Raw genomic sequence first — 53,370 nt, 5'->3', positions numbered from 1 at the left:
TGAACTCGCCGCCGAAGCGCTCTGCGCCGATCTTGGTCAGCGCCGCGGTCAGCGTGGTCTTGCCGTGGTCGACGTGACCGATGGTGCCGACGTTGACGTGCGGCTTGGTGCGCTCGAACTTACCCTTGGCCATGGCTGCTTCTTCTCGGTGATCGTAGAAAGATTTGACGACTGAATATGGTGCTCACGAAAGGAATCGAACCTTCGACCTCCTCCTTACCAAGGAGGTGCTCTACCGACTGAGCTACGTGAGCGTTGTTCTATTGTGACACAAGCGCGTTCAATGGAGCGGGAGACGGGAATCGAACCCGCACCATCAGCTTGGAAGGCTGAGGTTCTACCGTTGAACTACTCCCGCTACGGGATGCCGCACTGCCACAACAAAATAACTGGTGGAGGGAGGTGGATTCGAACCACCGAAGGCGTAAGCCAGCAGATTTACAGTCTGCCCCCGTTGGCCGCTTGGGTATCCCTCCAACTTACCCACTCGAACCCGGCTGCGAGGCCGAAATCAGAGAGGGGTGAAACAGCCCGCTATTCTTCCCTGACATCCCCGCCTTGTCAACAGTATTTTGACGCGATGTCGCAGGAAATCGTCGTTGCCCGCGCGCGCCCGGCCAGGACACGCGCACGCATCAGACGTTGAAGCGGAAATGCAGGATATCGCCTTCCTGCACGCGGTACTCCTTGCCCTCAAGACGCAGGCGCCCGGCCTCCTTGGCGCCGGCCTCGCCCTTGTACTTGATGAAGTCGTCGTAGGCGATGGTTTCGGCGCGGATGAAGCCCTTCTCGAAGTCGGTGTGGATCACCGCCGCGGCCTGCGGCGCGGTCGACCCGGCCTTGACCGTCCAGGCGCGCACTTCCTTCACGCCAGCGGTGAAGTAGGTCTGCAGCCCCAGCAGGGTGTAGCCGGCGCGGATCACCCGGTTCAGGCCCGGCTCGCTCAGGCCCAGATCGGCCAGGAACGCATCGCGGTCGGCGTCGTCCAGCTGCGACAGCTCTTCCTCGATCGCCGCCGACACCGGGACCACCTCGGCGCCCTCGGCGGCGGCATGCGCGCGCACCGCATCCAGGTGCGGATTGTTCTCGAAGCCGTCTTCCAGCACGTTGGCGATGTACATCACCGGCTTGAGGGTGAGCAGGAACAGGTCGCGCACCAGCGCCTTCTCTTCCTCGTCCAGCCCGGCGTTGCGCCCGGCCTTGCCCTCGGCCAGCGCGGCCTGCAGCTTGGCCAGCACCGGCTTGCGCGCCGCCGCGTCCTTGTCGCCGCCCTTGGCCGAACGCTCGGCGCGGTTGAGCGCCTTCTCGACGCTGTCCAGATCGGCCAGGGCCAGCTCGGTATCGATGGTCTCGATGTCGGAGACCGGATCGACCTTGTTGTTCACATGGATGATGTCGCCATGCTCGAAGCAGCGCACCACGTGGGTGATCGCATCGACCTCGCGGATGTGCGCCAGGAACTTGTTGCCCAGGCCCTCACCGCTGGCCGCACCGGCGACCAGGCCGGCGATGTCGACGAACTCGACCGCGGTCGGCACGACCTTCTGCGGATTGATGATCGCCGCCAGCGCGTTCAGGCGCGGATCCGGCACCGGCACCACGCCCACGTTCGGCTCGATGGTGCAGAACGGAAAATTGGCCGCGGCGATGCCCGCCTTGGTCAGCGCATTGAACAGGGTCGACTTGCCGACGTTGGGCAGGCCGACGATGCCGCATTTGATGCCCATATGTGTGATCCGGGAATGGAGAATCGGGAATAGGGAATCGGAAAGCATAGCCGCCTTTCCATTCCCCATTCCCCATTCCCTATTTCCCCTGCGTATGCAACCGCTTCATCGCCTCGTTGAAGTCGCCCTGCACGGCCAGCGGCAGCACGTCGATGGCGTCGTCGATGGCGCGATCGATGAGCAACTGGTCGTCCTTGCCGGCGCGTCCCAGCACCCACGGCACCACCTTGTCCTTGTGGCCGGGATGGCCGATGCCGATGCGCAGGCGGTGGAAGCCGGCATGCCCGAGCAGGCGGATGGTATCGCGCAGTCCGTTCTGGCCGCCGTGGCCGCCGTCGAACTTGAGCCGCGCCGTGCCTGGCGCCAGGTCCAGCTCGTCATGCGCCAGCAGCGCCTGCGCCGGTTCGATCTTCCAGAAGCGCAAGGCGGCCGTGACCGACTTGCCGCTGAGGTTCATGAAGGTGGCCGGCTTCAGCAGCCACACCGACTGCCCCGCGACCTCGACCTTGGCGGTCTCGCCGAACAGCTTGGCGTCCACGCTCCAGCGCGCGCCGGCCCGCTCGGCCAACGCGTCGACAAAACGAAACCCGGCGTTGTGCCGGGTGTTCGCGTGTTCGGCGCCGGGATTGCCCAGGCCGACGATCAGACGCAGACCAGTCATGCGCAATGCATCGCCGCGGCGCCCGGACCGATGGCCCGGACGCCGCGCTGGCGATTACTTGCCGTCCTTCTTGGCCGGCTCGGCGGCAGCCGCCGCGTCGGTGGCTTCCGGCTCTTCCTCGACACGACCGTGCTTGGCGATGACCACCGCCACGTCGTGCTCCTTGCCCAGCTTCAGTTCCGGCAGCTCGACGCCGGCCGGCAGCTTCAGGTCGGACAGGTGGATCACGTCGCCGACCGACAGCGCGGCCAGGTCGACTTCGACGAACTCCGGCAGGTCCTTCGGCAGGCACACGACCTGGATTTCGTTCAGCTCGTGGGTGACGACCACTTCGGCCGACTTGCCGGCCGGGGACACGTCCTCGTTGATGAAGTGCAGCGGCACCGAGGCGTGCAGGGCTTCGTTGTCGTTCACGCGCTGGAAGTCGATGTGCATGATCAGCTGCTTGAACGGGTGACGCTGCATATCGCGCAGCAGCACCTTCTGCACGTCGCCGTTCAGGCTCAGGCTGAGGATCGACGAATAGAACCAGTCGTTCTGGCTGGCCAGCCAGACTTCGTTGTGGTCGAGCTGGATGTTGACCGGCTTCAGATCGCCACCGTAGACGATCGCCGGGATCAGGCCGTCGCGACGGAGGCGGCGGCTCGCACCTTTGCCCTCGACTTCGCGGCGCTGAACCTTGATTTCATGCGTGGTTGCCATTTGCGTTTACTACCTTGGTTGAATGAACCGCCTCGCGACGGTTTTGATGACTCTTCCGCGACCAGAAGAGTCTGTGAAGCCGGGAGTGGGGAACCGGGAATGGGGAATCGCAACAGCGCAATGCCGCGCTCCGCCCATTCCCTATTCCCGATGCCCCATTCCCAGCCTTTAATCCACGTACAACGAGCTCACCGACTCGCCGAAGGCGATGCGGCGGATGGTTTCGGCCAGCAGCTCGGCGACGCTGAGCTGGCGGATCTTGCCGCAGGCGCGGGCGGCCTCCGACAGCGGAATCGTGTCGGTGACCACCAGTTCGTCCAGCTGCGAATTGCTGATGTTGCTCACCGCCGGGCCGGACAGCACCGGATGCGTGCAGTACGCGGCGACCTTCAGGGCGCCACGCTCCTTCAACGCGGCCGCGGCGGCGCACAGGGTGCCGGCGGTGTCGACGATGTCGTCGACCAGCACGCAGGTCTTGCCCTCGACGTCGCCGATGATGTTCATCACCGTGGACACGTTGGCGCGCGGGCGGCGCTTGTCGATGATCGCCAGGTCCGCATCGTCCAGGCGCTTGGCCACCGCGCGGGCACGGACCACGCCGCCCACGTCCGGCGACACCACGATCAGGTTGTCGGTGCCGTAGGCGCGCCAGATGTCGGCCAGCAGCAGCGGCGAGGCGTAGACGTTGTCGACCGGGATATCGAAGAAGCCCTGGATCTGGTCGGCGTGCAGGTCCACGGTCAGCACGCGGTCGGCGTTGACCGCGCTGAACATCTTCGCCGCGACCTTGGCGGTGATCGGCACGCGCGAGGAGCGCATGCGCCGGTCCTGCCGCGAGTAGCCGAAGTACGGCACCACCGCGGTGACGCTGGCGGCGCTGGCGCGCTTGAGCGCGTCGATGATCACCAGCAGCTCCATCAGGTTCTCTGCGCTGGGCGCGCAGGTCGGCTGGATCACGAACACTTCCTGCCGGCGCACATTCTCCTCGATCTCCACCTGCACTTCGCCGTCGGAGAAGCTGGAGACCATCGCCTTGCCGGGGCGCACGCCCAACTCGCGGCAGATGCTTTTGGCCAGGGGCTTGTTGGCGTTGCCGGAGAACACCAGCAGGTTGCGTTGGTCTTGCATGAGGGGTCTCTCGGGTGGCTGCGAAGAGCGTGTGGCGACGATAACTACGTGGATCAGGAAGCCAGGAGGAGCGATGCTTCTACCTGTTGAATCCCCGCACATGGATGTGCGGGCTTTTGCGAGGGACTCGCATAATGGCAGGGGCGGTAGGATTCGAACCTACGAATGCCAGGATCAAAACCTGGTGCCTTGGGCCTCTTGGCGACGCCCCTGCGTAAACCTGTGTCAAGCCTCCAGCGCGTCGAGCAGCGGCGAACGCGGAACACCACCTGCCACCCAGGCGCGCATCCCGTCCGGCAAGTCCGCCAGCGCGCGCACGGCGGCAGCGCGATCGGCGAACTCGACGAAACAACCGCTCCCCGACCCGGTCAGGCGTGGCGTACCGATCCGAGCCAGCGCCTGGAACGTGGCCTGGACGGCCGGTTCGCGGCGAAGCAGGACCGGCTCGAACGCATTGCCGAGCAGGAAACCTGAAACGAAGTCCGCTATTTTCGCGGGTGCAGCATCCCGCGTCAAATCCGGGGACTGAAACAGGGCCGCGGTGGGCACGTGCACCCCCGGATCGGCCAGCACATACCAGGCCGGCGGCAGCGCCAGCGCGGTCAATCGCTCACCCACGCCCTCGGCCCAGGCGTCGCGCCCGCGCACGAACACCGGCACGTCCGCGCCCAGCGACAGGCCGAGGCCAGCCAGGGCGTCCTCGTCCAGCCCGGCGCCCCACAGGGCATTCAGCGCCACCAGCGCGGTCGCCGCATCGGACGAACCGCCACCAAAGCCACCGCCGGCCGGAATGCGTTTTTCGACGCGGATATCCACACCTTGGGCGATATTTGCCGATTTTTGCAGCAGGCGCGCGGCACGCACCAGCAGATCGTCGGCCTCGGCGACGCCGGCCACGGACGGACCGATCCGCGCCACCACCCCGTCCGCACGCGGCCGCAGGTGCACCGTGTCACCCCAGTTCAGCAGGCGGAACACGGTCTGCAACTGGTGGTAGCCGTCCGGCCGGCGGCCGGTGATCTGCAGGAACAGGTTCAGCTTCGCCGGGGCCGGCCAGGACGACCAGCCCCCGTCGGTGCCCCCGCTCATGGCGCAGGCACGGTCCAGGCGTCGACCAGCAGGCGCACCTTGGCGTCGCCGTTGCGCGCCTCGATGCGCCGCGGCAGCGCCGGACGGCCGTCGCTGGGCGGATACCAGTCCTGGAATTCGATCTCCCAACCCATCTGCCGCAGCGTATGCGGCCGGCCCTGCGCGTCGTAGTCGACCCGCTCCGGCGCCTGCGCGTCGGTCGCCACCAACCCGCGCACCCAGTCGGGCAGCAGGTTGACCGGGATTTCCCAGCCGGTCGCCTCCAGCAGCAGCTGCTCGGCGTTCTCGCCATCGCGCGGACCGCCCTCCAGCCCCTCCAGGCGCCCGGCCTCGGAGTGGCTGTCGCCAGTCAGGCGCCAGCTCTGCCGGGTCACCGGCGCGCTGAGTTGCACCTCGTACTGGCGCTGCCGTTGGGTCCAGTCGATGCGGCCGCTGCCGCCGTTGCGCCCCTTGGTGATCGCCACCCGCCCCTGGAACGACCAGTCCGGATGCGCCCGCAGCCACTGCGCACGCGCGGCCTCGGCCTGCTGCGCAGCGGCGTCGGGCGCAGCGACGGCGACCGGCGCCGGGGTGCGGGTCGGCAGCGCACTGCAACCGGCCAGCAGCAGCCCGGCGGCCAGCGCCCAGGCGGTGCGCAGGCCGGCGGTCACGGCGCCACCTTGTCCAGGGCGCGGCGCAGCGCGCGATTGTCCGGATCGAGCTTGCGCGCCTCGTCGAAGTACTTGTCGGCCTCCTCGTGCTTGCCCTGCTCCCACAGCACCTGGCCGATGTGCGCGGCGATCTCCGGATCCTTCACCAGGCTCCAGGCGCGGCGCAGTTGCACCAGCGCCTCCTGGGTCTTGCCGAGCCGGTACAGCACCCAGCCATAGCTGTCGATGATCGCGGCATTGTCGGGATCGGCGGTACGGGCGCGGTCGATCAACTGCAGCGCCTCGCGATAGCGCTTGGTGCGGTCGGCCAGGGTGTAGCCGAGCGCGTTCAGCGCCGCCACGTTCTCCGGGTCGGTGACCAGGATCTTGCGCAGGTCGGCCTCGGCGCGGTCGATGCGGTCGCGACGCTCCCAGGACAGCCCGCGCGCGTACAGCAGCGCGTTGTCGTCCGGATACGCAGCCAGGCCGCGCTCGAACACCTGCAGTTCGCCGGCGTCGTCGCCGCTGCGCTGGCGCAGTTCCGCCTCCAGCACGTAGGCGTCGCGGCGCGCGGCATCGTCGGCCTCGGCGTCGTCCTGCAGCGCGCGCGCCTCGGCGAAGGCCGCGTCCTTCTGGCCGAGCGCGTACAACGCGCCGGCGGCGCGCAGCCGCGCCTCGCTGCGCAACGGGCCGCCCGGCACGCCGCGGTACCAGTCCACCGCCTCCTGGTTGCGCTTGAGGAACTCGGCGATCTTGCCGAGCAGCAGGCGCCGCTCCGGATCGGGCCGGTCGGCACCCTTGCGCAGCTCGTCGTACAGCGCGGTCAACGCCGCATTGTCCTGCAGCTTGGCCAGCATCGAGGCGCGCAGGCCGTAGTTCTGGGTGGTCTGCGGCCCCAGCGCCAGCACCCGCGCCGCGGCGGCGGTGTCGCCGATCGCGTCGTAGGCATAGGCCAGCGCCGTGCGCAGTTCCGGGTCGCCGGACACCTTGGGCTCCACGCCCTGCAGCAACGCGCGCGCCTGTTCGGTCTTGCCCGCCTGCTGCAACTGCGTGGCATGCAGCAGCGCCACGCGCGGCTCCTGCGGGAAGCGCTTGACCAACTGGTCGACGATACGCTCGGCCAGCTTGGGCTGGTCCAGGCGCAGCGCCAGGCGTCCGAATTCCTGCCAGGCCTCGAGCTGGTCGGGGATGGCATTGGCGTCGAGCAACTGGTCCAGGGCCTTGGCCGCCACTTCCGGATCGCGGTTGCCGCTGACCAGGGCGATCAAGGCGAAGCGCCAGCCGCGCGGGTCCTTGTCGCGCAGCAAGGCCACCAGCAGGCTGCGCGCCTGGCGCAGGTTGCCGTTGCGCAGGGCCAGCGAGGCCTCGGCGCTGCGGATGGCCAGCGACTCGGGCGCGCGCTGCCGCCACAGCGCCAGCGCCTGGGCGGCGGCCGCGGTGTCGTTGGCCAGCATCGCGATGCGGGTGGCGCGCTCGGCCAGGCCGGCATCGCCGGGGCTGTCGTTGGCGGCCTGCAGGTACCAGCGCGAGGCGTCGGCCAGTTGCCCGGCCTGCAACGCGAACTCGCCGGCCAGCACCGGGGTCATCACGTCCTGGGCGGGGCTCGGTGCCTTGGCCGCGGCCGGTGCGGCCACGGCGGCGATTGCGGACAGCAGCAGAATGGTACGGATGCGAATCAATGCGGGCATCGGAAGCGGCCGGGCCGTAAAATGGGGCCCTGAATGGCCAGCAGCTTATCGCAAGCAACTGAACAGATGACGTTGTGGGTGCTCGGATTGAACCACCAAACCGCGCCGGTCGACCTGCGCGAACGGGTGGCATTCGCCGGCGACGCATTGCCGCGCGCGCTGCAATCGCTGCGCGGGCTGCCCGACGTCGCCGAGGCGGCGCTGCTGTCCACCTGCAACCGCACCGAGCTGTACGCCATCGCCGGCGATGCGCAGCACCTGGCCGACTGGCTGGACTCGCATGCCGCCGGCCTGCACGGCTATCTGTACCAGCATCAGGACGCGGACGCGGTGCGGCACCTGTTCCGGGTCGCCACCGGGCTGGACTCGATGGTGCTGGGCGAACCGCAGATCCTCGGCCAGGTGAAGGACGCCTGGTCGCTGGCGCGCGAGCACGGGGCGATGGGCAGCCGCCTGGACCGCCTGTTCCAGCAGACCTTCTCGGTGGCCAAGCGCGCGCGCACCGACACCCGGGTCGGCGCCAATCCGGTCTCGGTCGCCTCCACCGCGGTGCGCCTGGCGCAGAGCTCCTTCGCCCGGCTCAGCGAATCCACCGTGCTGCTGGTCGGCGCCGGCGAGACCATCGAGCTGGCCGCCAAGCATCTCAGCGAAGGCCGGGTGCGGCGCCTGCTGATCGCCAACCGCACCCTCGCCCACGCGCAGGAACTGGCCAGCCGCCACGGCGGCGTGGCGCTGCCGCTGAGCGAGCTGGAGCGCCACCTGCACGAGGCCGACGTGGTGTTCTCGGCCACCGCCGCGCGCGAGCCGGTGGTGACGCGAGCGCAGGTCGAGCAGGCGCTGCGCGCGCGCAAGCACAAGCCGATGCTGCTGTTCGACCTGGCGGTGCCGCGCGACATCGAGGCCGGCGTGGCCGACCTGGCCGACGCCTACCTGTACACCGTCGACGACCTGGAGCGCGCGGTCGAGGACAACCGCCGCGGCCGCCGCGAGGCCGCCGAGGCGGCCGAGGCGATCATCGACCTGCAGGTCGTGCGCTACATGGAGGCGCTGCAGGCCAGCACCCGCCAGGCGCCGCTCAAGCGCCTGCGCGCGCACGGCGACAGCACCCGCGACGACGTGCTGGCCAAGGCGCGGCAACAGTTGGCGCACGGCAAGCCTGCCGACGAGGTGCTGGAATTCCTCGCCAACACCCTGACCAACCGCCTGCTGCATCCGCCCACCGCGGCGCTGCGCGAGGCGGCGCTGCGCGGCGACGCCGAGCTGGCGCGCGCCGCCGAGCGCCTGTTCCCGGAGAAGCCGGGCTATTTCCACCCCATTCTGAAGACCGATGACACCGACCCTGCGCCGTAAGCTGGAGGCGCTGGCCGAGCGTCGCGAAGAACTCGAACGCCTGCTGTCCGACCCCGAGGTGGTGAGCGACAACACGCGCTTCCGCGACTACTCGCGCGAATTCGCGCAACTGGAGCCGGTCGCCGCCGCGCTGGCCGCCGAGGCCGCGGCCAAGGCCGACCTGACCTCGGCCGAGGCGATGCGCGCCGATCCGGAACTGCGCGAACTGGCCGAGGAGGAAATCGCCGCCGCGCAGGCGCGCCTGGCCGAACTGGACGCGGAACTGGCGCTGCTGCTGGTGCCGCGCGACCCGCGCGACGACGGCAACCTGTTCCTGGAAGTGCGCGCCGGCACCGGCGGCGACGAGGCGGCGATCTTCGCCGGCGACCTGTTCCGCATGTACGCCCGCTACGCCGAACGCCAGGGCTGGAAGGTGGAAGTGGAATCGGACAGCCCCGGCGAGCACGGCGGCTACAAGGAGGTGGTGGCGCGCATCGTCGGCCGCGGCGCCTACTCCAAACTCAAGTTCGAATCCGGCACGCACCGCGTGCAACGCGTGCCGGCGACCGAATCGCAGGGCCGCATCCACACCTCCGCGGCGACGGTGGCGATCATTCCCGAGGCCGACGACGTGGAGGAGATCGCGATCAATCCGGCCGACCTGAAGATCGACACCTTCCGCTCCTCCGGCGCCGGCGGCCAGCACGTCAACAAGACCGAGTCGGCGATCCGCATCACCCACGTGCCCAGCGGCGTGGTGGTGGAGTGCCAGACCGAGCGCAGCCAGCACGCCAACCGCGACAAGGCGCTGAAGCGGCTCAAGGCGCAGCTGCTGGAGGCCGAGCGCAGCAAGCAGGCCGCGGCCGAGGCGCAGGATCGCAAGCTGCAGGTCGGCAGCGGCGACCGCAGCCAGCGCATCCGCACCTACAACTTCCCGCAGGGCCGCATCACCGATCACCGCGTCGAGGGCCTGACCCTGTACGACCTGCCGAACGTGATCGAGGGCGACCTCGATGCGCTGATCGGACGCCTGAGCCACGAGCACCAGGTCGACGAACTGGCGCGCCTGAGCGACAGCCCATGAGCGTGCGCGTGCGCCAGGCCGATGCGCACGACCTGCCGGCGCTGGCAGCGCTGTTCGATGCCTACCGGCAGTTCTACGGGCAGGCGCCGGATGCGGCGACTGCGCACGACTTTCTCGCCGCGCGCATGGCCCGCGCCGAGTCGGTCGTGCTGCTGGCCGAACGCGATGCGCAGGCCGCCGGCTTCGTGCAGTTGTATCCGTCCTTCTCCTCGGTGCGGGCGGCACGGCTGTGGATCCTCAACGATCTGTACGTGGCGCCCGCGCACCGCCGCCACGGCGTGGCGCAGGCACTGCTGCATGCCGCCGAACGCCACGCCGCGGACGACGGCGCAGTGCGCATCGTGCTGGAGACGGCGCAGGACAATCTGTCCGCGCAGGCCCTGTACCGCGCCTGCGGCTGGCAGCAGGACCTGAGCGCGCAGCACTACGTCAAGGCGCTGGTGCCGTGAGCGTGCACCGCCCGCGGTCGATCGCGGCCGCCACGGCCGCATGAGCGGCGGCGGCGTCGACGAACGCCTGCAACTGCAGGCCGCGGTGCGGCGCGATCCGCAGGACTTCCTGGCCTGGGTGATGCTCGCCGACGCCGAACTCGGCGCTGGCGCAGTGGCGGCCGGCGAACAGGCCGCCGTGCGCGCGCTGCAGTTGCGCCCGGGGCATCCGGAGGCGCTGGCGCGGCTGGGCCGGGTGCGCTGGACCCAGGGTCGTCATGCCGACGCAGCGCAGGCATTGCGCGAGGCACTGCGGCAGGCGCCCCAGCACCCCGGCATCGCGGTATGGCTCGGCCACGCCCTGGAAGACAATGGCGAGGCGGAAGCCGCGGCACAGGCCTATGCCCACGCGCATGCACTGTTGCCGCAGGAACCGTCGATCGCCGCCTACCTGCTGAACTGGCGGCGCAAGCTGTGCGACTGGCGCGGACTGGACGCGCTATCGCAGCAGGTGCGCGGCGCGGTACGGCAAGGCCACCCGGCGATCGAACCGTTCGCCTTCCTCAACGAGGACGCGGGCGCGGACGAACAACTGCGCTGCGCGCGCAACCGCGCTCAGGCGCTGGCGCGCTGTCTCGCGCCGCTGCCCGCTGCGCAGGTACGCGGCGATGGCCCGCTGCGCATCGGCTTCCTGTCCAACGGCTTCGGCGCGCATCCCACCGGCCTGCTGACCGTCGCCCTGTTCGAGCACTTGCGCGCGCATGCCGACCTGCAGGTGCACCTGTTCGCGCTCAACGGCGACGACCGCAGCGCGCTCCGTGCGCGGCTGCAGGCGGCTGCACATGCCTGGCACGACGTGGCCGGACAGCCGCATCGGCAGATCGCCCAGCGCATCCGCGATACCGGCATCGACCTGCTGTTCGATCTGCGCGGCTGGGGCGGCGGCGGCACGCCGGAAGTGCTGGCGCTGCGTCCGGCGCCGGTGCAATTGAACTGGCTGGCCTACCCCGGCACCTCCGGCGCACCCTGGATCGACTACGTGGTCGGCGACGCCTACGCGTTGCCGCCGGCGCTGGCCGCGCACTACAGCGAGCGGGTGCTGCGGCTGCCGCGCGCGTTCCAGCCGTCCGACGATACCCGCCATGTCGGCACCCCGCCCGCGCGCCGCGACTGCGGCCTGCCCGAGCACGGCGCCGTGTTCTGCTGCTTCAACAACAGCTACAAGCTCGGCCCGCGCAGCATGGCGCGGATGCTGGAGGTGCTGCGCCAAGTGCCGGACAGCGTGCTGTGGCTGCTGTCCGGCCCGGGCCAGGCCGATGACCGACTGCGTGCGGCCGCCGCGGCGGCCGGCGTGGACCCGACGCGCCTGCGTTTCATGCCCAAGCTGGCGCATCCGGACTATCTGGCACGCTACCGGCACGCCGACCTGTTCCTGGACACGCATCCGTACAACGCCCACACCACCGCCTCCGATGCCTTGTGGGCCGGCTGCCCGGTGCTGACCTGCCCCGGCAGCACCTTTGCCGCACGCGTGGCCGGCAGCCTCAATCATCATCTCGGCCTGGACGACATGAATGCCGCCGACGACGCAGCGTTCGTCGTCACCGCGGTGCGCCTGGGGCGCGATCCCGCGGCGCTGCAGGCGCTGCGCGAGCGGCTGCAGGCGCGGCGCGCGGACAGCGGCCTGTTCGACATGCGCGGCTTCGCCGACGACTTCGCCGCGCTGCTGCGCGACACGGCTTCGCGCCATGGCTGGGAAGGCGCAGGCTCGACCTGATCGATCGCTCACGGATGCGCCACAAGGCCGCGGCGGCACATCCAGCAACGGACGGCGTGGCGACGTATCGCCAGTCAACGTCGCCATCGACATCACCGCCGGTACATCCGCATCGCCGTCTCCCATCGCCGAGCGCGCTTGCGTCACAGCGCACGGGTGGTGTGGACGAGCGTCGCTGCAGGTCGCAGCGACCCAGCCAACGACAGCCCATGAGGCGCATGGGCGCAGTCGCCAGCGTGCAAGTCGAGCTACCGAAGCGCTTGACCTCAAGTGAACTTGAGGTCCGACACTGCGCGCACGCTCCTCGTGCAGATCCCGCAATGTCGCTGCCGCTCCCGATTCCGACGCCCGATTCTTCCGCCCCCGTTCGCAGCATGCTGCTCGCCGAAGCCCCCATTCCGGATCGCGCCGCGCTGTTCGACTGCATGCGCGGCCTGTGCGATCACCGGCTGCATGCCCTGACCTGGATGGAATCGCTGGGCGATGCCCCCGACCTGCTGTACGCACGCTGCTGCTGCGACGCGGCGCCAGCACTGCATGGACTGCTGCGTGCACGCCTGCCGGCGCTGCGGCGGACGCTGCGGCGATACCGGCGCATCCGCAGCGGCGTATCCGATCCGCAGCGGGCAGCGTCCTGCGTGGTGATGACCCGCGTCCCGACCCGCAATGCAGCGCAGGCGCAAAGCCGCGCCGATGCCGCCTTCGCCGCCCTGCAGGATGGCGCACATGCGCTGCGCGGCCTGATCGCCGCGCACCTGTACCTGTCGGACGACGACCGCACCCTGCTCGAATGCACCGAGTGGCACAGTGCGGAGGCACAGCGACGTGCCCTGCAGCGCGAACCCGAGCGCCTGCCGCTGGCCGCCGATCGTGCCGCCAGCGTCCGTCGCTTCCGGCCACGCACCCTGGTCCTGCCATGCGACGGCACGACCCCGGTCCACCTCCACGCCTGAATCGGCGGGCGCGCGCCAGCAACGTGCGCGGATGCGGCTCCCCGCTCAGGCGGCGATCCCAGCGCGCGATCACCACGCACAGGCGCACACTTCGGCGGCCCGAAGCGCCCCCATTGCCGTCGTCCACGACAACCCGCCAACCCCGCCGTAGCCGCGGCTGAAGCGCCAACGCGCCCAGGCTGTACGCCGGCCGGGCGAGCCGCTAGGCTGCCGGCATGACCGCCAACGCCGACTTCATCGCATTGAACCTGTGCGTGCTGACCGTCTCGGACACGCGCACCCTCGACCAGGACAGCTCCGGCGACTATCTGGTCGCCGCTCTCGGCGGCGTCGGCCATCGCCTGCACGCACGGGAACTGCTGCCGGACGACCGCTACCGGATGCGCGCCACGGTCTCTGCCTGGATCGCCGACCCGCAGGTGGACGGCATCCTGGTCACCGGCGGCACCGGCTTCACCGGCCGCGATTCCACGCCCGAGGCGCTGCTGCCGCTGCTGGACAAGGAGATGCCAGGCTTCGGCGAGCTGTTCCGCGCGATCAGCGTCGAGGAGATCGGCACCTCCTCGCTGCAGTCGCGCGCCTTCGCCGGCCTGGCCAACGCCACCTTCCTGTTCTGCCTGCCCGGCTCCACCTCGGCCTGCCGCACGGCCTGGGAGCGGATCATCGCCGCGCAGCTGGACGCCCGCACCCGCCCCTGCAATCTGGCCACGCTGCGCCCGCGGCTGAAGGAATGACCTGGACTCCCGCATGCCCCTGGACACCACGTTGCGCCTGCTGGCCAAGGCCAGCGGCATGAGCGCCGCGGATATCGCCGCGGCCATCCCGCGCGCCGGCGCGGCCACGGTCAAGGCCTGGATGGCGGGCGAAAAGCTGCCCGGACGCGCCCAGCTCACCGCCCTGGCGCGCACCTTCGGCGTGCCCGCCGGCGCCCTGCTCGGCGAACTGGCCAGCCAACTCGACCCGGCACGCACCCGCGGCGAACACGATCTGCTGCAGGCCTACCGCGCCCTCGACACCCGCCAGCAGGGCGCATTGCTGGAAGTGGCACGCAGCATGGCCGGTACCGGCACCCGCAAGCGGAGCAGCAAATGAGCCACCTCAAGCGCAAGCAGTACAAGGCCCTGATGCAGCCGCTGCAACTGGAACTGACCGCGATGGCGCAGGCGGTGCAGCACAGCGGCGAGCGCGTGCTGGTGCTGTTCGAAGGCCGCGACACCGCCGGCAAGGGCGGCGCGATCCAGGCCATCGCCGAACACCTGAACCCGCGCCAGTGCCGCGTGGTCGCCCTGCCCAAGCCGACCGACCGCGAAGCCACGCAGTGGTATTTCCAGCGTCACATCGCGCATCTGCCGGCGGCCGGCGAGATCGTGCTGATGGACCGCAGCTGGTACAACCGCGCCGGCGTGGAGCGGGTCATGGGCTACTGCAGCGATGCCGAATACCACGCCTTCCTGCGCCAGACCCCGCTGTTCGAGCAGTTGCTGGTGGACGATGGCATCCGCCTGTTCAAGTACTGGCTGTGCGTGGACCAGGCGCAGCAGGAAAAACGCTTCGCCGAGCGCCTGCACGACCCGTTGAAGGGCTGGAAGCTGTCGCCGGTGGACCTGAAGTCGCGCAGCCAGTACGCCGACTACACCCGCGCGCGCGAGGCGATGCTGGAAGCCACCCACCGCGACTATGCGCCATGGACCCTGGTCGACTTCAACGACCAGAAGCGCGGCCGCCTGACCCTGATCCGGCACCTGCTCGACCAACTGCCGGAAACCCGCCTGCACGAACCGGACCTGGATCTGCCGCCGCTGAAGCAGAAGCTGCACAAGGAAAAGTTTGGGCTGCTGCAGCCGATTCCGTCGTATGAGGCGGGGAGTGGGGATTAGGGATTGGGGATTGGTTGAAGCCTGCGGCGCGCAGTCGTCACTTTGCGACCGCGCGTCGCCGGGCGCGCCACTCACAGCCATTCCGGGAACAGCGCGTCGCGGTTGAAGCCGCCTCTACGGTCGTTTCGGCTCGCGCACCACTAAAGAGGCGGCTGTCCCCGCAGGAGCGGCTTCAGCCGAGGCTGAGCGAAGCCATCCCATCCTCTGGTCGCGCAAGGCGTCGGGACTGAAGTCCCTCCCACAAGGAAGACTTTTCGCTTCCGACGCGCGCACCCCGAATCCCCAATCCCGGCGGCGGCCGCGGTCACCCAGGCCACCGCCCCCTCACCCCGCCGCCTTTCCCTTCCCCTTGCCCTGCCCGGGCGCCGGGCCACCGGCCGCGGCGATCGCGGTTTCGATGTCGTGGGCGGTGACCGGCCCCAGGAATTGCTTGGCGAGCTTGCCGTCGGGCGCGATCAGGTAGGTCATCGGCAGGCCGCGCGGGGTGGCGAAGTCGGCCGGCGGCGCATAGGTGTCGACGATGACGATCGGATAGGCGACCGGGTGCTGCTTCAGGAACGCCTGCATCTCCGCCGGCTCGATGTCCTCGTAGGCCAGGCCCACCACCTCGATGTTGTCGCGCATCACGTGCAAGGCCGACAGTTCCGGCATCTCCTTCAGGCACGGCGCGCACCAGGTGGCCCAGAAGTTCACCACCACCCACTGCCCGCGGTGCGCGGCCAGGTCGTACTCGCGGTCGTCCACCGCCTTCATCTTCAGGGTCGGCTCGGGGCGGGTCTCCTGCACCACGGACGGCCCGGCCGCCGGCGCGGCGGGCGCCTCCGGCGCTGCCGGGGCGGGTGGCGCCTTGGGCGCGGTGGACGACGCGGTGGTCGCGGCGCCGTCGGCCGGCTTGGGCGTGGGCTGGCGGTCGCACCCGGCCAGCAGGGCGGCAGCGGCGAACAGCGGGAACAGCAGGCGCATGGCGGTCATGCAAGGTCTCCAATCTCGGTGTAGAGGTCGCCGACGCGACGCTTGAGCACGTCGCGCAACGGCAGGCGCAGTTCGTCCAGCGCGCGGCACGCCGCCTGGCCCAGGGCGTCGTCGCGGCACGGCAGATAGGTCTCGACGACAGGGATGCGCAGTTGGCAATTCTCGTACAGCTCGGCCACCGGCACGTCGCTCAGGTCGCGAGCCAGCATCCAGTCGCCCTGCTCGGTACGACTGAGCAGGCGGATGCGCTCCAGTTCGCACAGCAGTTCCTGCACCAGCGAATCGGTCAGCATCGGCTCCAGTTCCAGGAGTTGGTCCTCCTGCAGCCCCCTGCCCTGCCTGCGCGCCTGCGCGAAGCGCCCGAGCAGGCGCAGCAGGCCGTAGATCTCATAGCCGGCGGGCAGGCGCATCGAGGCCGGCTGGTAGCGGAAGGCGGCGATCGAAGAGGACACCGAGGCACCGAGCAGGATCGCGATCCAGCTCAGGTAGATCCACAGCAGGAAGATCGGCACGAACGCGACCGTGCCATAGATGCGCTGGTACGACTGAAAGCTGCCCAGGTACAGGCTCAGGCCCCATTTCACCAGTTCCAGCAACAGCACCGCCAGCAGTGCACCCGGCACCGCATGGCGCAGCTTGACCGTGTGATGCGGCACCACCCGGTACACCAGGGTGATGCAGACGAATTCGATCAGCACCGGCGCCACGCTCAGCACCACCTGCGCCAACAGCCGGCCCTCGCTGGTCTTGAACAGCGGCAGCGCGAAGAACCGCGCCGATACCGCCAGCGAGGCCGCGGCCAGCAGCGCGCCGAGGGTCAGCACGGTCCAGTACACCAGGAAGCGGGTCAGCTGCGGCCGCGCCGACACCACCCGCCAGATCTGGTTGAAGGTCTGCTCGACGCTGTTGAGGGTGATCAGCAGCGAGACCACCAGCGCGATCACGCCGGCGGTGGTCAGTTGCCCGGCGCTGGCCGAGAACTGCCGCAGGTAGGACTCCACCGAACGCGCCGCGGCCGGCACGAAGTTGGAAAAGATGTAGTCGCTGAGCTGGTCGCTCCACTTGTCGAACACCGGGAACGCCGACAGCACCCCGAACACCACCACCGCCAGCGGCACCAGCGCGAAGATGGTGGTGTAGGCCAGCGAGGCCGCAGCCTGGAACAGGCGGTCGTCGAGGAAGCGCCGCCACAGGAAGCCGGCGAAGCTGCGCATGCGCGCGCGGTCGCGCAGGCGATCGGCCCAGAGATTGACGGTGTCCAGCGGCTGCATCGGGCAAGGGTACCCGATGCGCATGGACGCCGGCATCGTCGATACTGGCGGCCGTTTCGATCCACGAGAGGGCCGCATGGCCGAGATTCTGGTCCTGTACTACAGCCGTGGCGGCTCGGTGGCGCGCCTGGCGCGGCAGATCGCGCGCGGCGTCGGCGAGGTGCCGGGCATGGCCGCGCGCCTGCGCACCGTGCCGCCGGTGGCCGCAGTCACCCAGACCAGCGCACCGCCGGTGCCCGACAGCGGCGCGCCGTACGTGGACGCCAGCGACCTGCGCGAGTGCGTGGGCCTGGCGCTGGGCAGCCCGACCCGCTTCGGCAACATGGCCGCGCCGGTCAAGCACTTCATCGACGGGCTCGGCGCCGACTGGGCCAGCGGCACGCTGGCCGGCAAGCCGGCGGCGGTGTTCACCTCGACCGCGTCGCTGCACGGCGGCCAGGAAGCCACCCTGCTGTCGATGCACCTGCCGCTGCTGCATCACGGCTGCCTGATCGTCGGCATTCCCTACACCGAACCGCTGCTCAGCAGCACCCGCAGCGGCGGCACGCCGTACGGCGCCAGCCACGTCGCCGGCACGGAAGACGATCCGCAGCCCAGCGAGGAAGAAGCGCAGCTGGCGCGCGCGCTCGGCCGACGCCTGGCCGAGATCGCGCAGCGACTGGCGGCGCCATGAGCGGCGGGCGCCTGCGGGTGGCGCTGGGGGCGACGCTGCTGGCGCTGGCGGCGCTGTTCGCGGCCTGGTTCCACGACGATCGCCACCGTCTGGCCGCCCTGCTGGTGTTCGCGCTGCCGCCGCTGCTGCTCGCCGTAGGCGTGCTGCGCGGCTCGGCAGTGGCACGATTCTGGAGCGGCGTCGGCGCGCTGCTGTGGTTCAGCCACGGCGTGATGACCGCCTGGAGCCACCCGCCACAGCGTGGCTACGGCTGGGCGGAACTGCTGCTGGCGCTGCTGGTGGTGGGCCTGTCCAGCGCGCCGGGCATCCGCGCACGCTTCGCCCGCCGCCGCGGCGCGGCCGGGCGCGACTGAGCGGCCGTACCGCCGCGCCCGGTATCATGGACGGCCTGCGCGGCCACGGCCGCGCCCCGACATGCTTCTAGGAACGGCAATGGAAGAACTCCTGATCGTCACCACCGGCGGCACGATCGACAAGATCTACTTCGACGACAAGTCCGACTACCAGATCGGCGACCCGCAGATCGGCCAGATCCTCAAGGAACTGGGCGTGACCTTCCGCTTCACGGTGATCCCGATCATCCGCAAGGATTCGCTGCACATCACCGACGAAGACCGCGAGCTGATCCGCGCCACCATCGCCGCGCAGTCCGCGCGCCATGTGCTGATCACCCACGGCACCGACTCGATGGTGCAGACCGGCAAGGTGCTGCAGGCGATCGAGGGCAAGACCATCGTGATGACCGGCGCGCTGAACCCGGCGCGCTTCCGCGGCTCCGACGCCGAGTTCAACATCGGCTGCGCGGTCGGCGCAGTGCAGTCGCTGCCGGCCGGCGTCTACATCGCCATGAACGGGCGCATCTGGGATCCGCAGAAGGTGCGCAAGAACGTGGCGGCGAACCGTTTCGAAGCGGCCTGAGCGGCGACGATGTCCAAGGCCACGCGCGCAACCAAGGCGCTGGATGCGGCCGGCGTCGTCTACCGGCTGCATCCCTACGACTACGAAGCCGAAGCCGGCGCCAAGGGCCTGCAGGCCGCACAGGCGCTGGGCCTGCCGCCGGAGCGGGTGCTGAAGAGTCTGATGGCCTGGGTCGACACGCGCGCGGTCTGCGTGGTGGTCCCGTCCGACCGCCGCGTGCAGTTGAAGAAACTGGCCGCCGCTGCGGGCGGCAAGGCGGCGCGGATGATGGAGGCCGCCGAGGCCGAGCGCCGTACCGGCTACAAGGTCGGCGGCATCAGTCCGCTGGGCCAGCAGCGGCCGGCGCCGGTGCTGATCGAGCAAACGGCACTGGGCGCAGGCAGCGTCTGGTTCAACGCCGGGCAGCGCGGCCTGCTGCTGGAAATGGAGGCCGCGCAGGTGCTCGACGCACTGCAGGCACGTGCCTGCGATCTGTGCGAGTGAGGCGCGTCAGTAACTGGCGGTCGCACTCACGCCCGCCATCGCGGTGACCGCCTTGATCCGCACGTAATAGAGCCCGGCCGGCAAGGTCAGCGTGCAGCGCTCGGTGGTACCGGCGGCGACCGACCGGCAACCGTATGCGGTATCGGTCGGCAGGGCGCCCGCGCGCACGTACAGATCGGCATTGCCGCTACCCCCGCTCAGGGCCAGCGTCAATGCAGACGTGCCGGCAGGCACGCTGATCTGGTAGTACAGCGACGTTCCCGCCTTGAGCGACAGACTTGCCAGCGGCACGCCACGCACCAGCGTCTGCGCCTTCACTGTCGCCGCCACCGCCGCCCCCGCATTGACCAGCCCTGCACCGCAGCCGGCGGTGCACGCCACCGGCAGCGGGCTGGCGGTGGCCTTCAGCCGGGCCTCCAGTTCCGCCGGCGTCAGCGGATTCAGCGCTGCCGACAGCACCAGCGCGGCGACGCCGGCCACGTGCGGCGCCGCCATCGAGGTGCCGCTGTAGGACGCATACGCCGGCGCCCCCGGCCCCAGCGTGCCGGTATTGAGCGTGGACAGGATGCCCTGTCCGGGAGCGGCAATGTCCACGCCCGCCCCATAGTTGGAAAAACTGGCACGGGCGCCGGCGGAGGTGGTCGCGGCCACCGCGATCACGTTCGGACAATTGGCGGGCACGCTGCCGGCGACATCGCTGCTGCTGTTGCCCGCAGCGACGACGACGCTGGTCCCGCGCGCAACCGCACTCGCGATCGCCCCTGCCATCGTCGGCGAACAGCTTCCGGCGGCACCCAGCGACAGGTTGATGACCTGCGCCGGCGTCGGGTTGGCGGGAACGCCAGCGATGGTGCCGCCGGACGCCCAGACGATGGCGTCGGCGACATCGGAGAGATAACCACCGCATTTACCCAGCACACGCACCGGCAGGAGCTTCGCGTTGAAGGCGACGCCGGCGACACCGGCGGCATTATTGGTGACCGCGGCGATGGTGCCGGCCACATGCGTGCCGTGCCAACTCGAACTCGCCGCCGGCGTACCGGCACCGCAGGTATTGGCGGGATAGCCATCGCCCGGATCGGCGGCGTCACGGTCGCGGCCGCCGCCATCGCCGGCCACCAGGGGGTCGCTGATGAAGTCGTAGCCCGGCAACACGTTCGCGGCCAGATCCGGATGTGCGGTGGTGCCGGTATCGAGCACTGCGACCACCACGCCCTTGCCCGTCGCCAGATCCCAGGCCGGGCGCACATTGATCGTCGCCGTACCGGTTCCGAACGCCCATTGTTGGGACAGGCCAGGGTCGTTCGGGACCAGCAGGGGGCGCAACAGCACATCGACCTCCACGCGCGCGACGGCCGGATCGGCGGCCAGGCGCCGCATCAGCGTCTCCGCCTCGACGCGATCCAGGCTGCGATCGGCGGCGATGACGTCGGCACCGGTCGCCAGGCGCCGCAACGATGCCAGGCCGAGGGCACGGCCGCGCCGGGCCGGCAACATGCGCGCGGCCTCCGCCAGCGGTGCCGCACGCGAGGCCAGCGCAGGCGCGGCGCCATCGCGATAGGTGACGATGAAACGCTGTGGATTCGGCGTCGTCGCCAGCGCCTGCAATCCGATCTCGCCGGCAGCGGCGGTGCCGGCGGCTGCCAGCAGCAAAAGGCAGGCGGCGCTGCGGCGCCGAAGCACGCTGTACTTGAACATGAGACTCCCCCCCGGGCTGTGCACGTGGCGCAGTCGGCCGTCCACCGCGCAGGTTCGAACCTGGCGGTGCAGGCCGCGACCACCGCGTACGCGACAGCCGCAGGACGGTCCTGCACCGCGGATAGCGGCAAAGCGCGGGTTGGGTAGAGGGCGCAAGCGGCGCAATGTGCAGATCTGTGATCGGCGACGAGCCCGGCTGCGGAATGCATCAAGACGACCGGACCAGGGCGGCCGGACGCGGCAAAAACAAAAAAGCCCCGCGCCGAAGCGCGGGGCGACCGAGAGTGGCGGCGGCGGCGTCCTGGCCGACCGCTGCGATCCGGCACCGGGAGGTGCGCGGCGGCCATGGCGCGGCCGCCGCGACGGAGTGCCTCAGTAGTCGGCCTTCAGGCTGACACCGGAGAACGTGCTGTACGCCTTCACCCGCACGTAGTAGGTGCCGGCCTGCGGGGAGTTGAAGGTGCAGCTCTCGTTGTTGCCGTTCTTGTACGGACGGCAGTCGTAGGCCGAGTCGGTCGGCGCGCTGCCGAAGCGCACGTACAGGTCGGCATCGCCGCTGCCGCCGGAGGTGGTGACCACCAGGCTGCTGGCACCGGACGGCACCTTGACCGTGTAGTTCAGCGAGGAACCGCTGTTGGCGCTGAGGTTGGTGACCGCCACGCCGTCCTGCAGTTCGTTGCTGCTGCCGCCGCCACCGCCACCACCGCTGCTGCCGCCGTTCAACGCCGCGGTGACCGCCGCGTTGGCGTCGAGCAGGCCGGCGCCGCAACCCTGCGAGCAGGAGAAGCTGGCCGCGGTGTTCTTGATGGTGCTTTCCACCTGCGCCGGGGTCAGCGCGGTCGGCGCCACCGACTGCATCAGCGCGACCACGCCGGCCACGTGCGGGGTCGCCATCGAGGTGCCGTTGTACGAGGCGTAGCTCGGGTTGCCCGGGGTGGTGGTGCCGTCGTTGAGCGTGGACAGGATGTTCGAGCCCGGCGCGGAGATGTCGATGCCCGCGCCGTAGTTCGAGTAGCTGGCCTTGGCCCGCGACGAGGTGGTCGCCGCCACCGCGATCACGTTGTTGCAGTTGGCCGGCACCGAGCTGGACACGTTGGTCGAGCTGTTGCCCGCCGCCACCACCACCGTGGTGCCGCGGCTGACCGCGCCGTTGATGGCGTTCTGGTAGGTGCTCGAGCAGGTGCCGCTGCCGCCCAGCGACATGTTGATGACTTCGGCCGGGTTCTGGTTGGTCGGCACGCCGCTGACGGTGCCGCCGGAGGCCCAGGTGATCGCATCGGCGATGTCGGAGGTGTAGCCGCCGCACTTGCCGAGCACGCGCACCGGCAGGATCTTGGCCTTGAACGCGGTGCCGGCCACGCCGGTGCCGTTGTTGGTGATCGCGGCGATGGTGCCGGCCACATGGGTGCCGTGCCAGCTGGAATTGGAGGCGGGCGAACCGGAGTAGCACTCGCCGGCAGCGGCCCAGTCGCCTTCGTCGGCCGGGTTGCTGTCGCGGCCGTCGCCGTCGCGCGCCGAATCCGCATCGCTGATGAAGTCGTAGCCCTGCAGGACGTTGGCGTTGAGGTCCGGGTGGCTGGTGATGCCGGTGTCGATCACCGCCACGACCACGCCGTCGCCACTGGCCTTGTCCCAGGCCGAGCGCACGTTGATGCCGGCGTTGGTGGTGCCGAAGGCCCACTGGTCGCCCAGGCGCGGATCGTTCGGGGTCAGCGCGATGGTCATGCGCTGGTCGACCTCGACGTATTCGACGTTCGGGTCGGCGGCGATCTGCCGCATCAGCGTCTCGGCCTCGGCGCGGTCCAGCGGACGGCTGGCCTTGACCACTTCCGGACCCACCGCCAGGCGGCGCAGGCTGGTCAGGCCGAGCGCGCGGCCGTTCTTGGCCGGCAGCGCGGCGGCGGCCGACTGCAGCGTCGCGCGCAGCGCCGCCGAGGGCGCCGCACCGGCGGCGGACGCGCTGGAGATGCTGACCGGCGCGGCATCGCGGGTCTTGACGATGAAGCGCTGCACGGTCGGCTCGGAAGACAGGCCGGAGAGGTTCACGTCACCGGCGAAGGCTGGGGTGGCCAACAGCAGCGAAGTGAGAGCGGAGGCGCCCAGCACGACCAGCCACGGACGTTGGCGCGACCCACGATGCGACATTTCGGACATTCGGACTTCCTTTCGGTTGAGTAGCCGCCTGATGGCGGTGTTCCGCGCCGCACCGGTCCGGTCGAAACCTGAACCTGGCGTGCGTTGCGAGCCCGGTCGGATGGCGTGTTGCCGACCATTCATCGACGCTAGCTCAGTACAAGCGCGTATGGAGCAGGGTGTGACGGAAATCCGTTGTACAAAGCGAAGAAATGCAATGAATGTCGATGTCATAAAGAGAACTGCACCTCATTTTTGCTGCGGTGCAGCATGGAAAGACGCCAGACTCGGCAAATCAGGGGCAGATTTTTGGCTCCCGCGCGACACATGGGACAAGAAAAGGAGACAGTGGATACAGACGACAGAGGCCGCCTGCATGGCAGCGCCATACATCGGGACGGACACGGAATGTCCGGGGAGCGGACTCCCGGGAAGGCGCGATGCGGAGGCGGGGCGGCGACACATCGCACGCCCCGGCGCACCAGCGCGGACGTCGCCGGCGATGGTCGACGCTGTCGGACCATGCGCCAAGTGGCATGAGGTCCATTCGCCAGGGCAGCCAACGGCCGCCCCAGCGTTGGGCGCTCGGCTCAGCCCAGCCGCACCAGCCAGCCGTGGCGGTCGGCCACGCGGCCGTACTGAATGTCGGTGAGTTCCTGGCGCAGCGACAGCGTCACCGGGCCGGCGGGCGCGGTCAGGTCGCCGACCGCGAAGTCCTTGCCCTTGAGCTGGCCGATCGGGGTCACCACCGCGGCGGTGCCGCAGGCGAACACCTCGGCGATCTCGCCCGAGGCCACGCCGTCGCGCCACTCGTCGATGCTCACCTGCCGCTCCACCACCTGCATGCCGCGGTCGCGGGCCAGTTGCAGGATGCTGTCGCGGGTGATGCCTTCCAGGATGCTGCCCGACAGCGCCGGGGTGACCAGGCTGCCGTCGCGCATCACCAGGAACACGTTCATGCCGCCCAGTTCCTCGATGTACTTGCCCTCGACCGGATCGAGGAACAGCACCTGCGAGCAGCCCTGCGCCTGCGCCTGCTGCTGCGGCAGCAGCGAGGCGGCGTAGTTGCCGCCGCACTTGGCCGCGCCGGTGCCGCCCTTGGCGGCGCGCGCGTAGTCGGTGGACAGCCAGATCGCCACCGGCGCCACGCCCTTGGCGAAATAGGCGCCGGCCGGGCTGGCGATGACGTAGTAGCCGGCCTTCTGCGCGGCGCGCACGCCCAGGAACGCCTCGTTGGCGATCATGAACGGACGGAAATACAGGCTGGTCTCCGGCGCCGACGGCACCCACGCCGCGTCGACCGCGATCAGCTGCCGCAGCGATTCCACGAACAGCTCGACCGGCAGCTCCGGCAGCGCCAGGCGCTGCGCCGAGCGCTGCAGGCGCTTGCCGTTGGCCTCCGGGCGGAAGGTCCAGATCGAGCCGTCGGCATGGCGGTAGGCCTTGATGCCTTCGAAGATCTCCTGGCCGTAGTGCAGCACCGAGGCGGCCGGGTCCAGCGCCAGCGGGCCGTAGGCGCGCACTTCGGCGTCGTGCCAGCCCTGCTCGCGGCTCCATTCGATGGCGACCATGTGGTCGGTGAAATAGTTGCCGAAGCCCGGCGCGGCGAGGATCTGCGCGCGCGCCTCGGCGCTGCGCGCGGCGGTGGACGGGGTCAGGCGGAACTGCGTGGACGGCTCGGTAGCGGACACCGGGAATTCCTGTGGTAGTCGAGGGATGGCCAGGGCCGCAGCGTCGTGGCGACGGCAGCGGCGGCGCCCGATCGGGCTCCGTCGCGACGCGCGAGGCGTCGCGCGCGGGTCAGAGCATGCCGGTTTCCAGGCGCGCGGCCTCGGACATCATATGCCGGCCCCACGGCGGATCGAACACCAGCTCGACGTCGGCCTCGGCGATGGTCGGGATCATCTCCAGCTTGCTGCGCACGTCGTCGACCAGGATCTCGCCCATGCCGCAGCCGGGCGCGGTCAGCGTCATCTTGACCTCGACGGTGCGCTGGCCATCCTCGCGCGCATGCATGGTCACGTCGTAGATCAGCCCCAGATCGACGATGTTGAACGGGATCTCGGGGTCGAAGCAGGTGCGCAACTGCTGCCAGATCAGGGCTTCGACCTGCTCGTCGCCGGCGTCCTCGGGCAGTTCCAGCCCCGGCGGCGGCTCCTTGCCGATGGCGTCGCCGTCCTTGCCGGCGATGCGGAACAGATTGCCCTCCACGAACACCGTGTAGCTGCCGCCCAGGGCCTGGGTGATATAGCCGTAGCTGCCGGCGGGCAGGGTCACCGCGTCGCCCTGCGGCACCATCACCGCGGCGCAATCGCGTTCGAATTGGACAGGTTCGCTGCTGCGTGAGTACATGGGGGCGATATGGGGACAGGCCCCGCCGGTGCAAGTCGTGCAGTTTATCCGAGTGCGCGGGGCGCGCGCCGGAAGTATCCTGTACGCCTTCTCCGGGAACATCGAATGCCGCCTTCCTCCACGCCGGCCAGGCCCTCGCACTGGCTGTGGCCCCTGTTGCTCGCCATGGGCTGTTTCACCGCGCTGATCGCCTGGTTGCTGGTGGCGCTGTCGCTGGGTCGCCAGGCCGGCTGGATGGCCGTGGTGGTGGCGCTGGAGATCGTCTGGATGCTGCGTTTGGGCAACCTGCCGCGCGGCCCGCTGCGCATCGCCGTAGCGATGAGCGCCACGGTGCTGGTGATCGTCGCCGCCAACTGGGGCATCGCCGCCGCGCAGATGGGCGCGGGGCTGGGCCTGAACGTCTGGGATTCGTCGCTGAAGATGGGCGCCCACTACGCCTGGACCCTGACCCTGCTGGCCAACAGCCCCGGCGACCTGCTGTGGCTGGGCATCGGCGTGGCCACGGCGTATTTCAGCGCGCGCTGAGCACGGTCGGAGCGCGGCGGACGCCGCTGGGTGGCGATGGTGGTTGCGGCCCGATCACACCCCGATCATCCGCCTTGGCCATGAGGCGCATCGTTTTTTTGTAGGCGCGGCCGAAGCCGCTCCTGCGCCCTGCGCTCGCTACGTCCCCCCTGCCCCGCCACTCCGCCTGCAACGGCTCAATGCCCGCCGCCATCCAGCGCCTTCAGTTCGCTGACCAGGGCGCCGGCCGCCTCGGCGCCGTCGCCGTAAAGCATGCGGGTGTTGTCGGCATAGAACAGCGCGTTCTCGATGCCGGCAAAGCCGGTGCCCTTGCCGCGCTTGATGACGATGACGTTCCTGGAATTGACCACGTCCAGGATCGGCATGCCGTAGATCGGACTGGCCGGGTCGGTCTTGGCCACCGGATTGACCACGTCGTTGGCGCCGATCACCAGCGACACGTCGGTGCTGGCGAACTCGGGGTTGATGTCGTCCATGTCGGCGATCAGGTCGTAGGGCACGCCGGCCTCGGCCAGCAGCACGTTCATGTGCCCGGGCATGCGCCCGGCCACCGGGTGGATCGCGAACTTGACCTTGACCCCGCGCTCGATCAGCCGCTGCGCCAGTTCCCAGATCTTGTGCTGCGCCTGCGCCACCGCCATGCCGTAACCGGGCACGATCACCACGCGCTCGGCGTAGGCCATCATCGCCGCCACGTCGCCGGCCTCGATCGGCTTCTGGCTGCCGGCGATCGCCTGCGCCTGGCCGCCGCCGCCGAAGTTGGAGAACAGCACGCCGCGGATCGGCCGGTTCATCGCCTTGGCCATCAGCCGGGTCAGCAGGATGCCGGCCGCGCCGACCATCATGCCGGCGATGATCAGCGCCTCGTTGCCGAGCACGTAGCCCTCGAAGGCCACCGCCAGGCCGGTGAAGGCGTTGTACAGCGAGATCACCACCGGCATGTCGGCGCCGCCGATCGGCAGCGTCATCAGCACGCCCAGGGCCAGCGCCAGCACGAAGAACAGCACGATCGCCAGCGGACTCAGGCTGATCGCGGCCCAGGCGCCCACGCCCAGCATCGCCACGCACACCAGCAGGTTGAACACCTGCTGCGCGGGGAACGTGACGCGCTTGTCCAGGCGCCCGTCGAGCTTGGCCCAGGCGATGATCGAGCCGGACAGCGACACCGCACCGATCGCCGAGCCGATCACCGCCAGCGCCAGCGTGGTCGCATCCGGCTGGCGCGCGGCCAGCGCGGCGATCGCGGCCTCGCTCCAGTGCGTGGTATCGCGGCGCATCAGGAACGAGAAGCGCAGCAGCTCCACTGCGCCGATCGCCGCCGCCGAGCCGCCACCCATGCCGTTGTACAGCGCGACCATCTGCGGCATGTCGGTGATCGCCACCTTCTTGGCGGAGATCCACGCCGCGGCGGTGCCGAGCACGATCGCCAGCACGATCAGCGGCAGGTTGTGCAGACCCGGCAGCAGGAAGGTGGCGGCAGTCGCCAGCAGCATGCCGAAACCGGCCCAGCGGATGCCGCTGCGCGCGGTCCTGGGCGAGGCCATGCGCTGCAGGCCGAGCAGGAACAGGGTGGCGGCGACCAGATAGCTGCTCTTGATCAGGATCGGCAACAGTTCCATCAGCACGCGTGCTCCGAAAAAGGACATCTGCCCGAGTGGCAGAAGGTACGAGAGGACGCCCGGCGCGAGGCCGAGCAGTGCCAGCAGGACGGCCACGGCCAGCGCCGCGGCGGTGCGCCGATGCCGCGCATTCAATCCTTCGCCTTGGTCTTGGAGGCATCCGGCTTGCTGGACTTGAACATGTCCAGCATGCGCTCGGTCACCACATAGCCGCCGGCGGCATTGCCGGCGCCGAGCAGCACCGCGACGAAGCCGATGGCTTTCTCCAGGGTGGTGTCGGCATGCCCCAGCACCACCATCGCGCCGATCAGGACGATGCCGTGGATGAAGTTGGAACCGGACATCAGCGGGGTGTGCAGGATCACCGGCACCCGCGAGATGATCACATGCCCGGCGATGGCCGCCAGCATGAAGATGTACAAGGCCACGAACCCGTCGCTCATCGCACCATTCTCCCGGGCGCCGCGCCCGTCCGCCGCATCATAACCGCGTGCTGAACCGCTGTGCGATGCCGGCATGCGGTTGCGCGAAGGCCGCCAGGCCGGGCCGGTCAACCACGCCCGCCACCGCGCGTTAACCACGGCATCCCCCTGCTGGAAGCTAAGCTGTGCTGGTGAGCACGCCCGCCCTCGCACCGCCATCGACCGATGCCGACACCGAACAGCGCCCGCTGCCGGCGTCGCTGGACGCGTTCCTGGCCGAGATCGGGCCGCGCGCGTTCCGCTTCGCCGAAGCCGGACTGCGCCAGCGCGAGGACGCGCTGGACGCGGTGCAGGACGCGATGATCAAGCTGCTGGCCTATCGCGAGCGCCCGGCGCAGGAATGGACGCCGCTGTTCTGGAGCATCCTGCGCCGGCGCATCATCGACCTGCAGCGCCGCCGCACCTTCCGCCTGCGCTTCTGGGCGCCGACCAGCGAGCGTGACGCGGACAGCCCGCCGGACTGGGCCGACGACGGCCCCAATCCGTCCGAGCAGCACGAGCGTCGGCAGACCCATGCGCGGCTGGTGACGGCACTGCGCGCGCTGCCCGCGCGCCAGCGCGAGGCCTTCACCCTGCGCGTCCTGGAAGAGCTGGACGTGGCCACCACCGCACGCGCGATGGGCTGCTCGGAAGGCTCGGTAAAGACCCATCTGTCGCGCGCCCGCGAGGCGCTGCAGAAACATCTGGAGGACGTCCGATGACATCCGATCGCACCCGCCCGGCGGATTTCGACACGCAGATGCGCGCCGTCCACCAGGCCGGCTTGCAGGCCCTGCCCGCGCCGACCCTGGCGCGGCTGCGCGCCGCACGCCAACAGGCCAGCCATGCGCACGCGGCGCCAAGCCGGCGCTGGGGCTGGCTGCTGGCGGCGGTCCCGGCGCTGCTCGGCGCGGCGCTGGGCGTGCATCTGCTGCTGCGCCCCGCACCGTCGATGCCGACCACCACCACCACCACCACCACCACCGCCAGCGTCGCCACCGCCACTGCCACGACCGTGGCCGCGACCGCCTCGGTGCGCGCCGGCGCGGCCGCCGACAGCGACCAGGCCGCGACCGCGATGCTCGACGAAAATCCCGACCTGTACCTGTGGCTGGGCTCCGATACCTCGCTGGCAATGGAATGAACCCGATGACTCGCCTGATCCGTCTCTCCCTGGCGCTGACGCTGCTGGCCGGCACTGCCGTCCCGGCGGCCTTCGCCGCCCCGCCCCCGCCCGGGCCGCCGCCACCGCCGAGCGCGGCCGACCGCGACGACGACTCCGGCCCGCCGCTGCCCGACTGGGAACACCTGAGCCCACAGCAGCGCGAGCTGCTGATCGCACCCCTGCGCCAGCGCTGGAACGATGCCCCGCAGCAACGCCGACGCATGTTCGAGCACGCGCAGCGCTGGCAGTCGATGACCCCCGAGCAACGCGACCGCGCACGCAAGGGCGCCCGCCGCTACGAGGACATGACCCCGCAGCAGCGCGAGGAGGCGCGGGTGCTGTTCGAGCGCATGCGCACGCTGCCGCCGGACCAGCGCAAGGCGCTGCGCGACCGCTGGGAAGCGATGACGCCGGCGCAACGCGCCGCCTGGATCCGCGCCAATGCCGGCCCGGACAACCTGTCGCCGCCGGATGCTGCCAGGTAGGCGAAACGCGGCGCCGGTTCAAGCCTGATGCGCATGGCGCGCGCTCCCTCGCCTCGTCGTGTGCGGCGCATGGAGTCCAGCGCCGCAGAAATCGCCTCGCAGGAGCGGCTTCAGCCCCCACGGCGTTCCCGGTGAACCCGGTCGCGGCTGAAACCGCTCTTACACGGGCTCACCTTGCCCGCAGATCAGCGCCGCCCGAGCCGGCGCCCAACCATCGCGGCCGCACTCACGCCGTCCAGCGCGTCTTCGCCAGCAGTTCGTCGTTCCAGTCGTAGGCGATCGCGCCGTCCTTCAGGAACAGGGCGACGAAGTTGTAGACGTTGCGTGCGTACATCTCGCTCGCATGCACCGCGCCCATGCTGGCCAGATCCAACGGCCCGGCAATGGTCACGCCGGCGTGTTCGATGGTCTCGCCCGGTCGGGTGAGCTCGCAATTGCCACCGGTCTCGGCGGCCAGATCCACCACCACGCTGCCCGGCTTCATGCCGGCGACCATCGCCGCGCTGAGGATCTTCGGTGCCGGCCGTCCCGGCACCGCGGCGGTGCAGACCACCACGTCGATGCCTTTCAGGTGCTCGGCCAGGCGACGCTGCTGCTCCGCGCGCTCGTCGTCGGTGAGTTGCCGCGCGTAGCCGCCCTCGCCGGCGGCGCTGACCCCGAGATCGAGAAACTTGCCGCCCAGCGATTCGATCTGCTCGCGGGTTTCCGGGCGCACGTCGAAGCCCTCCACCTGCGCACCCAGGCGCTTGGCGGTGGCGATGGCCTGCAGGCCGGCCACGCCGGCGCCGACGATCAGCACCTTGGAGGGGCGGATGGTGCCGGCCGCGGTGGTCAGCATCGGGAAGAAACGCGGCGCCAGCTGCGCGGCGATCAGGGTCGCCTTGTAGCCGGCCATGCCGGCCTGCGAGCTGAGCACGTCCATCGCCTGCGCGCGGGTGGTGCGCGGCAGCCGTTCCAGCGGAAAGGCGACCAGTTGCCGCGCCTGCAGCGCCGCCGCGCGCGCCGGATCGGCCTGCGGCTGCAGGATGCCGACCACGCCGGCGCCCTCCTTGAGCTGCTGCAGCGCCACCGCCGGCAGCGGCTGCACGCACAGCACCAGATCCGCCTGCGCCGGGCTGTCGGGATCGGCCAGGCTGGCGCCGGCGGCCAGGTAGGCCGCATCGACGAAGCCGGCCGACACGCCGGCCTGCGGCTCGACCCGCACCTGCGCGCCCAGGGCGACCAGTTTCTTGACCGTCTCCGGCGTCGCCGCCACGCGGCGTTCGCCCTGCGCCGATTCCTTCACCACCAGCACCTGCACTGCCATGCGATTCCCCGTGCCTTGCCTGTCGTCCGCGCCGATCCTACAGCGTCCGCACGCCAGGTGGAGGCGTCGCGCACGCCAAGTGGGCACCGGCGACCGGGCGCGTTGGCGCCCCCGGCCCGAGGGCGCCCGGCGCACGCCGCCTCGGCGAAGGCGTGTTCTCCGCCGGGGCGGCCAGGGGCATGGACAGGTCGGGAAGGGTGCGGCGTGCGGGGAACACCTGCATCGCCGGCAAGCGATCGCCAACGCGGGTCAGGCGCAGGCACGGCGTCAGCCGCGACCGGCCGCGCGAGGAAACCCGGTCGCGGCGGAGGAGACGTCCTGATCCCGCCAAGGCCGACAGACAGGAAACGGCGTCAGCCGCGAATGGGGCTCCAAGTAAAGCCCCTCGCGGCTGAAGCCGCCCCTACGGTCGCGATGGCATAGCGACCAACGGCCGCCGGAACGCGTCGCTGGCGATGCGCTGACGCCGCCGATACGTACAGCCGAGCAGCACGCGACACGTGCAACGCCACGGCGGCGATCGCCCGCGCCGCCGCGCTGCTCTCAGTGCAAGGTCGCGCTATGCGGATCGAGACGGTCGATGACGCCCTGCATGGCGCTGTCGAAGGCGCCGTCGTCCACATGCGCGCGCAGCCGGCCCAGCCGCACCATCACCGCCAGTTCTTCCGGCGAGGCCACGCAGAAGCGCACGCCGCGCCGGTTGACGAACAGCAGGCGCGACGAGATCGGGCTCACCCACGACAGCTTGCCGGCCTGCATCTTGCCGTCGCGGTCGACGAAATCCAGCCAGGTGCCGATCTGCATCGTGCGGAAGCGGTCGGCATCGGCGTTGTCGAAATCGTCCATGGTCTGCGGCGGCGCCACGTCCACCGGTTGCGCCTCCTGCACCGGCGGCTGCGGCAGCGCCACCTGCGGCAGCTCCGGCAGCGGCCGCTCCAGTTCCGGGCGCAGCTCGGCCACCGCCTGCAGCGTGTCGTGCAGCGCGTCGATCGCGGCCGTGGCCGCCTCGGCATGCAGGCCGACGCTGGCGAAGACCCGCTGCAGCGCGCCCTGCCAGGCCTGCAGCCAGGGCTTGCCGACGATGTGCCGCTGCGCCTCGGCGGCTTCCTCGAGCAGGCCATCGGCCAGCGCCAGCGCATCGCGCACGCCGGGGCCGCCCTCGCCTTCGCGCAGCATCGCCATGGTCAGGTGGTGCTGCCACGGTTGCCGCAGGAACTCCTGCAGCGCCTGCGGCAACGGCCGGCCCTGCAGGCGCACCTGCAGTTCGGCCTCGGCGCGCTGCCGCGCCAGTTCCAGCTTCTCCTGGCCGCGCTGGGTCTCGGCGGCGCGGCGCTCGGCGATCTCGATGCGGCGGCGGTGCTGCACCAGGAAATCGCGGAATTCCTCTTCCAGGGTCAGGAAGATCGCCAGGTTCTCGTTGAACTCGGCCACCAGCCGGTCGATGATCTCCTCGACCTTGCCCATCAGCACGCGCTCGGCCTGGCTTTCGCCGGTGTTGCCTTCGCAGGCCTCGGCCAGCGAATTGAGCAGGCGCCGCGCCGGATGGGTCTTCTGCACGAACATGCGCCGGTCCAGCAGCGCGACCTTGACGAACGGCACCACCAGCCGGCCGATCAGTTCGCGCGAACGGCCTTCCAGGTCGCGCTCGTCGAGCATCACGTCGAACAGCATGCCGACCAGGTCGATGGCATCCTCGTCGACCGGATCCAGCCGCGCATGCGCCGGGTCCACGCCGAACTGGGTGGCGTTGGACAGCACCTCGCTCTTGAGCCGCTGCGCAAGCGACTCGCTGTCGTCGCCGATCGCCGCGCGCAGCGTCGCGCTGGGCGTGGCCTGCAGCAGCGACAGCACCGACATCATCTCGCGCTGGCTCAGCGGGCGTTGCTGGCCGACCGCCGCGGTCGCCGCGGAGGTGGCGCTTTCGCGCGCGTTGCGGGTCTGCTGCAACAGTTCGTGCAACGCCTCCAGCAACACGCCCTGACTACCGCCGGGCAGGCGCGCCTCGCCGTCGTCGTAGCGCTCGCCGGCCTGCAGGCTGCCGCGGCGCTCGGCCCAGCGGTTGACGAAGCGGTTGGCCCAGGCCGGCGCGTAGTGTTCTTCGTCCTCGCCCAGCTCGGCACCGACGCCATCCCCGGCAGCGCCGGCCTCGCGCGGCGGGCGCTGCTCCGGCGGCGGTGCGCGCCGCGGCGGCGGCGGCGGTCGCGGCCGCGAGATCTCCGGCATGATCCCGGCCTGGGCGAGGCTGTCGTCCAGATCCTGGTAGAGCTTGCCGACCCCGGCGGTGAAGTCGCGTTCGCACAGCTTGATCAGCACCAGCCGCACTTCCGGGGCCAGGTCGCTGGTGGAGAACGCGGCATGCACGGCCACGCCGATGTGTTCGGGGCCGATCGGATTGGTGTCCGCATCCAGCTCCAGGCCGCCGGCGATCCAGCCCAGGCGCCGGTCGATGCGGGTCAGCACCGGCTTCCATTCGCGCAGCAGCACGCTGGCGAGGTTGCGTACCGCCAGCCGCGATTCAAGCTCGTGTTCGGAGATCAGGCTCAGGCCCTGCCCGTAGCCGGCCAGGGCGACTTCGGCCGAGAGCGGCGCGCCGGCCTCCAGCGCTTCCCAGGCGGTATGCAGCTGGGCGCGGAAGCGCGCGGCGATCTCGTCGCGACGACGGCGCAGTTCGCGCATGCCGTCGAGGAACAGCAACTGCGACGCGCCGGCACTCTCGGCGCGATCGAACAGCACGTCGTCGAAATGCGCCAGCGCCGCGGCGAAGGCCTGGCCCAGCACTGGCAGCATGCCCTCGCGCGCCTGCGTCAACAGGCGCGGGTCACGCGCCGGGTGTGCGTGCGGGCTGGGGCTGAAACTCATGCGCGACGGCTCCGCGCCATGGACGGCGCCAGATAGAAGGAAGGTGGAAGACGATCGGACGCGGCCCCTGTTTCCGCTCCTGCATGGTAGGCAAGGTGTCTGAACAGCGACCGTGATGCGCTGCGCATTTCCGGCTCCAGAACGTGACCTCGTGCAGGATCGTAGGCATGGAAGGCGTCACTACGGCGGCAATGCGGCATGAATACGGCACGCCCGTCGAGGATCAGGCCGCCACCGCCACCCGTTCCAGGCGGTCGACCACGCCCTGCATGGCGCTGTAGAAGGCATCGTCGTCGCGATGCAGGCGCAGCCGGTCCAGCCGCGCCATCACTGCCAGCGCCTCGGCCGAGGCGACGCACAGCCGCCCGCCGCGGCGGTTGACGAACAGCAGGCGCGCCGAGATCGGGCTCACCCAGGTCAGTTTGCCGGGCTGCACGCGACCTTCGCGGTCGACGAAGTCCAGCCAGGTCCCCAGCGGCAGGGTGCGGAAGTAATCGGCGGTGATGTGGTCGAAATCGGTGGCCTGGGCCGGTTCCGGCAGTGCCGGCACGGTCTCGGCGGCGGGCGGCTCGGGCACGTCCACGCCCGTCGCCGGCAGCGCGGCCTGCAGCGGCCGCGCGTGCGCCAGGTCGTCCAGCGCCGTGTGCAGGGCCTGCCAGGCGGCTTCGGCCGCCGCGGCGTCCAGGCCGACGCTGGTCCACAGCCGGGTCAGCTCGGCATGTTGCGGCTGCAGCCAGCCTTCTACCGGCACCGCACCGTTCCGGGCCTGGCGGCACTGCGCCAGCACCGCATCGCCCAGCGCCAGCGCCGCGGCGAGCGCGCTGCCCTGACCGTCGTCGCGCAAGGCCGACTGCTGCACGTACTGGCACCAGGACTGGCGCAGGAAGGCCTCGATGGGAGGCGGCACGGTCAGGTCGTCGCCGGCCTGTTGCAGCAGATCGTGCAGCGCCTGCGCGGCGCGCTGCCGGGCGACCTCGCGGCGCTCCTCCGCCCGTTGCAATTCGGCCGCGCGGCGCTCGGCGATCTCCACCCGGCGCCGGTATTGCTCGTAGGCGCTGCCGAACTCGGCCTCCAGCGCCAGGAACACCGCCAGGTGCTCGTCGAAATCGCGCACCACCCGCTCCACCGCCGCCTGCGCCTGCGCCAGCAGCGCCTGCTCCGGGCCGGTGCTGCCGGCATTGCCGTCGCAGGCGTCGGCGAGCAGGTTGAGCAGGCGCCGCGCCGGATGCCCGTCGCGCACGAACAGGCGGCCGTCGATCAGCGCCACCTTGGCCATCGGCACCAGCATCTGCCCCAGCAGTTCGCGCTGCGCGGGTTGCAGCACGCATTCCTCCAGCATCACATCGAACAGCAGGCCGACCAGATCCAGGGTGTCGGCATCGGCCGGATCCAGGCAGGTGCTGGCCGGGTCCAGGCCGAGCGAGGCGCCGATACCGGTGATCTGCCGGCGCAGGCCCAGCGCCAGCGGGCCGCCGTGTTCGCCGACGACGGCGAATCCGGCCAACGGCATGGTCTGCAGCAACGACAGCACCGACAGCAGCTCGCGCGGCGACAGGCAGCGCCGGCCGTCGCCCGGGCCCGCGTCCGGCTGCGCCTCGTGCAGCAGCGCGCGCAGCGCCGGCGGCAGCACCTCCTGTTCATTGCGCGCGTGCGCGTCCAGGGCGCGTGCGGCGCGGCGCTGCGCCGCCGACAGCGGCGCGGCGGTGTCCCAGTTCTCGAAGAAGCGGCTGATCCAGTCCGGCGCCGCCTCGTCCTCGCTCGCGCCCAGGCGCGGGATGGCGCGGCGGCGCGGGCGCCCGCTCGGCAGCGCGCGGGCGCGCGCGACCTCGTTCAGGCGCTGCTCCAGTTGCGAATACAGTTCGCCGACGCGCTCCTGCAGTTCCTGCTCGCAGATCTTGACGATCGCCAGTTGCACCTGCGGCGCCAGCACCAGCCCGTGCAGCGCCGCGTACACCGCCGCGCCCACGTGCTCGGGGCCGAACGGGTTGTTGTCGGCATCGATGCGCTGGCCGCCGGCGATGAAGCCGAGGAACCGGTTCAGCCGCATCAGCTCCGGCCGCCAGCGGTGCTGGATCGCCCCGGCCAGGTTGCGCACCGCCAGGCGCACGTCCAATTCCTGTTCCGAGACCAGGCTGAGATCGCCGCGCTCGCGCGCCAGGCTGCGCTCCACCGACAGCGGGCGGCCGGCTTCCAGCGCCTGCCAAGCCTGGGCCAGGTGCGCGCGGAAGCGCGCGGCGATCGGCTCGCGCTGCTGGCGCAGCAGCTGGATCGCCTCGAAATAATCGTTCTGGGTCGGCCCGGCGCGCTCGGCCATGCGGAACAGCGCTTCGGCCAGCACATCCAGCACCTCGCCGAAAGCGCCGGCGAGCGGAACCGACACCACATCCCGGACCTGATCGAGCAGATCCGCGTTGCGGCTGGGCGACAACTCTTCAGCGTATTCAGCAAGGGTCATGGCAGTGTGATACGCAGGCAGCAGTGAGACCGACGTCAATTCGGAAGCTAGCGGCAGATCAGCAACGCAACGCGATTGTCCGTGTAACTGCGGCATCCGCTGCCGCCTGCGAGCGCCCGACTATAATTCCGCGCCCGCCCCACGGAATCGAGACTATGCGCACAATTCATTCGCTGCAAGCGCTGGATGCGCGCCGTTCAGTGCCATCCAAGCAGCTGGGCGAGCCGGGACCGGACGCGGAGACGCTGCTGGCCATGCTGCAGTCGGCGGTGCGTGTCCCCGATCACGGAAAGCTGGTGCCGTTCCGCTTCCTGCGCATCGCCGGCCCGGCGCGTCAGGCCTTGGGCGACATCCTCGCCGCGCGCACCCTGCAGCGTGATCCCGGCGCGGCGCCGGCGGCGGTGGAGAAGGATCGCGAACGCTTCGCGCATGCGCCGGTGGTGATCGCGGTCATCGCCTGCCTGCAGCGCGGACACAAGGTGCCGGAGATCGAACAGTGGATGACCGCCGGCTCGGTGTGCTTCGCGCTGCTGCAGGCCGCGCAGGCCTACGGCTTCGGTGCGCAATGGCTGACCGGCTGGATGGCGTATGACGAAACGGTGACCGCGCGGCTGGGCCTGGCCGAGCACGAGCATGTCGCCGGCTTCATCCACATCGGCACCGCCCGCCTCGACGTGCCGGAGCGTGAGCGGCCGGATCCGCGCGCGCTGCTCAGCGACTGGACGCCGTGAACGCAGGCCCGCCCGTGTCGCGGCCGCTGTACCTGGTCGATGCCAGCCTGTACGTGTTCCGCGCCTGGCATTCGATTCCCGACGAATTCCAGGACGCGCAGGGCTGGCCGACCAATGCGGTGCACGGCTTCGCCCGCTTCCTGCTCGACCTGCTCGAGCGCGAGCGCCCGCAGCACATCGTGATCGCCTTCGACGAAGCGCTGGACAGCTGCTTCCGGCATCGCCTGTACCTCGCCTACAAGGCCAACCGCGCGCCGGCGCCGGACGCGCTGCGCCGCCAGTTCGCGCATTGCAAGGCGCTGTGCGCGGCCCTGGGCCTGGGCGTGCTGGCGCACCACGACTACGAGGCCGACGACCTGATCGGCAGCGCCCTGCACAGCGCCCGCGGCAATGGCTTCCACGGCGTGATCGTCTCCGCCGACAAGGATCTGTCGCAGCTGCTGCTGGAGTTCGACGAACAATGGGACTACGGCCGCGGCCAGCGCTGGGGCGCGGCCGGGGTCAAGGCGCGCCACGGCGTGCATGCGCACCAGATTGCCGACTATCTGGCGCTGACCGGCGATGCGATCGACAACATCCCCGGCGTCACCGGCATCGGCGCCAAGTCGGCGGCGATCCTGCTGGCGCATTTCGGCGACCTGGACACGCTGCTGGCGCGGGTCGACGAAGTGGCGTTCCTGCGCCTGCGCGGCGCCGCGCAGATGGCCGTACGCCTGCGCGAGCAGCGCGAGCACGCGCTGCTGTGGCGGCAGCTGACCACCATCGCCCTGGACGCGCCGCTGCACACGGCCACCGTGAATTTCGCCCGCGGCGCGGCCGATGCCGACATGCTGCACGGCCTGTGCGAGGCGCTGCGCTTCGGGCCGCTGACCCGACGCCGCCTGCTGCAGGCGGCCGGCCTGGAGTTTGTGGCCGGCTGAGCGCTGGCCTTCGCCACGGGCAGGCGATGCCGCTGCCCGAAGCAGGCACGCCCTCGCACGCGCTGTGCCGGTTGCACCGTGCCGTCGCGACCGGCGCCGAGCGACTCGCGCGGCGCCAGCGACCCCGGGCACGACCTGGCGCGCATCAAAAAAACACAACGCACGTTCTACACTGCACCGCATCGCCGGACCGCGCCGTGCGCGACCGCGCCCTCTTCCTCCGCCATCTTGCGAGCTGCCCATGCCCCGCCACGATTCCCCGCCCCGCGTCGTCTACGAAGGCAAGTACCAGCGCATGGTCGTGCGCGGCACCTGGGAGTATTCCGAGCGCGTGCACGCCGGCGGCCTGGCCGCGATCATCGTGGCGGTCACGCCGGACGACGAGGTGCTGTTCGTCGAACAGTTCCGCGTGCCGCTGCAGGCGCGCACCATCGAGATGCCGGCCGGACTGGTCGGCGACATCGATGCCGGCGAATCGATCGAGGTGTCGGCGGTGCGCGAACTGGAAGAGGAAACCGGCTGGACCGCCGAGCACGCCGAGGTGCTGCTGATCGGCCCGACCTCGGCCGGCGCCAGCAACGAGAAGATCGCCTTCGTGCGCGCCACCGGCCTGCGCAAGGTCGGCAACGGCGGCGGCGACGCCAGCGAGGACATCACCGTGCATTCGGTGCCGCGCACGCGTGCCGCCGCGTGGCTGGTGCAGAAGATGGGCGAAGGCTACGCACTGGACGCGAAGCTCTGGGCCGGCCTGTGGATGATCGAACACGAGCTCGACGGGACGCCGCGTGGCTGAGGGTCTCAGCCACGCATTGCCGCCGCTGCTGGGCGCGGACGACCCGGCGGTGTTCAGCATCCACCGACCACACGGTACATCGCCGTTCGTGCTGCTGGCGGATCACGCGGGACAGGCAGTGCCGCGCGCGTTGCACGGCCTCGGCCTCGCGCAGTCGGAACTGGACCGGCACATCGGCTGGGACATCGGGATCGCCGGCACCACCCGCGCGCTGTCCGCGCTGCTCGACGCCTGGGCGATCGAACAGACCTACTCGCGACTGCTGATCGACTGCAACCGCCCGCTGGCCTCGCCGACGCTGATTCCGCCGGTCAGCGACCACACCGTGGTGCCGGGCAATGCCGGGCCCACGGCGGCGCAGCGGCAGCAGCGCATCGACGCCGTGCATGCGCCCTACCACGCGCGCATCGCCGCCGAACTGGACGCGCGCCGCGCCGCCGCGCGCCCCACCCTGCTGGTGATGATGCACAGCTTCACCCCGGTGATGGACGGCGTGCCGCGGCCCTGGCATGCCGGCGTGCTCTACCACCGCGACACCCGTTTCGCCCACGCGCTGCTGCAGGCGTTGCGCGCGGAAGACGACCTGCTGGTCGGCGACAACGCGCCGTACGCGGTCAGCGGCAGCAGCGACTACGCGGTGCCCGTGCACGGCGAAGGCCGCGGCCTGCCGCATGTGGAACTGGAGATCCGCCAGGACCTGATCGCCGATGCCGCCGGCCAGCAGGCCTGGGCGCAGCGGCTGGCGCGGATCTTCACCAGGCTGCAGCCGCAGTTGCTGGCGCTGGGCTGAGTAACGCCGACGCCCTTCCCGCACCACGCCTCATGCCAGCGTCGGCACTGGCATCCACGGAAACGCCTTGTAGCCCTGCACCTGCAGCGGAACGCCGAGTGCGGCGAAATCGGCCGCGATCGCCGCGGCACGAAGACGATCCAATGCCTCGCCCACGGTCAGCGACCCGGCGCGACAGGCGGCCAACGCCTGGCCGATCGGCCAGTCCAGCAGGTGCGCGACCTGCTGCGCTATCGGCTTGACGCATTCGGGCGGACAGCGCGCAAGCACCAGATCGAACGAGGCAAAGACGCCTGCACCGACGCCAACCGCGCGCGCCGCCTCCCAAGCGTCCTCGTCCGCCTCGCCGAGCGCCTCGTCCACACCCTCGACCTGCAGGAACGCGTCGTACTCCGCGTAGTAGGCCAACGCCTGCGCGTAGTCGTATAACGTCGACAGCGGGCGTTGCCGCTTCTGCACGTCGAGCACGTCGGCGAACGTCGCCGGTTCCAGGTAGGGCGCCAAGCCCAGCGCGCGCGCCGCCGCGGGCGGTGTGTCATCGTCGCCGAATGCAGTGGCTTCGTCGGGCGGCAACCAGAAGCGCGCCTGCAGCGGATCCTCGCCGGTGGCATGCACCCAGCCGAACGCCTCGTGCACGTGGCCGTCGTCGTTGCAGGCGGCAAAGGCATCCAGCGTCTCACGCAAGGTCAATAGCGGAATCATACGTCGTCGGGCAGGCAGCGCGCGGCAGCGCAGTCTACGGCAGGTGTGCGGACGCTGAAGGAGAATGAAGCCTGCGAGACCGGAGCGAGACGTCGCTGGACATCGCCTGGCGTGTCGATCCGCGACCCCGTTCGACGACGACCGCTCGCCCGCACCCAAAGCAGTCCGCGACCGGCAGCGCCGCCGCGATGCGCCCCCCAGTGCAGCGGTACGCGGCTGGCGCAGCGGCGCCCGCGATCCGCAACGCCCGGTTGCCCCTGCGGCCGTTCGGCATGCACTGGCCACGACGCCGCTCAGCATGCTGAAGCGGCTGCCGCCCGCCTTCACACTAAGCTGAGTGTCTCCTGCGCACGCTCGGGCTGGACCGGTCCGTACCGGAAACCCGCCCCGCATCGGACCCCACATGCTCATCCGCCTCGGTTACGAAATCCGCTACCGGTTCGCGCAAGCGACGCCGATGCTGGCGATGCTGGACATCCACGACAGCCGCCGCGACGACATCGTTGCCGCCACCGCCTTGCACAGCGTGCCGGCGCTGCCGTTGCACCGTTATCGCGATGGCTTCGGCAACCGCTGCACGCGCCTGCAGGCGCCCGCCGGAACGCTGACCCTGCGTGCCGATGCGGTGGTGCGCGACAGCGGACTGCCGGACCAGTACCGCTACGACGCCGCGCAGACCCCAGTGGAGCAGTTGCCCGACGACACCCTGGTGTATCTGCTCGGCAGCCGCTACTGCGAGACCGACCTGCTCAGTGGCATGGCCTGGGAGCTGTTCGGCGGCACGCCGCCCGGCTGGGCACGGGTACAGGCGATCTGCGACTACGTGCATACGCGCATCGCCTTCGGCTATGCCCATGCCTGCGCCACCAAGAGCGCCGCGCAGGCGCTGCAGGAAGGGCGCGGCGTGTGCCGCGACTTCGCGCATGCGGCGATCGCGCTGTGCCGCTGCATGAACATCCCGGCGCGCTACTGCACCGGCTATCTGGGCGACATCGGCGTCCCGGTCTCGGACGCACCGATGGATTTTTCCGGCTGGTTCGAAGCCTTCCTCGACGGGCGCTGGTACACCTTCGATGCACGCCACAACGTGCCGCGCATCGGCCGGGTGCTGATCGCGCGCGGCCGCGACGCCGCCGACGTGGCGATCAGCACCACCTTCGGCGACAACGTACTCGAATCGTTCGTGGTGTGGACCGACGAGACCAAGCAGGCACAGCTCGACACGCGCCCCTGCGCAGCGGCCGGCGCCATCACCGCCGCCGGATGCGAACCCGGCAACGCGCTGGCCTGCTGAATCATTGCAGTGGACGGTGCCGCCATGCGCAGCACCGCCCTTCCGTGAACGCGCTACGCAGCCGCGCGCGGACTCAGGCGAAGCCGTCGGTGGCGCGCACCAACGCGTCGACGTTCTCGGGCTCGAACGCGGAATGGCCGGAGGCCGGGGTGATCTGCAGCGTCGCCTTCGGCCAGGCCTTGGCCAGATCCCAGGCGTTGGCCAGCGGGCAGACCACGTCGTAGCGGCCGTGCACGATCACCCCCGGGATGTCGGCGATGCGGTGCGCGTCGCGCAGCAACTGGTCCTCGACCTCGAAGAAGCCGCCGTTGACGAAGTAGTGGTTCTCGATGCGGGCGAAGGCCAGCGCGAAGTGCGGGTCCTCGTGGCTGTCGACGAAATCGGCATCCACGTGCAGGAAGCTGGTCGCGCCTTCCCACACGCTCCAGGCCTTGGCCGCGGCCAGGCGGGTCGCCTCGTCGTCGCTGGTCAGGCGCCGGTGGAAGGCGGAGATCAGGTCGGCGCGCTCCACCGCCGGGATCGCCGCGACGTAGTGCTCCCATGCGTCCGGGAACAGGCGGCTGGCGCCTTCCTGGTAGAACCACTCCAGTTCCCAGCGACGCAGCATGAAGATGCCGCGCAGCACCAGCTCGGTGACGCGCTCCGGATGGCTCTGCGCGTAGGCCAGCGCCAGGGTCGAGCCCCAGCTGCCGCCGAACACCTGCCAGCGGTCGATGCCCAGGTGCGTGCGCAGCCGCTCGATATCGGCGACCAGGTCCCAGGTGGTGTTGTCGACGAGGTCGGCATGCGGCGTGGAGCGGCCGGAGCCGCGCTGGTCGAACAGCACGATGCGGTACTTGGCCGGATCGTGGAAGCGGCGCATCTTGGCGTTGCAGCCGCCGCCGGGACCGCCATGCAGCAGCACCACCGGCTTGCCGTGCGGATTGCCGCACTGTTCGTAGGACAGGGTATGCCGTGCGTCCACCGGCAACATGCCGCTGTCGAACGGCTCGATCTCGGGATACAGCGTGCGCATGGCGACTCCTGCGGGAAAACCGCGATTCTACCCATGCGCGCCACTTGAGCGGCGCTGACCAGCAACGGCCGGCCGCGAACGGACCTGGCGCAGCGCCGATCGGCCAACCGGGGTCGGGATCAACCGATCGCCGGCGCGCCTCTGCCGCCAGGGGCGTCCTGCACCCGCTGCTGCGCTTCCATGGCCAGGTGCTGCGCGCGCTGCTGGTTGAACGCCTGCGCCTGCTGCACCGTCTCGTGCATCGGTGCAGCGGCCTGCGCCACGTCCGTGGCGGCGCGGAAGCCCGGCGTGGTGCCGGACACCCACAGCGTGTCGCCGGCCATCTGCACCCGGTCGATCTTGTCGGCATCGGCGATGCCGGCCCGCTTGGCACCGAGCATCGCCTGCGCGACATGCGCATCGTCGATGCGCGTCGGTACGTCCCTGCGGATGCGCGCGAACATGGTCTGATCGGACGCAGGCAGTGCGGCGAGGTTCTGCTCACGATCGGCCTTGTGTCCGGCCGACGGCGCCGAGTGGGCTCCGGAAGCCGGCGTCGTCGCGGCAGGCGCCTGCGGATGCGGCTGCGCGGGTGCGTGGGCCGGAGCGCTGCGCTGGAACCACTGCCCGGGATGGGTCAGCGTGTCGTAGGCCTGGCCAGCCGCGTGCTTGGCCGCGTCGATGCCCTGCGTGGCGGTCTGTCTTGCGGCTTCGTACGCGTGCGTACCAACCCGCGCGGCGCTGTCGGCCGCTTGCTTCGCCGCATCATAGGCACTGGTGGCCGCACGTCCAGCTTGCGCCACGCCTTCGGTCACTACGTGTTTGGACGCGTCGTAGGTCTGCGTGACAGTGCGCTCGACATGCTCCACACCGCTTATGACCACGTGCTTCGCCGCACCGTAGGTTTGAGTGGCCGCGCGCCCAACCTGCTCCGCGCCTTCAGTCACCACATGCTTCGCGGCGTCGTAGGTCTGGGTGGCGGCACGACCGACCTGCTGGGCGCCTTCGGTCACCACGTGCTTGGTTGCGTCGTAGGTTTGCGCCACCGCACGTTCGGCCCGGTCGATCCCATCGGAGACCGCCTGCTTGCCGAGCTGATACGTCTGCGTGGCGGTTTGCGCCGCGACCCGCGCGCCATCGTAGGCATCGACGATGTGATTGGCGACGTTGGCCACGCCCGCCTGGAAGCGAGGATCATGGATCCGCTCCACCACGGCGTCGGCAGCCGCATGCGCGCCTCGCTCCACGGCGCCTTTGGCCGATTCCAGCCCGCCGCCCACCCACCGCGCCGCCGCATCCGCACCTTGACCGTGCAGACGGGCGGCTTCGCCCACCACATGTCCAGCCAGCGGCGCAACCGGGATGAAGGGCGCGGTAAGGCGCCCGCCCTCCCGCGCCACGATCGCGATACGTTCGTCCAGCGCTTGCACGTAGCGACCGCCGGCGCGCACGGCATCGGCACCGTGCTGCAGGCCGTCGGCAACCCCGCGCACGGGCGCGCCACGCGCGATGGTGTCGCGAATGGCGGGATCGGCGTTGAGCACGAGGTACTCGTTGAGTTGCCGCCGCAGATTCGGCGACAGTTGGCCCTGCCCGTCGTTCCCGCGCATCTGCCGCAGCGACTCGGACAGTTCGGCGCGTGCGAAGGACACATCGCTGCCGAAGCGGTCGATGGCGTCCTTGTTCGCCGCGTAGCGCTGCGTCGCTTCCTGGAAGCGCTGGGGTTGCAGGATATTGTCCGGACTGTCGCTGCTGAAGTGCTGCTGGCCGCCGTGGTCGCTCAGCCGCATCGCGATCAGCGCGTTTGGCGGCGCCGACCCGGGCGGCGCATCCAGGTAGCGGCCGGCCCGCAGGCTCTGGATGTCCTCTTCGCTGGCCAGCGACACCACCTTGCCGACATGCGGACTGGCCGCGCTCACCACGTCGCCGGCCATGCGGTAGTTGGTGAGCTGGAAGCCCGGCTGCGGCGGGCCATCGATCATGTCCGCCGCGCCGAAGCCGTTGTAGGTGGCGCCGCGCAGGCCATATTTGGCGGCCTGGAGTTCCGCCAATGCGCCGCCCAGGGAGTGGCCGGCAGCGAATATCTGGGTTTTCGGGATGCCCTGCGCAGCCGCTTTGGCGATCATCTGCGCTGTAAACGCGTCGGCCGCAGACCTCTGCGCGTTGACGGTATCTCGCACCATCTTTGCATCGACGGCGATGTCCTGCAGCGTCGTCAGCGCGTGGTCCGCTTTTTCCGAAACACTCTTACCTGAAAATAGACCAGGATCAGTACCTCGGTACGCGACAATAACATTGTGAGGCGACGCAACGCTTTGATACGCAGTTGCGTGAAAGCCGGTAGCCGGATCACTGGCATAGCCAAATATCTTATAACCCTGGCCATCCAGAGAAACATACCTATTGTTATCGCCCACATCACGCTGTGATCGGTTGGCATACGCGTCATTACTTGCATCAGCTAACGCTTGATCAATGACTTTCATGACTTGACTTCCTTAACAGTGATCGTCACTGGGAAATAAGCATCAGGGTCTTTAAGAACCTCGGGATCGTCAGACTGGAACTCTAGCGCACCATAGGGAACCAAAGCAGGATCCCCATAAGAACTATTCTTGAAATAGCTTTTCCCACCACCCTCGCGCAAGATTTTTTCCAACAACCCTCCCCAACCGAATTTCACACCCTTGCCAATCGCGCTAACACCCACACTTATCACATCCCAGTGGCAAACCCCGAGATTGAAATAATCTTCATCCAGCAGGGCATCGCGATAAAAATATCCCTTCCATGTGTGGTCATCCACCTGGACCATAGGAATATCGAGCCCGGTGTTAGGCACATGCTGCTCGCCAAGAACTGGCATCATCGGCACACAATTCTTATTGATGACGTCATATCCAATGTAAGCACCCTTGAAAGAATCCCACGGTCCCGGCGCATTTGACGTGGCGATGACCTCGTAGCGCTTGACCGGATGCGGATTCAGATGCCCGGTCGCACCGTCGTTGCCAACATCGATACCTTTCGAACAACCGGCGGCGGTCGCGGCCAGGGGCATAATGGCGGCAGCGGCCAGGTGGTGCAGTTTCATCGTATCGTCCTCGGGGGGATAGGCCGCAGGCAGCGCGGCAGTGGGGTCTGGTGGCAATGGCAGTCTCGGCTTGCGCCAGGGCGCAATCGGCACCCCACCACGCGGCAGCGCGCCGAGCCTGGCGTAGACGTCCGCATTGATGCTGCCCATGTCGCGCAGGAGTTGCGCATCGCGCATTGTGCGGGCGCGTGGACGATAGGGATTGTCGCTGTACGTGCTCTTTTTGTCGCTCATCGCGCCACCTCTCCTTTATCAAGACTCCAAGTTGCGACTGCGATCTTACTCGCTGGAAACCATGTCGCCACTGCCCATCGCGCAAAGGGTACAAGTGGGATCCTGACCCACATCCATGGCCCGGATTTTCCTGATGAATCGCCATCGGGCTCTGATACCGGCATGCGGCAGCGCCAGGTATTGGTTACATAACTGACTGGAAGCCTGTAGCTGAGTCACTGGAAAAGCCGAAAACCCAGTAGCGCCTCTCACCTGAATGCACCTGCTTCTTGCAGCGATATCGCTCCGAGGACAATTCACATACGCGTCGTTGGCCGCATCGGCAACCGCTTGATCAATCCCCTTCACGGCTGGGCCTCCCTGACAGCGAGGGTGGCAGAGAAATATGCGTCCGGATGCTGTAGCACTTCAGGATCAGCAGGATCGAAATCCTGTGCCCCGTAAGGGACCAGGGACTTATCCCCATACGCGACCTTCTTGAAATACCTGGTCCCTCCACCTTCGCGCAGAATCTTCTCCATAGAGCCGCTCCACGCAAACCTTAGGCCCTGAGCAATCGCACTGGCGCTCACGCTCGTGACGTCCCAATGGCACACCCCAAGCTTGAAGCAATCCTCATCCTGCAGCGCATCACGGTAGAAATACCCCTTCCACGTATGGTCGTCTACGCGGGTCATCGGAACGTCGAGTCCGGTATTGGGGACTTGCTGTTGACCAATGAAGGGGATCATCGGAACGCACTTCTTATTGACGACGTCCTATCCGATGTAGGCGCCCTCGAACGCATCCCACGGCCCCGGCGCATGGGACGTGGCGATGACCTCGTAGCGTTTGACCGGGTGCGGATTCAGATGCCCGGTTGCGCCATCGTTGCCGACGTCGATGCCGTTGGAGCAGCCCGCGCCAGCCACGAGGATGGCAGCGACAGCGAGTGCGCGCAGGATTCTGAGACGGGGCCTGCGACGAGCGGTCACGCCGGCAGGGATCCACGCACCCTCGGCATGCCGCGTACCCGTCTGTGCCACGGCGGGCGTGGGCGGTACGCGCATCGCATTCGAAAGGCGACTGAGGGTGAACATTGCGGGTCATCCATGTCCGGCATCGTTACCCACGCACCATACCCCGGCGCCGGCGGGTCAGGCCAGCGGCTGGCGCCCCAGCGTGACCCGATCGCGCGCTTCCAGGTCCTGGTAGGTCGCCGCCTCGGCGAAGCCGGCTGCCTCCAGCAGCGCGCGCACCGCCGGGCCCTGGTCCCAGCCGTGTTCCAGCAGCAACCAGCCGCCGGGCAGCAGATGCGCCGGCGCATCGGCGACGATCCGGCGCAGATCGTCCAGGCCGTCGGCACCGGACGCCAGCGCGCTGGCCGGTTCGTAGCGCAGGTCGCCCTGCTGCAGGTGCGGATCGCCGGCGGCGATGTACGGCGGGTTGCTGGCGATCAGATCGAAGCGCTGCCCGGCCAGCGGGGCCAGCCATGGGCCCTGGACGAAGGCGACGTTGCCCAGGCCGTGGGCATGCGCATTGGCCTGCGCCATGGTCAGCGCCTCCGCACTGAGGTCGGTGGCCGTCACCTGCGCCTGCGGCCGCTCGCTGGCCAGGGCCAGGGCGATGGCGCCGCTGCCGGTGCCGAGGTCGGCGACCCGGCGGCCCGGTGCCAGGTCCAGTCGCTCCAGCGCCAGTTCCACCAGCCGCTCGGTGTCCGCGCGCGGGATCAACGTGGCCGGTCCGACCGCCAGGTCCAGGGTCCAGAAGCCGCGCCGGCCGGTCAGGTAGGCCACCGGCTCGCCCTGTACACGCCGGGCGAGCAGCGCCTGAAACCCATCCGCCACCTCGTCCGCCAACGGATCGCGGGCGTGCGCGAACAGCCACGCACGGTCGCGTTGCAGGGCGTGCAGCAGCAAGGCTTCGGCATCGCCGCGCTCGACCTGGGTGCAGGCGTCGCGCAGCAGGGATTCGGGGGTGGGCGCATTCATCGCTGTCACGATGACGCAGCGAGCGCGGAAAAGCCAACGTGGTAGAACGGACCGACGCCCATGCGCCCTGGGCGGCTGACGCGCTGTTCGCGCGGCAGTGCAGCAAAGAGCCAGGCTTGGGAATCGATAGAGGAAACCTATCTATTCAATTCCATCAATCGATTTGAGGGATCTATCGGCGCCCCCTATCATGAGCCTCGTTCCATCCCCCGACCCCTATTGCAACCACGAGGAAACTCCATGTCGTCTTTGATCAACACCCAGGTCCAGCCGTTCAAGGCCAACGCCTACCGCAATGGCGAATTCATCGAAGTCACCGACGCGGACCTGAAGGGCAAGTGGTCGGTGCTGATCTTCATGCCGGCCGCCTTCACCTTCAACTGCCCGACCGAAGTGGAAGACGCCGCCGAGCATTACGCCGAGTTCCAGAAGATCGGCGCCGAGGTCTACATCGTCACCACCGACACCCATTTCTCGCACAAGGTGTGGCACGAGACCTCCCCGGCGGTGGGCAAGGCCCAGTTCCCGCTGGTCGGCGACCCGACCCACCAGCTGACCCGCGCCTTCGGCGTGCACATCGAGGAAGAAGGCCTGGCCCTGCGCGGCACCTTCGTGATCAACCCGGAAGGCGTGATCAAGACCCTCGAGATCCACGACAACGCGATCGCCCGCGACGTCACCGAGACTCTGCGCAAGCTCAAGGCCGCGCAGTTCGTCGCCTCGCACCCGGGCGAGGTCTGCCCGGCCAAGTGGAAGGAAGGCGAGAAGACCCTGAAGCCGTCGCTGGACCTGGTCGGCAAGATCTAAGCCGCCCGCGCTCCCATCTCCGCCTCGCGGCGGGGGTGGGGGTGAACCGCAGCCGGCATCGCGCGCCGGCGCCGGCTGCGGTTCATCCCTCCTCCCCTCTTCGCAGCGCGCTGCTCCGGCAGCGTGCCTCCCCCGCGCTTTGCCCAACGTCAGGAGTCCGCCATGTTGGATGCCGATCTGAAAACCCAGTTGAAGGCCTACCTGGAGCGGGTCGTCCGGCCCATCCACATCACCGCGTCGGTGGACGATGGCGCCAAGTCGCGCGAGATGCTCGACCTGCTCGAGGACCTGGTGCTGCTGTCGGACAAGATCACCCTGGACGTGCACCGCGACAGCGGCGAGCGCGCGCCATCGTTCGCGCTGAACAGCCCCGGCCACGACATCCACCTGCGCTTCGCCGGCCTGCCGATGGGCCACGAGTTCACCTCGCTGGTGCTGGCGCTGCTGCAGGTCGGCGGGCATCCGTCCAAGGCCACCGCCGAACTGATCGAGCAGGTGCGCAACCTGCCCGGCGAGTACCGCTTCGAAACCTATTTCTCGCTGTCCTGCCAGAACTGCCCGGACGTGGTGCAGGCGCTGAACCTGGCCGCGGTGCTGAATCCGAACATCCAGCACGTGGCGATCGACGGCGCGCTGTTCCAGGACGAGGTCGAGGCGCGGCAGATCATGTCGGTGCCCACCGTGTACCTCAACGGCGAAGTCTTCGACCAGGGCCGCATGACCCTGGAGCAGATCGTGGCCCGGCTCGACACCGGCGCGGCCAAGCGCGATGCGGCGGCGATCGCGGCCAAGGCGCCGTTCGACGTACTGGTGGTCGGCGGTGGCCCGGCCGGCGCGGCCGCGGCGATCTACGCGGCGCGCAAGGGTATCCGCACCGGCGTGGCGGCCGAGCGCTTCGGTGGCCAGGTGCTGGACACCATGGCGATCGAGAACTTCATTTCCGTGCAGGAGACCGAAGGCCCGAAGATGGCCACGGCGCTGGAGCAGCACGTGCGCCAGTACGACGTGGACATCATGAACCTGCAGCGCGCCGAACAGCTGGTGCCGGCCGGTGCCGACGGCCTGGTCGAGGTCAAGCTGGCCAACGGCGCCTCGCTGAAGAGCCGCACGGTGATCCTGTCCACCGGCGCGCGCTGGCGGCAGATGAACGTGCCCGGCGAAGACCAGTACCGCAACAAGGGCGTGGCCTATTGCCCGCACTGCGACGGCCCACTGTTCAAGGGCAAGCGCGTGGCGGTGATCGGCGGCGGCAACTCCGGCGTGGAAGCGGCGATCGACCTGGCCGGCATCGTCAGCCACGTCACTCTGGTCGAGTTCGACAGCAAGCTGCGCGCCGACGAAGTCCTGCAGCGCAAGCTGCGCAGCCTGGGCAACGTCGACATCCTGGTCAACGCGCAGAGCACCGAGGTGCTGGGCGACGGCCAGAAGGTCACCGGCCTGGTCTACAAGGACCGCGTCGGCGGCGATGTGCATCGCGTGGCGCTGGAAGGCATCTTCGTGCAGATCGGACTGCTGCCGAACACCGAATGGCTGCAGGGCACGGTGGCGCTGTCGCCGCGCGGCGAGATCGTGGTCGACGACCGCGGCCAGACTTCCCTGCCGGGCGTGTTCGCCGCCGGCGACGCGACCACGGTGCCGTACAAGCAGATCATCATCGCCATGGGCGAAGGTTCCAAGGCGGCGCTGAGCGCGTTCGACCACCTGATCCGGCACAGCGCACCGGTCGCCAGCGGCAGCGTGGCCGAAGCGGCCTGATCCGCACCCATCCCGCGCCGCTCCGCCGGCGCGGGACCAGGGTGTGCGGTCTCCACCGCGCGCGTCCATCTGTCTCGCCGCCATGTGCGCCACACGCTCTATGCTGTGACCCTGCGTCACCTCCCGCCGCTGCGTTCCGAGGAACCCGCTGATGAACCTGCGTGATCTGAAATACCTGGTGGCGCTGGCCGATCACAAGCATTTCGGGCGCGCCGCCGCGGCCTGCTTCGTCAGCCAGCCGACGCTGTCCACGCAGATCAAGAAGCTCGAGGACGAACTGGGCGTGCCGCTGGTGGAGCGCGCGCCGCGCAAGGTCATGCTGACCCCGGCCGGGCGCGAGGCCGCCAGCCGCGCGCGCGGCATCGTCGCCGAGATCGAGCAGATGAAGGAGGCGGCGCGGCGCAGCCAGGATCCGGAAGCCGGCACCGTGCGCCTGGGCATCTTCCCCACGCTCGGCCCGTATCTGCTGCCGCATGTGATCCCGCGCATCCGCGCGCGCTTCCCGCAGCTGGAACTGCTGCTGATCGAAGAGAAGAGCGACGTGCTGCTGACCCGCCTGCGCGAGGGCCGGCTGGACGCGGCGCTGCTGGCGCTGCCGTTGCACGACGAGCAATTGCATGCCGAATTCCTGTTCGAGGAACCGTTCGTGCTGGCGGTGCCCGAGCAGCATCCGCTGGCGCGGCGGCCGACCCCGCTGACCATGGACGAACTGCACGCGCAACGCCTGCTGCTGCTCGAGGACGGGCACTGCCTGCGTGACCAGGCGCTGGACGTGTGCCACCTGTCCGGCGCGCTGGAGAAAGCCGAGTTCCAGGCCACCAGCCTGGAGACGCTGCGGCAGATGGTCGCCGCCAACGTCGGCGTGACCCTGCTGCCGCTGCTGGCGGTGCAGCCGCCGGTGGCCAATCCGCCGAACCTGCGCCTGCTCCCGTTCGCGCCCGACGGCGGGCCGAGCCGGCGCATCGCCATGCTGTGGCGGCGCAGTTCGGCGATGGGCGCGTTCCTGCAGCAACTGGCGCACCTGTTCGGTGCGCTGCCCGAGGAGTTGTTCACGCTGCCGGCGCAGGCATCGCTGCCGGACCAGGCGCCGCGCCAGGTGGCCTGAACAGGCCGACCGGCCGCGACGTCGCATCGGCGCCGGCTTGCTTGCACAATGGGAACGGGGGCGGCGCGGTGCCGCCTCCGTTCGTTGTGCCATCCAACCGGAGCCTGTCCATGACCTCGCAACACCACAGCGGCCTGCCGCCCTCGTTGATCGTCTCCAGCCGCGACCTCGCGCGCCTGGAAGCCCTGCTCGACTCCCCTGCCTTGCACCAGCACCCGGCCGCGCAAGCGCTGGGCGCAGAACTCGACCGCGCCACCGTGATGGCGCCCGACCAGATTCCCCCCGGCATCGTCACCATGCATTCCCGCGTGGAGTGCGAAGACGAACTGCACGGCGAACGCCATCAGCTGACCCTGGTCTATCCGCACGAAGCCGATGCCGCGCATGCGCGCATCTCGGTGCTGGCCCCGGTCGGCAGCGCCCTGCTCGGCCTGGCCGTGGGCCAGTCGATCGACTGGCAGGCGCCCGGCGGACGCCCGCTGCGCCTGCGCGTGACCGCGGTGCGGCGCGCCGACGACGACAATGCGCGCGCAGCGCGTTAACGTGCGCGGCCCTATCCTTGTTCCCACTCGTTCCCGAGAGATACCGATGACCTCTTCCGCCCCCTCCAAGCTCGCCCAGTTGCGCGAGTTGTCCGTGGTCGTGGCCGATACCGGCGACTACGACGCGATCAAGCGGCTCAAGCCGGTGGACTGCACCACCAACCCGACCCTGGTGAAGAAGGCGCTGGACCTGCCGGTCTATGCCGACCTGATCGACGAGGCGCTGGCCTGGGCGCGCGGCCAGGACGGCGACCACACCGCCCTGGTCGACGAGATCGCCGACCGCCTGACCATCGGCGTCGGCGCCAAGCTCAGCGCGCTGGTGCCCGGCCGCGTGTCCACCGAAGTGGACGCCGACCTGGCCCACGACACCGCCGCCACCATCGCCAAGGCGCACAAGTTCATCGCGATGTACGCCGAGCGCGGCATCCCCAAGGACCGCATCCTGATCAAGGTCGCCGCGACCTGGGAAGGCATCGAGGCGGCGCGGCAGCTGCAGCAGGACGGCATCGACTGCAACCTGACCCTGATCTTCAACCGCACCCAGGCCCTGGCCTGCGCCGAGGCCGGCGTGTTCCTGATCTCGCCCTTCGTCGGCCGCATCCTCGACTGGTACGTGGCCAAGGGCCAGACCCCGGCGACCATCGACGAGGACCCGGGCGTGCAGTTCGTGCGCGGCGTGTACGACGAGTTCAAGCGCCGCGGTTCGCAGACCGTGGTCATGGGCGCCTCGTTCCGTTCCACCGCGCAGATCGAAGCGCTGGCCGGCTGCGACCGCCTGACCATCTCGCCGGACTTGCTGGAGAAGCTCGACGCCGACCACGGCCCGCTGCCGCGCAAGCTCTCACCCAGCCAGGCCGACGGCGCCAAGATCGAGCCGATCGACGCCAAGCGCTTCGCCGCCGACCTGGCCGCCGACCCGATGGCCACCGAAAAGCTGGCCGGCGGCATCGACACTTTCGCCAAGGACCTGCAGACCCTGCGCGACACGATCCGGAAGAAGCTCGCCGCGTAGCCGTCGGCACTGTATGCATAAGCAACGAGAGCGGCGGCGACGCCGCTCTTTTTTTATTCGGGCATTGAGCATGCGGCGCTTGCCTTGACTCCCTACCTTGCGTCATTCCTTACGTTGATAGTCTGTCAGTTGACTTGCTCCTCAATCCGCCGAGGTCGATAAGGTTTGACAATGAAT

The 53,370-nt window shown here is 69.6% G+C and carries 52 protein-coding genes and 4 tRNA genes; 26 read left to right on the top strand and 30 right to left on the bottom strand.

Annotation, left to right across the window (positions count from 1 at the left end; genetic code table 11):
- The 12 genes from ACHWVH_RS05400 to ACHWVH_RS05345 form a co-directional block, all read right to left on the bottom strand.
- Window positions 1–133 (bottom strand): GTP-binding protein (locus ACHWVH_RS05400; RefSeq protein WP_241899612.1); only part of this gene is annotated, 133 nt, incomplete at its 3' end.
- A gap of 45 nt (window positions 134–178) precedes the next feature.
- Window positions 179–254 (bottom strand) — tRNA-Thr (locus tag ACHWVH_RS05395).
- 30 nt (window positions 255–284) lie between these two features.
- Window positions 285–358: transfer RNA gene (locus ACHWVH_RS05390), tRNA-Gly, on the bottom strand.
- A 32-nt stretch (window positions 359–390) separates the two neighbouring features.
- Window positions 391–476: transfer RNA gene (locus ACHWVH_RS05385), tRNA-Tyr, on the bottom strand.
- A gap of 159 nt (window positions 477–635) precedes the next feature.
- Window positions 636–1,727, bottom strand: a complete 1,092-nt coding sequence (gene ychF, locus ACHWVH_RS05380) for a redox-regulated ATPase YchF (protein ID WP_010341267.1) — start codon at window positions 1,725–1,727, stop codon at window positions 636–638.
- Between the two features lie 79 nt (window positions 1,728–1,806).
- Window positions 1,807–2,388, bottom strand: a complete 582-nt coding sequence (pth, locus tag ACHWVH_RS05375; RefSeq protein ID WP_267093573.1) for an aminoacyl-tRNA hydrolase — start codon at window positions 2,386–2,388, stop codon at window positions 1,807–1,809.
- A 54-nt stretch (window positions 2,389–2,442) separates the two neighbouring features.
- Window positions 2,443–3,090, bottom strand: coding sequence for a 50S ribosomal protein L25/general stress protein Ctc (locus tag ACHWVH_RS05370; RefSeq protein ID WP_017907366.1), 648 nt, complete (start codon window positions 3,088–3,090; stop codon window positions 2,443–2,445).
- A gap of 168 nt (window positions 3,091–3,258) precedes the next feature.
- On the bottom strand, window positions 3,259–4,218 hold the full coding sequence (locus tag ACHWVH_RS05365) for a ribose-phosphate diphosphokinase (protein WP_017911658.1): 960 nt from the start codon (window positions 4,216–4,218) through the stop codon (window positions 3,259–3,261).
- 135 nt (window positions 4,219–4,353) lie between these two features.
- Window positions 4,354–4,430 (bottom strand) — tRNA-Gln (locus tag ACHWVH_RS05360).
- Between the two features lie 13 nt (window positions 4,431–4,443).
- Window positions 4,444–5,307: a 4-(cytidine 5'-diphospho)-2-C-methyl-D-erythritol kinase gene (gene ispE, locus ACHWVH_RS05355; RefSeq protein ID WP_394686804.1), complete on the bottom strand. Its 864-nt coding sequence runs from the start codon at window positions 5,305–5,307 to the stop codon at window positions 4,444–4,446.
- Entirely contained in the window at window positions 5,304–5,957 is a 654-nt protein-coding gene (gene lolB / locus ACHWVH_RS05350; protein ID WP_295925276.1) for a lipoprotein insertase outer membrane protein LolB, read from the bottom strand. Before lolB ends, ispE begins: the two co-directional genes overlap by 4 nt.
- On the bottom strand, window positions 5,954–7,624 hold the full coding sequence (locus ACHWVH_RS05345) for a tetratricopeptide repeat protein (protein ID WP_295925275.1): 1,671 nt from the start codon (window positions 7,622–7,624) through the stop codon (window positions 5,954–5,956). Before ACHWVH_RS05345 ends, lolB begins: the two co-directional genes overlap by 4 nt.
- A gap of 66 nt (window positions 7,625–7,690) precedes the next feature.
- On the opposite strand from ACHWVH_RS05345, the gene hemA reads away from it, so the two are divergent.
- From hemA to ppk2, 8 genes are all read left to right on the top strand, one after another.
- A complete protein-coding gene (hemA, locus tag ACHWVH_RS05340; protein ID WP_017908875.1) occupies window positions 7,691–8,974 on the top strand; it encodes a glutamyl-tRNA reductase in 1,284 nt (427 codons plus the stop codon).
- Window positions 8,952–10,037 (top strand): peptide chain release factor 1, encoded by a 1,086-nt coding sequence (gene prfA, locus ACHWVH_RS05335; protein WP_295925274.1) that lies wholly within the window; start codon window positions 8,952–8,954, stop codon window positions 10,035–10,037. Before hemA ends, prfA begins: the two co-directional genes overlap by 23 nt.
- Window positions 10,034–10,486 carry a GNAT family N-acetyltransferase gene (locus tag ACHWVH_RS05330; protein ID WP_295925273.1) on the top strand — a complete coding sequence of 151 codons (453 nt, stop codon included), beginning with the start codon at window positions 10,034–10,036 and terminating at the stop codon, window positions 10,484–10,486. The genes prfA and ACHWVH_RS05330 overlap by 4 nt, the downstream gene beginning before the upstream one ends.
- 40 nt (window positions 10,487–10,526) lie before the next feature.
- Window positions 10,527–12,242, top strand: coding sequence for a tetratricopeptide repeat protein (locus ACHWVH_RS05325; RefSeq protein ID WP_394686803.1), 1,716 nt, complete (start codon window positions 10,527–10,529; stop codon window positions 12,240–12,242).
- Between the two features lie 218 nt (window positions 12,243–12,460).
- Entirely contained in the window at window positions 12,461–13,195 is a 735-nt protein-coding gene (locus tag ACHWVH_RS05320; protein WP_394686802.1) for a hypothetical protein, read from the top strand.
- 215 nt (window positions 13,196–13,410) lie between these two features.
- Window positions 13,411–13,929: a molybdenum cofactor biosynthesis protein B gene (gene moaB, locus ACHWVH_RS05315; RefSeq protein ID WP_017911651.1), complete on the top strand. Its 519-nt coding sequence runs from the start codon at window positions 13,411–13,413 to the stop codon at window positions 13,927–13,929.
- 13 nt (window positions 13,930–13,942) lie between these two features.
- The gene (locus ACHWVH_RS05310) at window positions 13,943–14,287 is read left to right on the top strand and encodes a helix-turn-helix domain-containing protein (protein ID WP_017911650.1); all 345 of its coding nucleotides are present in this window, start codon (window positions 13,943–13,945) and stop codon (window positions 14,285–14,287) included.
- Entirely contained in the window at window positions 14,284–15,072 is a 789-nt protein-coding gene (gene ppk2, locus ACHWVH_RS05305) for a polyphosphate kinase 2 (RefSeq protein ID WP_152182232.1), read from the top strand. Before ACHWVH_RS05310 ends, ppk2 begins: the two co-directional genes overlap by 4 nt.
- 324 nt (window positions 15,073–15,396) lie before the next feature.
- Here ppk2 and ACHWVH_RS05300 read toward each other — a convergent pair whose 3' ends face one another.
- Both ACHWVH_RS05300 and ACHWVH_RS05295 read right to left on the bottom strand, forming a co-directional pair.
- On the bottom strand, window positions 15,397–16,044 hold the full coding sequence (locus ACHWVH_RS05300; RefSeq protein ID WP_394686801.1) for a TlpA family protein disulfide reductase: 648 nt from the start codon (window positions 16,042–16,044) through the stop codon (window positions 15,397–15,399).
- Window positions 16,041–17,315 (bottom strand): YihY family inner membrane protein, encoded by a 1,275-nt coding sequence (locus tag ACHWVH_RS05295; RefSeq protein WP_043093046.1) that lies wholly within the window; start codon window positions 17,313–17,315, stop codon window positions 16,041–16,043. Before ACHWVH_RS05295 ends, ACHWVH_RS05300 begins: the two co-directional genes overlap by 4 nt.
- 76 nt (window positions 17,316–17,391) lie before the next feature.
- On the opposite strand from ACHWVH_RS05295, the gene wrbA reads away from it, so the two are divergent.
- The 4 genes from wrbA to ybaK all read left to right on the top strand — a co-directional run bounded on the left by wrbA (window position 17,392) and on the right by ybaK (window position 19,389).
- Window positions 17,392–17,988, top strand: a complete 597-nt coding sequence (gene wrbA, locus ACHWVH_RS05290; protein ID WP_394686800.1) for an NAD(P)H:quinone oxidoreductase — start codon at window positions 17,392–17,394, stop codon at window positions 17,986–17,988.
- Window positions 17,985–18,341, top strand: a complete 357-nt coding sequence (locus ACHWVH_RS05285) for a DUF2069 domain-containing protein (protein ID WP_394686799.1) — start codon at window positions 17,985–17,987, stop codon at window positions 18,339–18,341. Before wrbA ends, ACHWVH_RS05285 begins: the two co-directional genes overlap by 4 nt.
- Window positions 18,342–18,420: 79 nt before the next feature.
- The gene (locus ACHWVH_RS05280) at window positions 18,421–18,906 is read left to right on the top strand and encodes an asparaginase domain-containing protein (protein ID WP_017909075.1); all 486 of its coding nucleotides are present in this window, start codon (window positions 18,421–18,423) and stop codon (window positions 18,904–18,906) included.
- Between the two features lie 9 nt (window positions 18,907–18,915).
- Complete coding sequence (gene ybaK / locus ACHWVH_RS05275; protein ID WP_017909074.1) at window positions 18,916–19,389, top strand: Cys-tRNA(Pro) deacylase; 474 nt, start codon at window positions 18,916–18,918, stop codon at window positions 19,387–19,389.
- 6 nt (window positions 19,390–19,395) lie between these two features.
- On the opposite strand, the gene ACHWVH_RS05270 is transcribed toward ybaK, so the two are convergent.
- The 4 genes from ACHWVH_RS05270 to sufT form a co-directional block, all read right to left on the bottom strand.
- A complete protein-coding gene (locus ACHWVH_RS05270) occupies window positions 19,396–21,087 on the bottom strand; it encodes a S8 family peptidase (RefSeq protein ID WP_394686798.1) in 1,692 nt (563 codons plus the stop codon).
- A gap of 372 nt (window positions 21,088–21,459) precedes the next feature.
- The gene (locus ACHWVH_RS05265; RefSeq protein WP_295925279.1) at window positions 21,460–23,232 is read right to left on the bottom strand and encodes a S8 family peptidase; all 1,773 of its coding nucleotides are present in this window, start codon (window positions 23,230–23,232) and stop codon (window positions 21,460–21,462) included.
- A 578-nt stretch (window positions 23,233–23,810) separates the two neighbouring features.
- Window positions 23,811–24,911, bottom strand: a complete 1,101-nt coding sequence (locus ACHWVH_RS05260) for a branched-chain amino acid aminotransferase (protein WP_010341242.1) — start codon at window positions 24,909–24,911, stop codon at window positions 23,811–23,813.
- Window positions 24,912–25,020: 109 nt separating this feature from the next.
- Window positions 25,021–25,572 (bottom strand): putative Fe-S cluster assembly protein SufT, encoded by a 552-nt coding sequence (gene sufT, locus ACHWVH_RS05255; RefSeq protein ID WP_017909071.1) that lies wholly within the window; start codon window positions 25,570–25,572, stop codon window positions 25,021–25,023.
- A 105-nt stretch (window positions 25,573–25,677) separates the two neighbouring features.
- On the opposite strand from sufT, the gene ACHWVH_RS05250 reads away from it, so the two are divergent.
- On the top strand, window positions 25,678–26,097 hold the full coding sequence (locus ACHWVH_RS05250) for a hypothetical protein (RefSeq protein WP_148828334.1): 420 nt from the start codon (window positions 25,678–25,680) through the stop codon (window positions 26,095–26,097).
- A 176-nt stretch (window positions 26,098–26,273) separates the two neighbouring features.
- On the opposite strand, the gene ACHWVH_RS05245 is transcribed toward ACHWVH_RS05250, so the two are convergent.
- Together ACHWVH_RS05245 and ACHWVH_RS05240 are read right to left on the bottom strand one after the other, a co-directional pair.
- On the bottom strand, window positions 26,274–27,716 hold the full coding sequence (locus ACHWVH_RS05245) for an NAD(P)(+) transhydrogenase (Re/Si-specific) subunit beta (protein ID WP_152238582.1): 1,443 nt from the start codon (window positions 27,714–27,716) through the stop codon (window positions 26,274–26,276).
- A 131-nt stretch (window positions 27,717–27,847) separates the two neighbouring features.
- Window positions 27,848–28,159 carry an NAD(P) transhydrogenase subunit alpha gene (locus ACHWVH_RS05240; protein ID WP_017909519.1) on the bottom strand — a complete coding sequence of 104 codons (312 nt, stop codon included), beginning with the start codon at window positions 28,157–28,159 and terminating at the stop codon, window positions 27,848–27,850.
- 164 nt (window positions 28,160–28,323) lie between these two features.
- On the opposite strand from ACHWVH_RS05240, the gene ACHWVH_RS05235 reads away from it, so the two are divergent.
- Genes ACHWVH_RS05235 through ACHWVH_RS05225 form a run of 3 tightly spaced genes read left to right on the top strand, consistent with a single transcriptional unit; the run spans window position 28,324 to window position 29,827 of the window.
- On the top strand, window positions 28,324–28,899 hold the full coding sequence (locus tag ACHWVH_RS05235) for an RNA polymerase sigma factor (RefSeq protein ID WP_017909518.1): 576 nt from the start codon (window positions 28,324–28,326) through the stop codon (window positions 28,897–28,899).
- Window positions 28,896–29,321, top strand: a complete 426-nt coding sequence (locus tag ACHWVH_RS05230; RefSeq protein ID WP_394686797.1) for a hypothetical protein — start codon at window positions 28,896–28,898, stop codon at window positions 29,319–29,321. The genes ACHWVH_RS05235 and ACHWVH_RS05230 overlap by 4 nt, the downstream gene beginning before the upstream one ends.
- A gap of 5 nt (window positions 29,322–29,326) precedes the next feature.
- Entirely contained in the window at window positions 29,327–29,827 is a 501-nt protein-coding gene (locus ACHWVH_RS05225) for a DUF3106 domain-containing protein (protein ID WP_295913145.1), read from the top strand.
- A gap of 226 nt (window positions 29,828–30,053) precedes the next feature.
- Here the strand turns inward: ACHWVH_RS05225 and ACHWVH_RS05220 are convergent, their stop codons facing one another.
- The 3 genes from ACHWVH_RS05220 to ACHWVH_RS05210 all read right to left on the bottom strand — a co-directional run bounded on the left by ACHWVH_RS05220 (window position 30,054) and on the right by ACHWVH_RS05210 (window position 36,447).
- Window positions 30,054–31,133, bottom strand: a complete 1,080-nt coding sequence (locus ACHWVH_RS05220) for an NAD(P) transhydrogenase subunit alpha (RefSeq protein WP_017908585.1) — start codon at window positions 31,131–31,133, stop codon at window positions 30,054–30,056.
- Between the two features lie 543 nt (window positions 31,134–31,676).
- Window positions 31,677–33,992 (bottom strand): DUF1631 domain-containing protein, encoded by a 2,316-nt coding sequence (locus ACHWVH_RS05215; protein ID WP_394686796.1) that lies wholly within the window; start codon window positions 33,990–33,992, stop codon window positions 31,677–31,679.
- A 223-nt stretch (window positions 33,993–34,215) separates the two neighbouring features.
- Complete coding sequence (locus ACHWVH_RS05210; protein WP_394686795.1) at window positions 34,216–36,447, bottom strand: DUF1631 family protein; 2,232 nt, start codon at window positions 36,445–36,447, stop codon at window positions 34,216–34,218.
- A gap of 155 nt (window positions 36,448–36,602) precedes the next feature.
- On the opposite strand from ACHWVH_RS05210, the gene ACHWVH_RS05205 reads away from it, so the two are divergent.
- The 4 genes from ACHWVH_RS05205 to ACHWVH_RS05190 all read left to right on the top strand — a co-directional run bounded on the left by ACHWVH_RS05205 (window position 36,603) and on the right by ACHWVH_RS05190 (window position 39,681).
- Window positions 36,603–37,178, top strand: a complete 576-nt coding sequence (locus ACHWVH_RS05205) for a nitroreductase (protein ID WP_267100036.1) — start codon at window positions 36,603–36,605, stop codon at window positions 37,176–37,178.
- Window positions 37,175–38,098: a 5'-3' exonuclease H3TH domain-containing protein gene (locus ACHWVH_RS05200; protein ID WP_394686794.1), complete on the top strand. Its 924-nt coding sequence runs from the start codon at window positions 37,175–37,177 to the stop codon at window positions 38,096–38,098. The genes ACHWVH_RS05205 and ACHWVH_RS05200 overlap by 4 nt, the downstream gene beginning before the upstream one ends.
- Before the next feature lie 241 nt (window positions 38,099–38,339).
- Entirely contained in the window at window positions 38,340–38,891 is a 552-nt protein-coding gene (locus tag ACHWVH_RS05195; protein ID WP_152246312.1) for an NUDIX hydrolase, read from the top strand.
- Window positions 38,884–39,681 carry an N-formylglutamate amidohydrolase gene (locus ACHWVH_RS05190; protein ID WP_394686793.1) on the top strand — a complete coding sequence of 266 codons (798 nt, stop codon included), beginning with the start codon at window positions 38,884–38,886 and terminating at the stop codon, window positions 39,679–39,681. The genes ACHWVH_RS05195 and ACHWVH_RS05190 overlap by 8 nt, the downstream gene beginning before the upstream one ends.
- Window positions 39,682–39,711: 30 nt before the next feature.
- Here the strand turns inward: ACHWVH_RS05190 and ACHWVH_RS05185 are convergent, their stop codons facing one another.
- Window positions 39,712–40,383, bottom strand: a complete 672-nt coding sequence (locus ACHWVH_RS05185; protein ID WP_152238579.1) for a hypothetical protein — start codon at window positions 40,381–40,383, stop codon at window positions 39,712–39,714.
- A 403-nt stretch (window positions 40,384–40,786) separates the two neighbouring features.
- On the opposite strand from ACHWVH_RS05185, the gene ACHWVH_RS05180 reads away from it, so the two are divergent.
- On the top strand, window positions 40,787–41,677 hold the full coding sequence (locus ACHWVH_RS05180; RefSeq protein ID WP_267117149.1) for a transglutaminase family protein: 891 nt from the start codon (window positions 40,787–40,789) through the stop codon (window positions 41,675–41,677).
- A gap of 73 nt (window positions 41,678–41,750) precedes the next feature.
- On the opposite strand, the gene pip is transcribed toward ACHWVH_RS05180, so the two are convergent.
- The 6 genes from pip to prmC all read right to left on the bottom strand — a co-directional run bounded on the left by pip (window position 41,751) and on the right by prmC (window position 47,969).
- Window positions 41,751–42,692: a prolyl aminopeptidase gene (gene pip, locus ACHWVH_RS05175; protein ID WP_267081947.1), complete on the bottom strand. Its 942-nt coding sequence runs from the start codon at window positions 42,690–42,692 to the stop codon at window positions 41,751–41,753.
- 119 nt (window positions 42,693–42,811) lie between these two features.
- Window positions 42,812–45,157: a hypothetical protein gene (locus tag ACHWVH_RS05170; protein ID WP_394686792.1), complete on the bottom strand. Its 2,346-nt coding sequence runs from the start codon at window positions 45,155–45,157 to the stop codon at window positions 42,812–42,814.
- A complete protein-coding gene (locus tag ACHWVH_RS05165) occupies window positions 45,154–45,999 on the bottom strand; it encodes a hypothetical protein (RefSeq protein WP_394686791.1) in 846 nt (281 codons plus the stop codon). Before ACHWVH_RS05165 ends, ACHWVH_RS05170 begins: the two co-directional genes overlap by 4 nt.
- Window positions 46,000–46,343: 344 nt before the next feature.
- A complete protein-coding gene (locus tag ACHWVH_RS05160) occupies window positions 46,344–46,730 on the bottom strand; it encodes a hypothetical protein (protein WP_295925518.1) in 387 nt (128 codons plus the stop codon).
- A gap of 27 nt (window positions 46,731–46,757) precedes the next feature.
- On the bottom strand, window positions 46,758–47,078 hold the full coding sequence (locus tag ACHWVH_RS05155) for a hypothetical protein (protein WP_394686790.1): 321 nt from the start codon (window positions 47,076–47,078) through the stop codon (window positions 46,758–46,760).
- A gap of 57 nt (window positions 47,079–47,135) precedes the next feature.
- Window positions 47,136–47,969 (bottom strand): peptide chain release factor N(5)-glutamine methyltransferase, encoded by an 834-nt coding sequence (prmC, locus tag ACHWVH_RS05150; RefSeq protein ID WP_394686789.1) that lies wholly within the window; start codon window positions 47,967–47,969, stop codon window positions 47,136–47,138.
- A 240-nt stretch (window positions 47,970–48,209) separates the two neighbouring features.
- Between prmC and ahpC the strand changes: the two genes are divergently transcribed.
- The 5 genes from ahpC to tal all read left to right on the top strand — a co-directional run bounded on the left by ahpC (window position 48,210) and on the right by tal (window position 53,193).
- On the top strand, window positions 48,210–48,776 hold the full coding sequence (gene ahpC / locus ACHWVH_RS05145) for an alkyl hydroperoxide reductase subunit C (protein WP_010341941.1): 567 nt from the start codon (window positions 48,210–48,212) through the stop codon (window positions 48,774–48,776).
- A gap of 162 nt (window positions 48,777–48,938) precedes the next feature.
- Window positions 48,939–50,531 carry an alkyl hydroperoxide reductase subunit F gene (gene ahpF / locus ACHWVH_RS05140; RefSeq protein WP_394686788.1) on the top strand — a complete coding sequence of 531 codons (1,593 nt, stop codon included), beginning with the start codon at window positions 48,939–48,941 and terminating at the stop codon, window positions 50,529–50,531.
- A gap of 151 nt (window positions 50,532–50,682) precedes the next feature.
- The gene (locus ACHWVH_RS05135; RefSeq protein ID WP_017911310.1) at window positions 50,683–51,636 is read left to right on the top strand and encodes a LysR substrate-binding domain-containing protein; all 954 of its coding nucleotides are present in this window, start codon (window positions 50,683–50,685) and stop codon (window positions 51,634–51,636) included.
- A gap of 110 nt (window positions 51,637–51,746) precedes the next feature.
- On the top strand, window positions 51,747–52,178 hold the full coding sequence (gene rnk, locus ACHWVH_RS05130; RefSeq protein WP_017909220.1) for a nucleoside diphosphate kinase regulator: 432 nt from the start codon (window positions 51,747–51,749) through the stop codon (window positions 52,176–52,178).
- A gap of 46 nt (window positions 52,179–52,224) precedes the next feature.
- Window positions 52,225–53,193: a transaldolase gene (gene tal, locus ACHWVH_RS05125; RefSeq protein ID WP_394686787.1), complete on the top strand. Its 969-nt coding sequence runs from the start codon at window positions 52,225–52,227 to the stop codon at window positions 53,191–53,193.
- The last annotated feature ends 177 nt before the right edge of the window (window positions 53,194–53,370 follow it).

The organism is uncultured Xanthomonas sp., from assembly GCF_964278005.1.
Lineage (GTDB): Bacteria > Pseudomonadota > Gammaproteobacteria > Xanthomonadales > Xanthomonadaceae > Xanthomonas_A > Xanthomonas_A sontii.
The sequence above is the reverse complement of the archived record's forward strand: the minus strand, read 5'-3'. Positions and strand labels throughout refer to the sequence as shown.

Excerpts from the sequence above, each read along its gene's own strand:
- ychF (WP_010341267.1), bottom strand. The coding sequence starts at position 1,727 with ATGGGCATCAAATGCGGCATCGTCGGCCTGCCCAACGTCGGCAAGTCG.
- pth (WP_267093573.1), bottom strand. The coding sequence starts at position 2,388 with ATGACTGGTCTGCGTCTGATCGTCGGCCTGGGCAATCCCGGCGCCGAA.
- ACHWVH_RS05370 (WP_017907366.1), bottom strand. The coding sequence starts at position 3,090 with ATGGCAACCACGCATGAAATCAAGGTTCAGCGCCGCGAAGTCGAGGGC.
- ACHWVH_RS05365 (WP_017911658.1), bottom strand. The coding sequence starts at position 4,218 with ATGCAAGACCAACGCAACCTGCTGGTGTTCTCCGGCAACGCCAACAAG.
- ispE (WP_394686804.1), bottom strand. The coding sequence starts at position 5,307 with ATGAGCGGGGGCACCGACGGGGGCTGGTCGTCCTGGCCGGCCCCGGCG.
- ACHWVH_RS05345 (WP_295925275.1), bottom strand. The coding sequence starts at position 7,624 with ATGCCCGCATTGATTCGCATCCGTACCATTCTGCTGCTGTCCGCAATC.
- hemA (WP_017908875.1), top strand. The coding sequence starts at position 7,691 with ATGACGTTGTGGGTGCTCGGATTGAACCACCAAACCGCGCCGGTCGAC.
- prfA (WP_295925274.1), top strand. The coding sequence starts at position 8,952 with ATGACACCGACCCTGCGCCGTAAGCTGGAGGCGCTGGCCGAGCGTCGC.
- ACHWVH_RS05330 (WP_295925273.1), top strand. The coding sequence starts at position 10,034 with ATGAGCGTGCGCGTGCGCCAGGCCGATGCGCACGACCTGCCGGCGCTG.
- ACHWVH_RS05325 (WP_394686803.1), top strand. The coding sequence starts at position 10,527 with ATGAGCGGCGGCGGCGTCGACGAACGCCTGCAACTGCAGGCCGCGGTG.
- ACHWVH_RS05320 (WP_394686802.1), top strand. The coding sequence starts at position 12,461 with ATGGGCGCAGTCGCCAGCGTGCAAGTCGAGCTACCGAAGCGCTTGACC.
- moaB (WP_017911651.1), top strand. The coding sequence starts at position 13,411 with ATGACCGCCAACGCCGACTTCATCGCATTGAACCTGTGCGTGCTGACC.
- ACHWVH_RS05310 (WP_017911650.1), top strand. The coding sequence starts at position 13,943 with ATGCCCCTGGACACCACGTTGCGCCTGCTGGCCAAGGCCAGCGGCATG.
- ppk2 (WP_152182232.1), top strand. The coding sequence starts at position 14,284 with ATGAGCCACCTCAAGCGCAAGCAGTACAAGGCCCTGATGCAGCCGCTG.
- ACHWVH_RS05300 (WP_394686801.1), bottom strand. The coding sequence starts at position 16,044 with ATGACCGCCATGCGCCTGCTGTTCCCGCTGTTCGCCGCTGCCGCCCTG.
- ACHWVH_RS05295 (WP_043093046.1), bottom strand. The coding sequence starts at position 17,315 with ATGCAGCCGCTGGACACCGTCAATCTCTGGGCCGATCGCCTGCGCGAC.
- wrbA (WP_394686800.1), top strand. The coding sequence starts at position 17,392 with ATGGCCGAGATTCTGGTCCTGTACTACAGCCGTGGCGGCTCGGTGGCG.
- ACHWVH_RS05285 (WP_394686799.1), top strand. The coding sequence starts at position 17,985 with ATGAGCGGCGGGCGCCTGCGGGTGGCGCTGGGGGCGACGCTGCTGGCG.
- ACHWVH_RS05280 (WP_017909075.1), top strand. The coding sequence starts at position 18,421 with ATGGAAGAACTCCTGATCGTCACCACCGGCGGCACGATCGACAAGATC.
- ybaK (WP_017909074.1), top strand. The coding sequence starts at position 18,916 with ATGTCCAAGGCCACGCGCGCAACCAAGGCGCTGGATGCGGCCGGCGTC.
- ACHWVH_RS05270 (WP_394686798.1), bottom strand. The coding sequence starts at position 21,087 with ATGTTCAAGTACAGCGTGCTTCGGCGCCGCAGCGCCGCCTGCCTTTTG.
- ACHWVH_RS05265 (WP_295925279.1), bottom strand. The coding sequence starts at position 23,232 with ATGTCGCATCGTGGGTCGCGCCAACGTCCGTGGCTGGTCGTGCTGGGC.
- sufT (WP_017909071.1), bottom strand. The coding sequence starts at position 25,572 with ATGTACTCACGCAGCAGCGAACCTGTCCAATTCGAACGCGATTGCGCC.
- ACHWVH_RS05250 (WP_148828334.1), top strand. The coding sequence starts at position 25,678 with ATGCCGCCTTCCTCCACGCCGGCCAGGCCCTCGCACTGGCTGTGGCCC.
- ACHWVH_RS05245 (WP_152238582.1), bottom strand. The coding sequence starts at position 27,716 with ATGGAACTGTTGCCGATCCTGATCAAGAGCAGCTATCTGGTCGCCGCC.
- ACHWVH_RS05240 (WP_017909519.1), bottom strand. The coding sequence starts at position 28,159 with ATGAGCGACGGGTTCGTGGCCTTGTACATCTTCATGCTGGCGGCCATC.
- ACHWVH_RS05230 (WP_394686797.1), top strand. The coding sequence starts at position 28,896 with ATGACATCCGATCGCACCCGCCCGGCGGATTTCGACACGCAGATGCGC.
- ACHWVH_RS05225 (WP_295913145.1), top strand. The coding sequence starts at position 29,327 with ATGACTCGCCTGATCCGTCTCTCCCTGGCGCTGACGCTGCTGGCCGGC.
- ACHWVH_RS05220 (WP_017908585.1), bottom strand. The coding sequence starts at position 31,133 with ATGGCAGTGCAGGTGCTGGTGGTGAAGGAATCGGCGCAGGGCGAACGC.
- ACHWVH_RS05215 (WP_394686796.1), bottom strand. The coding sequence starts at position 33,992 with ATGAGTTTCAGCCCCAGCCCGCACGCACACCCGGCGCGTGACCCGCGC.
- ACHWVH_RS05210 (WP_394686795.1), bottom strand. The coding sequence starts at position 36,447 with ATGACCCTTGCTGAATACGCTGAAGAGTTGTCGCCCAGCCGCAACGCG.
- ACHWVH_RS05205 (WP_267100036.1), top strand. The coding sequence starts at position 36,603 with ATGCGCACAATTCATTCGCTGCAAGCGCTGGATGCGCGCCGTTCAGTG.
- ACHWVH_RS05195 (WP_152246312.1), top strand. The coding sequence starts at position 38,340 with ATGCCCCGCCACGATTCCCCGCCCCGCGTCGTCTACGAAGGCAAGTAC.
- ACHWVH_RS05185 (WP_152238579.1), bottom strand. The coding sequence starts at position 40,383 with ATGATTCCGCTATTGACCTTGCGTGAGACGCTGGATGCCTTTGCCGCC.
- ACHWVH_RS05180 (WP_267117149.1), top strand. The coding sequence starts at position 40,787 with ATGCTCATCCGCCTCGGTTACGAAATCCGCTACCGGTTCGCGCAAGCG.
- pip (WP_267081947.1), bottom strand. The coding sequence starts at position 42,692 with ATGCGCACGCTGTATCCCGAGATCGAGCCGTTCGACAGCGGCATGTTG.
- ACHWVH_RS05170 (WP_394686792.1), bottom strand. The coding sequence starts at position 45,157 with ATGAAAGTCATTGATCAAGCGTTAGCTGATGCAAGTAATGACGCGTAT.
- ACHWVH_RS05165 (WP_394686791.1), bottom strand. The coding sequence starts at position 45,999 with ATGAGCGACAAAAAGAGCACGTACAGCGACAATCCCTATCGTCCACGC.
- ACHWVH_RS05160 (WP_295925518.1), bottom strand. The coding sequence starts at position 46,730 with ATGATCCCCTTCATTGGTCAACAGCAAGTCCCCAATACCGGACTCGAC.
- ACHWVH_RS05155 (WP_394686790.1), bottom strand. The coding sequence starts at position 47,078 with ATGTTCACCCTCAGTCGCCTTTCGAATGCGATGCGCGTACCGCCCACG.
- prmC (WP_394686789.1), bottom strand. The coding sequence starts at position 47,969 with ATGAATGCGCCCACCCCCGAATCCCTGCTGCGCGACGCCTGCACCCAG.
- ahpC (WP_010341941.1), top strand. The coding sequence starts at position 48,210 with ATGTCGTCTTTGATCAACACCCAGGTCCAGCCGTTCAAGGCCAACGCC.
- ahpF (WP_394686788.1), top strand. The coding sequence starts at position 48,939 with ATGTTGGATGCCGATCTGAAAACCCAGTTGAAGGCCTACCTGGAGCGG.
- ACHWVH_RS05135 (WP_017911310.1), top strand. The coding sequence starts at position 50,683 with ATGAACCTGCGTGATCTGAAATACCTGGTGGCGCTGGCCGATCACAAG.
- rnk (WP_017909220.1), top strand. The coding sequence starts at position 51,747 with ATGACCTCGCAACACCACAGCGGCCTGCCGCCCTCGTTGATCGTCTCC.
- tal (WP_394686787.1), top strand. The coding sequence starts at position 52,225 with ATGACCTCTTCCGCCCCCTCCAAGCTCGCCCAGTTGCGCGAGTTGTCC.